This is a genomic window from Rhodococcus sp. NPDC055112, assembly GCF_053607505.1.
In genome coordinates, this window is the sequence record NZ_JBSGTR010000005.1 from 57,672 (window position 1) to 112,615 (window position 54,944).

Consider the following 54,944-nt stretch of genomic DNA (forward strand, 5'->3'; position numbering starts at 1 on the left):
GACCGACGACATGGTGAGCCTGTTGATCGCGATCATCGTCGGTGTGTTCGTGACGATCGGTCCGCTCGCCTTCCTGCTCACGACCTGACCGAGGGTGGCGATGGACGGCACTCGAACCGGGACACACAAGATCCTCGTCGGACTCTCGACTGCCTCGGTCTATCCGCAGAACACCGAGGCGGCGTTCGAGTACGCCGCCGAACTGGGGTATGACGGCATCGAATTGATGGTCTGGGCGGAATCGGTGAGCCAGGACCTGGATGCGGTCAAGGCGCTGGTCCGCAAGTACGCCGTCCCCGTGCAGGCCGTGCACGCCCCGTGCCTGTTGATCTCGCAGCGGGTGTGGGGTGCGGACCCGGCCGCCAAGCTGGAGAAGTCGGTCCGCGCCGCCGAGGCGCTCGGTGCGCGCACAGTGGTCGTGCACCCGCCGTTCCGCTGGCAGCGCAAGTACTCCGAGGGTTTCGCCGACCAGGTGCGCGAGCTCGAGGAGCGCAGTGACGTCGCGGTCGCGGTGGAGAACATGTTCCCGATGCGAGCGGATCGCTTCTGGGGCAAGCGCGCGAAGTCGGCCGAACGGCTGGAGAAGCGCGGCGGGCCCGGCCCGGGGGTGTCCGCCTTCGCCCCGAGCTACGACCCCACCGACAGCGATCACGCGCACTACACGCTCGACCTCTCGCACACCGCGACGGCGGGAATGGACGCCCTCGACCTGGCTCGGCGGATGGGTTCGGGCCTGACCCACCTGCACCTGGCGGACGGGAGGGGCGCGTCGGTGGACGAGCACCTGATCCCAGGGCACGGTAATCAGCCGTGTGCGCAGTTGTGCAGGCACCTCGTCGACAGCGGCTTCGACGGGCAGGCGGTGCTGGAGATCAACACCCAGAACGCGCGCACCCAGGCCGAGCGGTCGTCGATGCTCGCGCAGTCGCTCGCCTTTGCCCGCGAACACCTGTCGGTTGGGGCCCGGCCCTAGAGCGCACCGACGCCGGCGGCGATCACCGCGATCCCCGCGACGATCAGCCCGGCGACCAGCACCCCGAAGCCGATCCACACCGAACGCATCCAGGCGTTCGGACGCACGGGGTCCGCGCCGATCACGGAGAAGAAGAACCCGGCGGGGACGAAGATCGCGGCCGAGAGCACGAGGATCGAACCCGAGGCCGACCACCAGGGCGAGACGCCCGCGGCCTGGGTGAGCAGTGCGACCACCAGACCGAGGGTCACCAGGACCCCGGCGTGCGCGTGCCCGGCGCGGAACATGGTCTTCTGCAGGGCGTTGGCACCCTGTTTCCCGCTGACGATCCGGAGCATGAACGTGCCACCGAAGGCGATGCCGACGACGGTGAGGAGGGTGACGCCGACGACGATCGTGAGAATGGGGTCCATGGCGGGTCTCCTTGGTCGGGGGGTATTCTCGGGTTGTCTGGATAGCGTTACTATCTAGTGAATTGGATAGTAGAGGTATCCAATCAGTTCCGTCAACCGGGAGGACCGATGCGCGTCTCCGAGCTCGTCGAGCGGTCGGGTCTCCCGCTGGCGACGATCAAGTACTACCTGCGCGAGGGCGTCCTGATGTCGGGCGAACCGACCAGCGCGACCCAGTCCAGCTACGGTCAGGAGCACCTGCGGCGGCTCGCGCTGATCAAGGCGCTGGCGGGGGCGGGGCTGCCGATCCACAAGATCCGCGCGATCATCCGACTGACCGACGAACCCGCCGACGGGCTCTACGACACCCTCGGGCGGGCGGTGGCCACGCTGCCGCCCTACCCGGACGAGGCCGCTGACGCCGAGGTGCGCGAGCATCCCCGCGCCCGTCGCCTGCTCGAACGGCTGGGGCAGGTCTACGACCCGGCCTTCCCCGCGGTCGGCCAGCTCGAGCGTGCGCTGAAGGCGGTCGAGGATGTCGGCATCCCGATGACCGACGAACGCATCGACGCCTATGGCAGGCACATCATGGGGATCGCGGAGGTCGACCTCGCGCTGATGCCGACCGGGTCCACCCAGGCGGCCGTCGAGTACGCCGTGCTCGGCACCGCGATCTACGAGCCCGTGATCGCCGCGATGCGCAGGCTCGCCCACCAGGACATCGCGTCCAGAAGCTTCCCGCCGGCCGGAATCGCTCCGCCGGCTCGAGACATTTCAGCGAGTATGCAGGACCCCCGAGAGGAAACCCGATGACCCAGCCCGCCACCCTCACCTCGACCCGCCCCTTCGCGGACCTGACCACGCTGACGGACCTGGGCGACGGCGCCTTCGCCGCGTTGATCGACCCGATCTGGACCATTGGGCCGAAGGTGCACGGCGGCTGCATGATGGCCCTGTGCGCCGCCGCCGCGCGCGAGGTGATCCGGGCGCCGCGCGAGGAGGCAGGCGCGGCCCGTCCTATCGACACGAGCGCCATGCAGCCGATCGCGGTCAGCGCCAGCTACCTCAACGCACCCGACCCCGGCGAGGTGCGGCTGATCACCACCGTGCGCAAGCTCGGCAGGCAGGTGTGCCTGGTCGATGTGGACCTGATGCAGGGTGAGAAGGTCGCGGTGTCCGCGGTGGTGACGCTCGGCGTGCCGGACGTCGCCGAGCCTCTGCATCAGGAGCCCCTCGCGCTCGCCGATCTGCCCGCCGCGCCGCCCGCCGACGCCGTCCACATCACCCCCGACCACCCGATGGGGCAGATCGTGCACGTCGCGAAGGGCTGCGACCTGCGTGTCGATCCGTCCGCCGCGCTGTTCCTGTCCGGGCAGCAGGGTGACCCGGTGAACCGGATGTGGGTGCGCCCGTTCGCCGAGGACGAGGTCGATACCGACGTCGCGGTCCTGTTCGCCCTGATGACCGGCGACATCAGCGCCCCGGTGACGATGAACCGCGGCATGTTCGGGTGGGCGCCGACCGTTCAGCTGACCACCTACCTGCGTAGGCTCCCCGCGCCGGGATGGCTGCGGGTGATGGCGAGCGCCACCGTGCTGGGCGGCACCTGGTTCGAGGAGGACCATCTCGTCCTCGACGAGGCCGGGCACGCCGTGGTGCAGAGCCGTCAGCTGGCCATGATCCCGAAGGGCTGACCGGGGGCCGTACCTCCGTCGCGGCTCCCTGACCGCTGCATGGCAGGCTTGCGGGCATGACGAGAATTGCAGTGATCGGTGGCGGCAGGATCGGTGAGGCGCTGATCGCGGGCCTGCTTCAGTCGGGTCGCGCGCCGAAGGATCTGGTCGTCGCGGAGTCCTTCGCCGCGCGGGCGGCCGAGCTGACGGGCCTGTTCGGGATCAGGGCGACCACGATCGCGGATGCCGCCGAGGGTGCCGATGTCGTGGTCATCGCGGTCAAGCCGAACGACGTCGATTCGGTGATGGCCGAGTTGACGTCGGTCGATCTGGACGGCGACCGCGAACAGCTGGTGGTCACGCTGGCGGCAGGCCTTCCGACCTCCCGATACGAGGCCAAGCTGCCCGCCGGGTTCCCGGTGGTGCGCGTGATGGCCAACACGCCGATGCTGGTGGGCGAGGGGGTCAGCGCGATCGCCGGTGGTCGGTACGCGAAGCCGGAGCACCTCGCTCTGGTGACCGACATCCTCGCGTCGGTCGGCAAGGTGGTCGCGGTGTCGGAATCACAGATGGATGCGGTCACCGCGGTCTCCGGGTCAGGGCCCGCCTACTTCTTCCTGATCGCCGAGGCGATGGTTGATGCGGGTGTCGGGATCGGCTTGACCAGGGCAACCGCGACCGAGCTGGTCGTGCAGACGATGGTCGGTTCGGCGGCCATGCTCGACCGGTCCGGCGAGTCCGCCACGGATCTGCGTGCCGCCGTGACGTCGCCGGGTGGCACCACCGCTGCCGCGTTGCGAGAGCTCGAGCGAGGCGGGGTCCGTTCCGCGTTCCACGAGGCGCTGGTGGCCGCGAAGAGCAGGTCCGCCGCACTCGGTGGAGGTACCGAATAGATATTGGTACTCCACACCCGTCGCTGTAACCCCATCCGTCCCGCTAAGCTGATTACAGCACGTGCGTGTCTGTTCCGCCGGAGGGGAAGCCGGCGGCGCGAGACGTGCCGGAGGTATGTGGATTAATGGTGTCTACAAGTAAGTCGAAGGGGTCCAATCCCGAGGGTCAACCCATGGTCGGCGGCACGCAGTTTCTCACCGTCGCCGAGGTGGCGGCGCTGATGCGGGTCTCCAAGATGACGGTGTACCGGTTGGTGCACAACGGCGAGCTGCCCGCGGTGCGGGTGGGCCGGTCATTTCGAGTGCATGCGAAGGCGGTGCACGACTACCTGGAAACCTCGTATTTCGACGCGGGCTGAACCGGTCCTGACGTCCCCTCGGATGCTGTTTCCGGGGGATAACGGAAGCTCGGTTTCTGCGGAGCGAGGCCGCACCGGTACGATGATCACTTGTCGTGCCAGCCAGCCGGTGTCATCAGGCGCTGGGTTAGCAGATACGAGGCCGAGCGCCAGTTCGTAACGCACGCGTACGTCACCGGCGTGCGCAGGACCGCTAGAGAAGAACGTGAGGGACACCCGCCATGGGTTCAGTGATCAAGAAGCGACGCAAGCGCATGTCGAAGAAGAAGCACCGCAAGCTGCTTCGTAGGACGCGAGTGCAGCGTAGGAAGCTCGGTAAGTAGATCGCCGAGTTCGCAGGTGTGGGACCCAGTCCCTCCGATGCCCGTCACCGACAGGTGGCGGGCATCGCTGCGTTCGGGGGACGACTAGGCGTACGTCCAGCATCGGGAGGATGAATATTCTTCCTTTGGCATCATAAAATTGCAGGTAAACAGGTGTTTCGGACTCGTTAAGAGTCGTGCGGTTCTGGCCGGGTGTGGCTAGGCTCGCAGGTGTGGCCCGACAGGCAGGGGTGGGGTGTGGAGGTAATGAGCGACCGCGGAGTGCAGCCGCCCGGTGTGGTGCTGGTGACCGGCGCCAGCCGGTTCCTCGGTGGGTATTTGGTGGCACGGCTCGCGCAGAATCCGAGCATCGAGCGGGTCATCGCCGTTGACGCGGTGTCGCCGAGCAAGGACATGCTGCGGCGGATGGGGCGCGCGGAGTTCGTGCGGGCCGACATCAGGAACCCGCTCATCGGCAAGGTGATCCGTAACGCCAGGGTCGACACCGTGGTGCACGCCTCCTCGATCCCGAAGGCCCCGAAGTCCGGCAGCCGGGCCGCGATGAAGGACATGAACGTCCTCGGCGCCATGCAGCTGTTCGCGGTGTGCCAGAAGTCCCCGGACGTCCGCAAGGTGGTGGTGCGCTCGTCCGGCGCGGTCTACGGCGGCAGCGCGCGGGACCCGGCGAAGTTCACCGAGGAGATGAGCGCCCGCACGCCCCCGCGCGGCGCGTTCGCTCGCGACATCATCGAGATCGAGGGATACGCGCGCAGTCTCGGGCGCAGGCGGCCGGAGATCGCGGTCTCGTTGCTCAGGATGGCGCCGCTGATCGGTCCGCGGATGAGCGGGCCCGTCTCGCGGTACCTGAACTCGCCGGTGGTGCCGACGGTCCTCGGCCGGGATCCCCGGATGCAACTCCTGCACGAGGAGGACGCGCTGGCCGCACTCGAGCTCGCCACGGTCTCCGGTCCCGCGGGAACCTTCAACATCGCGGCGGACGGCGTCGTGATGCTCTCGCAGGCGGTCCGGCGGGCGGGTGGCCTCGCGGTGCCGGTGCCCTCGCAGCTGTTCCGCACCATCGGGCGGGCGCTGATGGGACCCTCGATGCGGGACTTCACCAAGGAGCAGCTCGACTACTTCCACTTCGGCTGTGGGTTCGACACCGGCCGGATGCGGGCCGAGCTGGGCTTCGAGCCGCGGTGGACGACGATGCAGGGACTGGACGATCTGATCAACGGGGCCGGGATCAGCCCGATGGTCAGCGAGGACTGGCTGCGGTCAGTCGAATCACGGGTACAGCAGTTGGTCGGAGTCGGGGGAGAGCAGCGATGAGTGATGTGGCCAAGGTGATCCCGTTGCACGACGCCGCCGGGCGGCGTGCGCGGCCTGCGCCTGCCGTGCCGCGGGGAGGCGAAACCCTGCCCGAGCCGCGCCCGCTGTTCGGTGTCCCGCAGCAGGCGTCGCCGTCGCTGCCCGGTGTGGTGCTCGAGTCGGCCCGTGACCTGGTGGCCGACCCGGTCGTCGCGATCGCGGAGTTCCTCCGCCGCAGGCTCACCGGCGACTACCAGGTCGATGAATTCGGCTTCGACCCGCATTTCACCGAGAACGTCTGGCTGCCGATACTCCGGCCGCTGTTCGAGAGCTGGTTCCGGGTCGAGGTGCGCGGAATCGAGAACGTGCCCTCCGAGGGTGGTGCGCTGGTGGTCGCGAACCACGCGGGCGTGGTCCCCATCGACGGGCTGATGACCTCGGTGGCGATGTTCGACCACCATCCGGCGCATCGCCCACTGCGGATGCTCGCGGCCGATCTCGCCTTCGAGATGCCGGTCGTCGGCAACATCGCGCGCAAGGCGGGACACACCCTTGCCTGCAACCCGGACGCCGAGCGGCTACTGCGGACCGGCGAGGTGGCGGCGGTCTTCCCCGAGGGATTCAAGGGGATCGGCAAGCCGTTCAGCGAGCGGTACAAGCTGCAGCGCTTCGGCAGGGGCGGGTTCGTCAGCGCCGCGCTGCGCACCGGCGCCCCGATCGTGCCGTGCTCGATCGTCGGCTCGGAGGAGATCTACCCGAAGATCGGCGACCTCAAGTCGCTGGCGCGGCTGCTGGGGATGCCGTACTTCCCGGTGACGCCGTTCTTCCCGCACCTGGGTCCGCTGGGACTGATCCCGTTGCCGTCGAAGTGGTACATCGAGTTCGGCGAGCCGATCCCGACCGACTCCTACGACGCGGCGTGCGCGGACGACCCGATGGTGACCTTCGATCTGACCGACCACGTTCGGGAGACCATTCAGCAGACCCTGTACCGGCTGCTCGCCCAGCGTCGCAACGTGTTCCTCGGCTGAATCGGGAGTTCCGTCCGGGATCGGTTGCCCGGCAGGGGAACCCGCGTCGCGGTCGCTGGGTGTCCCCGGCGGATCTGGTGATCGCCCTGCCGTTGTGCTTTGGTGGGACAGGGGGGCTCGACAGGGAGCCACGCCATGGCCAAGTCATTCCGCGGAATCACCAACCTCGACATTCGCGACTCGGTTCCCGACTGGGGCCCGTTCGAGCAGCCGAGGGCGCCGAAGGGCGCGCCGAACGTGCTGTACATCGTGCTCGACGACCTGGGCTTCGGGGCGCTGAGCTGCTACGGCGGACCGATCGAGACGCCGAACATCGACCGGATCGCGGCAGGCGGGCTGCGCTACAGCCAGTGGCACACCACCGCCCTGTGCTCGCCGACCCGCTCCTGTCTGCTCACCGGCCGTAACCACACCGTCAATGGCATGGGCTGCATCAGCGAGGCATCGATCGGGTTCCCCGGCGCCAACGCCCACGTCCCAGGGGAGTGCGCCACCCTCGCCGAGGTGCTCGTCGAACGCGGCTACAGCACCGCGATGGTCGGCAAGTGGCACCTGTGCGCGGCCGACGAGATGAACCTGGCCTCCACCAAGGCGAGCTGGCCGATCGGCCGCGGCTTCGAGCGGTTCTACGGATTCCTCGGCGGCGAGACCAACCAGTGGCACCCGGATCTGGTCCACGACAACCACCCGGTCGAGCCGCCCGCCCGGCCGGAGGAGGGATACCACCTCGGCGTCGACATCACCGACCGGGCGATCGAGTTCATCGACGACGTGAAGACGATTGCGCCGGACCGGCCGGTGTTCCTCTACTACGCGCCGGGCTGCGCGCACGCCCCGCATCACGTGCCGCGCGAGTGGGCGGACCGCTACCGCGGCCGGTTCGACGCGGGCTACGAGGCGATGCGTGATGAGATCCTGGCCAGGCAGAAGGAGATGGGGCTGATCCCGCCGGAGGCCGAGCTGCCGTCGCTCAACCCGATCGGCACCCCGGAGTCGCGCCGCGGACCGGACGGCCAGCCGTTCCCGATGCTGGATCACACCCGGCGCTGGGACACGCTCTCCGACGACGAGAAGCGGCTGTTCGCGAGGATGGCCGAGGTGTACGCCGGCTTCGTCTCGCACTGCGACGACCAGATCGGGCGCCTGCTGGACTACCTCGGGGACATCGGGCAGCGTGAGAACACCATGGTGGTGCTGGTCTCCGACAACGGCGCGAGCGGCGAGGGCGGCCCCGACGGCTCGGTCAACGAGAACAAATTCTTCAACGGCGTGCCCGACGACCTGGCCGAGAACATGGCCATGCTCGACGAACTGGGCGGGTACCGGACCTACAACCACTACCCGAACGGCTGGGCGATGGCATTCGACACCCCGTTCAAGATGTGGAAGCGCTACTCGTTCAACGGCGGCACGTGCGATCCGTGCATCATCTCGTGGCCTGCCGGGATCGCCGCCCGCGGCGAGATCCGAGACCAGTACCACCACGCCATCGACCTGATGCCGACGGTGCTCGACTGCCTCGGCATCGAGATGCCTGCGACGGTCAAGGGGTACACCCAGCACCCGATCCAGGGCGTGAGCATGCGCTACAGCTTCGACACCGCCGGTATCCCCAGCGCTCGGCACACCCAGTTCTATTCGATGCTCGGCACCCGCGGCATCTGGCACGACGGCTGGAAGGCCGTCACCACCCATCCGGCGATCAGCGGTTGGGGTCATTTCCAGGACGACACCTGGGAGCTCTATCACACCGACGTCGACCGCACCGAGCTGCACGACCTCGCCGACAGCGAGCCGGGCAGGCTCGCGGAACTCATCGGACTGTGGTTCCACGAGGCAGGCGCCAACCGGGCGCTACCGCTCGACGACCGGTACCCCGTCGAGATCCTCATGACGCCGCGTCCGCGGCCCGCCCCGCTCCGCACCAGGTACGTGTACCGGCCGGGCGGCGCCGCCGTGCCCGAGTCGGTGGCGGTGGCCGTTCGCAACCGCTCGTACTCGCTCGGGGCGCTCGTCGGCCTGCCGTCCCCTGGCGCCTCAGGGGTGCTGTTCGCGCAGGGCGGCCGCTTCGGCGGGCACGCGCTGTACGTCCGGGACAACCGGCTGCACTACGTCTACAACTTCCTCGGCAGCGAGCAGCAGCGGATCAGCGCAACCGAGGAGTTGCCGACCGGCGATCGCGTGATCCTCGGCGCCTCGTTCGAGAAGGACGGCGAGGACCCGCCGGGCACCGCGCGAGGCGTGCTCAGCCTCTATCACGGCGACAGGAAGGTCGGGGAGGGTCGGATCCGGACCCAGCCGGGTGTGTTCGGTCTCGGCGGCACCGGGCTCACCATCGGCCGCGACGACGGCGAACCGGTCACCGACGACTACCCGGGCGCCGCTCCGTGGGCCTTCACCGGTGGCACGCTGAACCGGGTTGCCGTCGACGTCAGCGGCGAGGCCTACATCGACCTCGAGCACGCGGCCGCGGCGATGCTGTCCCGGGAGTAGCGCTCCGCCGGTTGCGTCAGTGCTTGCGGCGGCTGACCACGGCGGCCAGCGCGCCGCCGACCGCGCCGAGCGCGAGCGCGGTCGGGATGCCGATCTTCGCCGCCTTCCGCCCAGTGCGGTAGTCGCGGATCTCCCACCCGCGGTTGCGCGCGACCTCCTTGAGGTCGGCGTCCGGGTTGATGGCCACGGCGGTTCCGACCAGCGAGAGCATCGGCACGTCGTTGTGGCTGTCCGAGTACGCCGTGCAGCGCTTGAGGTTCAGGCCCTCGCGCACGGCCAGCGTGCGGACCGCGTGCGCCTTGCCCGCGCCGTGCAGGATGTCGCCGACCAGCCTGCCGGTGAACTTGCCGTCCTCGCTCTCGACGACGGTTCCCAGCGCACCGGTCAGCCCGAGCCGCTTCGCGATGACCTGGGCCAGTTCCACCGGGGTCGCGGTCACCAGCCACACCTGCTGGCCTGCGTCGAGATGCATCTGGGCCAGTGCCCTGGTGCCCGGCCAGATCTTGTCGGCGATCAGCTCGTCGTAGATCTCCTCGCCGAGGCGGGAGAACTCCGCGGTCTCGCGGCCCGCGATGAAGGCCAGCGCGCGTTCCTTGCCGCTGGCGACGTCGTCGCTGTTCTCCTTGCCGGTCACCCGGAACTTGAGCTGCTGCCAGCCGAACCGGGCCATGTCGGCGAGCGAGATGTACTTGCGGGCGGCGAGGCCACGAGCGAAATGGATGATCGAGGCGCCCTGGACCATGGTGTTGTCGACGTCGAAGAACGCCGCTGCGGTCAGGTCGAGCGGCACCCCGCCCTCGGTCTCGCGTGGGCCGAGTTCGCCGCCCGCCTCGGCCTCGCTCGTCGCGGCCTCGTGCAACGCGATGGCGGCGTCCGCGCTGGCCTCACCGGCGAGGCTGGCCCTCAGCTGGGCGTCGCTCGGCCCCAAGGGGTTCCTGCCGCGTCGGCGGGGACGCTTGGCGTCGAGCCAGCCGGCGCCAACTCCCGAGCCGGTCGGACCAGATCGACCAGGCACTCATACCTCCTGTGTTCGTCCAACTTCGGCCCACCCTATCCCCAGCCTCGGGGGCGCACCGGGTGGATCGCCGCCCGCGTGGCCGCTGTGACTTGCGTCTCCGCGGGCGGCCCGCGGAAGGCGCAGGTGGCGGTGGCACAGTGGACCCATGACCGACCCCGCACACACCATCACCCTGCTGACCCGCGCCGGCTGCGGCTCCTGTGACGTAGCGCGCACTCAGCTGCTGCGGTTGTGTGCGGAATTCGGCCTCGAACTCGAATCGGTCGACGTCGACGTGGCCGCGGCGACCGATCCCGAGCTGCGCGCCGAGTACGGCGACCGGCTACCTGTCGTGCTGCTCGACGGCCGTGAGCACAGTTACTGGGAGGTCGACGAGCCTCGGCTGCGATCGGATTTGACAATCTGAGGCCGACCTGACACCCCCCGCAACCGGACGCCGCGCAGGTCGCAGCGGGTGAATCCGGAATCCGGCGACTTTGTGCATGGGTTCACAAGCAGTTACCGTGGTGTGAACAGTCCCCCCGGATCAGCGTGAGAACCGGCCATGTGCATGGCCGGACGAGGAGCCACCAACGTGACCGAACAGCACCAGCCGCATGGGTTCTCTGCCCGTGGCGTCGCAGGGGCTGAGAACACGTCCACAGCCCGGTCCGGGACCGACGTCGCCCGCGCGGACACGACGGTTCGGGACCTGCCGCAGGCCACCGTCACCCGGCTCGCCACCTATCTGCGGGTGCTCGGCGTGATGGCCGACGACGGCACCCTCATCGTCTCCAGCGAGGAACTCGCGACCGCGGCCGGTGTCGGCTCCGCGAAGCTGCGCAAGGATCTCTCCTTCCTCGGGCCCAACGGGGTCCGCGGCGTCGGATACGACGTCACCAAGCTGCGCGCCCGGATCGAGGCCGCGCTCGGGCTCGACCGCGGCCACCAGGTGGTGCTGGTCGGCGTTGGCAGCCTGGGGCAGGCGCTTGCTCGCTACGGCGGATTCGGCAGGCGCGGATTCACGATGGTCGGCCTGTTCGACCGAAATCCCGACCGGATCGGCAGTACCGTCGACGCGCTGACCGTTCGCGACGTCGCCGAGCTCGAGGCCGCGTGCCGCGAGCTGGACGCCACCATCGGGGTCATCGCGACCCCCGACGAATCTGCCCAGGAGGTGTGCGACCTGCTGGTGAATGCCGGTGTGCGCTGCATCCTGAGCTTTGCGGCCTCGCCGCTCGATGTCCCGAAACACGTCGAGATCCGCCGAGTGGATCTCGCCGTGGAGATGCAGGTGCTGTCCTTCCACAGCGCCCGCAACGCCGAAACCGAGCCCGCTGCGGCCTCGGCGGCGGTGGGACTCCGCACGGCACGCTCGGCTTCGTCAGGCTCGGGTTCGACAACGAATGGATCGGTGATGGCACCGTGAGTGTTCTCCTGGTCGGGATCTCGCATCGCAGCGCTCCCGTCTCCGTCCTCGAGCGGGTCGCCATCGGCGACACCGATCGGCCGAAGCTGATCGACAAGATGATGAGCTCGGACCATGTCTCCGAGGTCATGATCGTCTCCTCCTGCAACCGGGTGGAGATCTACGCGGTGGTCGACGCGTTCCACGGCGCGCTCGCCGACGTCGGCGAGTTGCTGGCCGGGCACTCCGGCATGGAGCTGCCGGACCTGACCAAGCACGCATACGTGCGCTACAGCGAGGCGGCAGCCGAGCACCTGTTCGCGGTCGCCAGCGGCCTCGACTCGATGGTCGTCGGCGAGCAGCAGATCCTCGGCCAGATCCGGACCGCCTACGCGATCTCCGACAACCAGCAGGCCGCGGGCCGGGTGCTGCACGAGCTGGCTCAGCAGGCGCTGCGGGTCGGCAAGCGGGTGCACTCCGAGACCGGGATCGACCGCGCCGGTGCCTCCGTGGTGTCGGTCGCCCTCGACCGCGCCGCGGACCTGCTCGGTGCCGGGCTCGCCGGGCGCACCGCAGTCGTGGTCGGCGCCGGCTCGATGGGCGGGCTGTCCGTCGCGCACCTGACCAGGGCCGGGATCGGACGCGTCATCGTCGCCAACCGCACCAGGGAACGTGCCGAGCGCCTCGCCGAGACCGTGCGGGCCTCCGGGGTGGACGGCGGGACCGTCGACCTGGCCGACCTGCCGTCGGCGCTGGCCGAGGCGGACGTGATGGTGACCTGTACCGGCGCGGTCGGTGCCGTGGTCACCCTCGCCGACGCGCACCTCGCGCTGGCGAAGCGGGACTCCGCGCAGCGGCCGCTGGTGATCTGCGATCTCGGGCTGCCCCGCGACGTGGAGCCCGCGATCGCCGGACTGCCCGGCGTGAGCATCTTCGACATGGCTGCCCTGCAGCGCGATCCGGCGGCAGGCGCTGCCGCCGCCGACACCGAGGCGGCTCGCGAGATCGTCGCAGGCGAGCTCGCCACCTACCTGGCCGGACAGCGTCTGGCCGAGGTCACCCCGACCGTGACCGCCCTCCGTCAGCGCGCCGCCGACGTGGTGGAAGCAGAGCTGCTGCGGCTGGACTCGCGCCTGCCAGGGCTCGAGGATCCGCAACGCGACGAGGTCGCGCGCACCGTGCGCCGCGTCGTCGACAAGCTGCTGCACGCGCCGACCGTCCGGGTCAAGCAGCTGGCCAGCGCCCCCGGCGGCGACTCCTACGCGGCCGCGCTGCGTGAACTTTTCGAGCTGACCCCCGGGTCCGTCGAGGCCGTCGCGACTCCGATGGAGATCCGCGCGGTCGAGCTGGCGGACGATTTCACGGCAGGCCACGAGGCCGAGGCGATGGACGTATGGAAGGGGATGCAGTCATGAGTGCAACCGCCGCATCCACCAGGGACACCACTGCGGAGCAGACCCCCGCGACCACCCTGCGCATCGGCACGAGGGGCAGCCTGCTGGCCACCACCCAGGCAGGCACCGTCCGCGACGCGCTGATCGCCGCAGGCCACCCCGCCGAGCTGGTGATCGTCAAGACCGCGGGCGACCAGTTCTCCGGCCCGGTCGAGAAGATCGGCGTCGGCGTGTTCACCGCCGCGCTGCGCGAGGAGCTCGCCGCCGGACACGTCGACATCGCCGTGCACTCCTTCAAGGACCTGCCCACCGCGCCCGACGAGCGCGTGGTGATCGCCGCCGTGCCAGGACGCGAGGATCCGCGCGATGCGCTGGTGGCGCGCGACGGGATGGTGCTCGGTGAGCTGCCCGCCGGCTCCCGGGTCGGGACCTCCGCGCCGCGGCGTATCGCCCAGCTGCGGGCCCTCGGCCTCGGCCTGGACATCCAGCCGTTGCGCGGCAACCTCGACACCAGGATCGGCAAGGTCGCCGACGGCGAGCTCGACGCGGTCGTTGTCGCGCGGGCGGGACTCTCGCGGATCGGCAGGCTCGACGTGATCACCGAGTCGCTGGAGCCGGTGCAGATGCTGCCCGCCCCCGCGCAGGGCGCGCTGGCCGTCGAATGCCGCGCGGGTGACACCGCGCTGATCGCCATCCTCGCCGAGCTGGACGATGCGAGCGCCCGCGCCGCCGTCACGGCGGAGCGCGCGCTGCTGGCCGAGCTCGAGGCCGGATGCACGGCCCCGGTCGGCGCGATCGCGGAGATCGTGGAGTCCATCGACGACGACGGCCGGGTGTTCGACGAGCTGTCGGTGCGCGGCTGCGCGGCCGCGCTCGACGGCTCCGATTCGATCCGGGCCTCGATAGTCGGACCGCCGGACCGCGCCGAGGAACTCGGTCGCGAGGTCGCCCGCGAACTGCTGGACCTGGGCGCCCGCGCACTGATGGGCCCTGCAACCGAACGCGAGACGGAGGGCGGCCCAACCGATGAGTGAGCCATTGCCGTCGGCGCGCTCCTCGAAACCGCGCGCCCATTCCCATGTCCCTGACATTGCTCGACACATGAACGCACTGGAGAACAACCGATGAGCCGAGTCCGCAAGAACACCCCCGGACGGATCCTGTTCGTGGGCTCCGGCCCGGGCGACCCGGCGTTGCTCACCGTCCGGGCGCGGGACGTCCTCGCCGCCGCCACCCTGGCGTTCACGGACCCCGACGTCGACAAGGGCGTTACCGCGCTGGTCGGCACCGGACTGCTCGCCAAGGGCGAGGAGATCGACCCCGAGAACCCGCCGTTCGAGGTGCGCCCCGCGCTCGGCGAGCCTGCCGAGGTCGCCAAGACCCTGGTTGCCGAGGCCAAGAACGGGCACGACGTGGTCCGCCTGGTCTCCGGCGACCCGCTCACAACCGATTCGGTGATCGCCGAGGTCACCGCGGTGGCGCGGACCCAGGTGCAGTTCGAGATCCTGCCGGGCCTGCCCGCCGGGTCCGCGGTCCCGAGCTATGCGGGCATGCCGCTCGGCTCCGGTCACACCGAGGTCGACGTGCGCGGCGAGGTCGACTGGGCCGCGCTGGCCGCGGCGCCGGGCCCGCTGGTGCTGCACGCCACCGCCGGCCACCTCGCGGAGACGGCGAGCGAGCTGGTCGAGAACGGCCTGGCCCCGCAGACGCCCGCCGCGATCACCGTCCGCGGCACCACCTGCCAGCAGCGCACCGTCGAGGCAACGCTCGCGACGCTGAACGAGGCCGGCTCCGAGCTGGTCGGTTCGCTGATCGTGACCGTCGGCAAGGTGGTCAGCCAGCGCAGCAAGATGTCCTGGTGGGAGTCGCGCGCCCTGTACGGCTGGACCGTCCTGGTGCCGCGCACCAAGGAGCAGGCCAGCGAGATGAGCGATCGCCTCGTCACGCACGGCGCCATCCCCATCGAGGTGCCCACGATCGCGGTCGAGCCGCCGCGCAGCCCCGCGCAGATGGAGCGCTCGGTCAAGGGCCTGGTCGACGGCCGCTACCAATGGGTGGTGTTCACCTCCACCAACGCGGTGCGCGCGGTCTGGGAGAAGTTCGAGGAGTTCGGGCTCGACGCCCGCGCGTTCTCCGGCGTGAAGATCGCCTGCGTCGGCGAGGCCACCGCGGAAAAGGTGCGCTCGTTCGGTATCAACCCCGAGCTGGTGCCGTCCGGTGAGCAGTCCAGCGAGGGTCTGCTGGCCGAGTTCGCGCCGTACGACGACGTGTTCGATCCGGTCAACCGGGTGCTGCTGCCCCGCGCCGACATCGCCACCGAGACCCTGGCCGAGGGCCTGCGCCAGCGCGGCTGGGAGATCGACGACGTCACGGCCTACCGCACCGTCCGGGCGGCGCCGCCGCCGGCCGAGACCCGCGAGATGATCAAGACCGGTGGGTTCGACGCGGTCTGCTTCACCTCGTCCTCGACCGTGCGCAACCTGGTCGGCATCGCAGGCAAGCCGCACGCCCGCACGCTGGTGGCGTGCATCGGGCCGAAGACCGCGGAGACCGCGATCGAGTTCGGCCTCCGGGTCGATGTGCAGCCCGAGACCGCTCAGGTCGGGCCGCTGGTGGAGGCGCTCGCCGAGCACGCCGCCCGGCTGCGTGCCGAGGGTGCGCTGCCGCCCCCGCGCAAGAAGTCCCGTAGGCGCTGACGCGCCCGTGAGCGGTTGACGAGTCCAGGCACTCGCCAACCGCTCACAGCCGACGAAGGAGGGCATCCATCTTTCCCGCCGAACGTCCCCGTCGCCTGCGCGCCACCCCGGCGCTGCGTCGACTTGTCGCCGAGACCTCGCTGGAGCCGCGGCATCTGGTGCTGCCGATGTTCGTCGCGGACGGCATCGACGAGCCGCGCGCGATCGGTTCGATGCCAGGCGTCTTCCAGCACACGCTCGACTCCCTGACCCGCGCCGCCACCGAGGCGGTCGCGGCGGGTGTCGGCGGGCTGATGCTCTTCGGCGTCCCCAGGACCGAGGACAAGGACGCCAACGGTTCCGGTGCGACCGATCCCGACGGCATCCTGAACCGGGCCCTGCGCGTGCTCCGCGCCGAACTCGGCGACTCCACCGTGATCATGGCCGACACCTGCCTCGACGAGTTCACCGATCACGGCCACTGCGGGGTGCTCGCGGCGGACGGCCGGGTCGACAACGATGCGACGCTGACCCGCTACGTCGACATGGCGGTCGCGCAGGCCGAGTCCGGGGCGCACCTGCTCGGGCCGAGCGGAATGATGGACGGACAGATCGCCGCGATCCGTGAGGGTCTCGACGACGCGGGCCACCAGGACACGGGCATCCTGGCGTACTCCGCCAAGTACGCATCCGCCTTCTACGGGCCTTTCCGTGAGGCCGTCGGGTCGTCGCTGTCCGGGGATCGCCGCACCTATCAGCAGGACGCCGCCAACCGGCGCGAGTCGCTGCGCGAGGTCGACCTCGACCTGGACGAGGGCGCGGACATGGTGATGGTGAAGCCGGCCATGTCGTACCTCGACGTGCTGCGGGAGGTCGCCGACATGTCCACGGTTCCCGTTGCGGCCTACCAGATCTCGGGGGAGTACTCGATGATCACCGCCGCCGCGCAGAACGGCTGGATCGACCGCGACGCCGCCGTGCTGGAGTCGCTGCTCAGTATCCGTCGCGCGGGTGCGGACATCGTGCTGACCTACTGGGCCGCCGAGTTCGCAGCCCGGTTGTGATGGTTACGGTGGTGCCATGACCGCCCACTGGCCGCCAGCGCCCCCGACCGGCCCGGTCGCGCAGGCCCCGCGACCCGCGCCGCCCGTCGACGTGGGTACCGCCTTCCAGTTGCTGTGCGGGGTGGCCGCCCTCGGTGTGGTGAACCTGTTCGCCACCCTCGCGATGGTGGCCGCGGATCGGAAGACCTTCGCCGATCAGCTGATCAAGGACGTGCACGCCCAGGATCCGACGGTCGAGATCAGCACCTCGGCGGCCGAGGGTCTGCTGCTGGTCGGGCTCGGCGTCACCGCGCTGCTCGGGCTCGCGCTGACCGGCCTGTACCTGCTGTTCGTGTTCAAGATGCGCAGCGGCAGAAACTGGGCCCGGATGCTGGTGACCATGATCGGCGTGACGATGGTCTTCTTCGCGATCCCGGCGCTGTTCGGGCTCGGCGCCGGTGGCGGCGTGGCCGGGATGGTCGCGGGCGGGGCGGGCATCCTGCAGGCGGTGCTGTCCGTCGGCGCGGTGATCCTGATGCACCGGAGCGAGTCGAACAGGTACTTCGTGCCCGGACCGAAGGCGCAGTAGCCGTCGTGGGTGATGCGCAGGCCCGTCCGCGCCCGGTCGATGTCGCCTACTGGCTGTGGCTGGTCTGTGCGGCGCTGCTGGTGCTCTTCGGGCTGTTGGCCCTGACATCTCCCGGCACGGCGATACGCGAGGAACTGGTGGCGCGCGGCGCGAACCCCGACAGTGTGGACGAGTTCATCGTGCTGCTGCGTGGCTCCGGCGCAGTCTCGCTGCTCACCGGGCTCGGCGTCGGGCTGATGGCGGGGCCGACCAGGGCAGGGGATCCGCGTTTTCGGCGGGCGGTCGTCGCGCTGTCGGTGGTGTTCTTCGTGCTGCAGCTCGGGCTGCTGGCGACCGGTCTCGGTCAGGTGCCGACGCTGCTGGTCTCCGTGCTCGCGCTGGTGGCGAGCGTGCTCGTCTATCTGAGGTCCTCGGCGGAGTGGTTTGCCTGTGAGTGACGCGGCCGAGCGGATCCTGTTCGAGGAACCGGGCGGACGGTGGTGGCTGGTCGCGCTCGGCCCGGCGCTGTGCCTGGTCGTGCTGGTCGTGGAGGCGATCATCGGTTCGGGTGTGCACTGGCTCGGGTTGATGCTGTTCTCCGTGCTGCTCGCGGGGCTGGTCTCCCTTCAGGTGGTGGCGGCCCGGCGGCACGCGAGCGTGCTGCTCACCCCTGCGGTGTTGCGCAACGGCGCCGAGACGCTCGAGGTGGCCGATATCGTCGAGGTCCTGCCCGAGGCGGATCCGTTCGCCGAGGATCTGGAGCCGTGGGAGAGCGCCCCGTCTCTCGGCGAGCTGTCCGGGGTGCCGCGACGCCGTACCGCGATCGGCCTGCGGCTGCGGGACGGCGCGGTGGTGCGGGCGTGGGCGCGGGACGGTGACGGGCTGCGCACCGAACTGGAGCAGCTGGTGGTGGACGAGGCGGAGGACGGTGAGCGGTGAGCGAACGGATGACGCGGATCGTGGAGCTGGGCCTGGCGGTGCTCGCGACCGCGGCCGCGGTCTGGTGCTGGAACCGGGGCGTGCAGACCTCGGACTTCGCACCCGCGATGGAGGGCGCGCCCGCGTTCACCGGCACGCACTACTCGGGCACCTGGATCGGAGCGGCGACCGTGCTGGTGATCGCGGCCGGGTTGTTGGTGATCGACGTGGTCAGGAGGCGGGACCGCGGCGGTCCGCAGTGACCGGTCGAACAGCGGCCCTCCCTGGCGACTAGTACCCACGGGGGGTATGGTAGGGGCATGAACGGATACTCCCCGGAGAAGGACGACCTCCTCAAGCGGCTGCGCCGCATCGAGGGACAGGTCGCGGGCATCTCGCGGATGGTCGACGACGACCGGTACTGCATCGACATCCTGACCCAGGTGTCCGCGGCGACCAAGGCGTTGCAGTCGGTCTCGCTCAAACTGATGGACGCGCACCTCGCGGGCTGCGTCGTCGAAGCGGCCAAGAAGGGCGGCCCGGAGGCCGACGCCAAGGTCAAAGAGGCCTCGGACGCGATCGCCCGCCTCGTCCGGTCCTAGGGGAGCGCTGATGCAGACCACCTACACGGTCACGGGCATAACCTGCGAGCATTGTGTCGCCTCGGTCACCGAGGAGGTCGGCGCCATCGCCGGTGTCACCGAGGTGCTCGTCGACCTGGCCACCGGGGCGGTCCGCGTGACCAGTGAGTCCGAGCTCGACCCGCGGGCCGTCGCCGAGGCGGTCGAAGAGGCGGGCTACGAGCTGGCGTCATGACCGCCCCCGCTGGCCGTGACGCGCTGGACGCCGTCGGCGTCGCGGAGCGGGAGCTCGACCTCGATCTCGGCGGGATGACGTGCGCCTCCTGCGCGAATCGGATCGAGCGCAAGCTGGCCAAGATCGACGGCGTCCGGGCCACCGTCAATTTCGCCACCGAGCGGGCCCACGTGCGCTATCCGGCGGGCGTGCAGCCCGCCGAGCTGGTGTCCGCGGTCGAGTCGGCGGGCTACTCCGCGGCCGTGTCGATGCCGGCGGGCCCCGCCGCTGCCGGGACAGGCGAACCGACGCCGGATCACCTCGGCAGGCGCCTGGCGATCTCGGCGCTGGCCGCCGTCCCGGTCGTCGCGCTGTCGATGATCCCGGCGCTGCAGTTCGACTACTGGCAATGGGTGGCGCTGGCGCTGACCACCCTGGTGGTGTTCTGGGGTGGCTATCCGTTCCATCGGGCGGCGCTGACGAACGCCCGGCACGGCAGCTCGACGATGGACACGCTCGTCTCGCTCGGCACGCTCGCCGCGTACGGATGGTCGGTGTGGGCGTTGGTGTTCGGCACCGCGGGGCACATTGGGATGACCCACGAGTTCACGCTGCGGTTGGGCGCGCACGATCCGTCGGGACAGATCTATCTCGAGGTCTCCGCCGCGGTCACTGTCTTCCTGCTCGCGGGCCGGTACGCGGAGTCGCGGGCCAAACGCCGCGCGGGCGCCGCACTGCGGGCGCTGATCGAGGTCGGCGCCAAGGACGTGGCGGTGCTGCGGGACGACGCCGAGCGGCGGATCCCGGTGAGCGAGTTGCGGGTCGGGGACCGATTCGTGGTGCGGCCGGGGGAGAAGGTCGCCACCGACGGACGGGTGCTCGAGGGCAACGCTGCCGTGGACGCGTCGATGGTCACCGGCGAGTCGGTGCCGGTCGAGGTGGCCGGCGGCGACGCCGTCGTCGGCGGCACCGTGAACACCGACGGGCGGCTCGTGGTGCGGGCCGAGCGGGTCGGCGCCGACACCCAGCTGGCCCACATCGCCGCGCTCGTCACCGAGGCGCAGAACGGCAAGGCCGCGGTGGCGCGGCTCGCGGACCGGGTGTCGGCGGTGTTCGTCCCGGTGGTGCTGGTCATCGCGGCGGCGACGCTGGCAGGCTGGCTGGTCACCGGGCACGCCGCGACGGAGGCCTTCACCGCCGCGGTCGCGGTACTCATCGTGGCCTGCCCGTGTGCGCTCGGATTGGCCACGCCGACGGCGCTTCTGGTGGGCACCGGTCGCGGCGCCCAGCTCGGCATCCTGATCAGGGGCCCCGAGGTGCTCGAGCAGACCAAGCGGATCGACACCGTCGTGCTGGACAAGACCGGCACCGTCACCACGGGCCGGATGAGGCTCGACGCGGTGGTCGCGGCGCGGGGCGAGAGCCCCGACCGCGTGCTGGCGCTGGCGGCCGCGGTGGAGGGCGCGTCGGAACATCCGGTGGCCCGGGCGATCGCGCTCGCGGGCGGACCCGCGCCGTCGGTGACGGAGTTCGAGAACCGCCCCGGCATCGGCGTCGTCGGGCGGGTCGACGGGGTCCGGGTCAGCGTCGGGCGGCCGGACGGCCCGATCCCCGCTGAGCTGCGGCAGGCGTTCGCGGCCGGACGCACCACCGTCGCGGTGGCCTGGGACGGCGCGATCCGCGGCGCCATCACGGTCGCCGACGCCGTCAAGCCCACCAGCGCGGAGGCGGTCGCGCAGATCGTGGCGCTCGGCATGACCCCTGTGCTGTTGACCGGCGATCGTGCCGAGGTCGGGCACGCGGTGGCGCGGAGCGTCGGCATCGACCGGGTGATCGCGGAGGTCCTGCCCGCCGACAAGGTCGCGCACGTGGTGGGCCTGCAGCGGGAGGGCGCCGTCGTCGCCATGGTCGGCGACGGGGTGAACGACGCGGCGGCGCTCGCCACCGCGGACGTCGGGTTGGCGATGGGGACCGGCACGGACGCCGCGATCGAGGCGAGCGACCTGACCCTGGTGCGCGGCGACCTGCGTTCGGTGCCGCAGGCGATCAGGCTCTCGCGGGCCACCCTCGGCACCATCAGGGCGAACCTGTTCTGGGCGTTCGCCTACAACGTCGCGGCCATCCCGTTGGCCGCGCTCGGCCTGCTGAACCCGATGATCGCAGGCGCGGCGATGGCGCTGTCCTCGGTGTTCGTGGTTGGGAACAGCCTGCGGTTGCGACGATTCCGCTGACGCCAAGCCCGCCGATTTGCGCGAACCCCACGCCAACTTGAACACTGTTCAAGTTGGCGTGAGGGCAGGGAGATCGGTGAAGCAGGCAGGGACAGGTCGCGGCGAGGTCCGGCATACCCGGGTGGTGGTGATCGGGGCGGGTTTCGCCGGGCTCGGCATGGCGGCAGGCCTGACCCGAGCGGGTCATGACGACTTCATCGTGCTCGAGAAGGCCGAGGACGTCGGCGGCACCTGGCGGGAGAACACGTACCCCGGTTGCGAGTGCGACGTGCCATCCGCCCTCTACTCGTACTCCTTCGCGCAGCAGGCCTGGGGCGGTGTCCGGGCATCGCAGCCGGAGATCCTCCGCTACCTGCGCAAGGTGAGCGTCGAGTACGGCCTCCTGCACAAGATCGAATTCGGCGTGGAGGTCGAGCGCGGTCACTGGGACGAGGCCGACGGGCGGTGGCACCTGTTCACCACCACCGGCCGGGAGTTCGTGGCGCAGTACCTGGTGGTCGGTACCGGAGCCCTCCATCTGCCCAAGGTGCCGAAGACGCCCGGTGCCGCGTCCTTCGGCGGCGTCGCGTTTCATTCGGCGCGATGGGACCACGGGGTCGACCTCACCGGCAAGCGGGTCGCGGTCATCGGAACCGGCGCGAGCGCGATCCAGATGGTGCCCGAGATCGCGGCCGTTGCCGGCTCGGTCCAGTTGTATCAGCGCACGCCGCCCTGGGTGTTGCCGCGCCGGGAGGCCGGGCGGGTCGCGCGCGCGATCGGTCGGGTGCCGGTGCTCCGCAGACTCGTCCGGGGCCTGACCTACTGGAACGCCGAACTCCTGGCCGTGGGCCTCAACGGGCACCCCGCCCTGACCCGACCGATGGAGTGGCGGGCGAGGCGGCACCTCCGGCGGCAGGTCCATGACCCCGCCCTGCGGGCGAAGCTCACCCCCGGCTACCGGATCGGCTGCAAGCGGATTCTGCGCTCCGACAGCTACTTCCCGGCGCTGACCCGGCCGGGCGCGGAGCTGATCGTGGACCGGATCGCTGAGATCACGCCCGACGGCATCGTCACCGCGGACGGGACCGAGCGCGCGGCCGATGTCATCGTGTACGCGACCGGCTTCCGGGTCGCAGGCTCGCTGGCCCGACTGCCGCTCGCGGGTCGCGACGGGGTCACCCTGCAGGAGCGGTGGATGCGGGACGGGATCCGGACCCACCTCGGCATCTCGGTCTCGGGCCTGCCCAACGCGTTCTTCCTCACCGGGCCCAACACCGGGCTGGGGCACAACTCGGTCGTGTTCATGATCGAGTCGCAGGTGCGGTACGCGCTGCGGGCGATGGAACTGGTCGATCGCGAGCGGGCGAGCGCCCTCGAGGTCCGCGCGGACGCGCAGGCCGCCTTCCACGACGACCTGCACGCGCGACTGGCCACCGCGGTCTGGAGCACGGGTGGGTGCTCGAGCTGGTACGTCGACGCCAACGGAATCAACCACTCTGTGTGGCCGGGATTCTCGTGGCAGTACTGGTTGCGGACCCGGCGGGTGAGCAGGCACGACCACCACCTCCTCTGAGGTCGACCGGAGACAGTCGTGGCCGGGGCGGACCGATGTCGGGCACGATGGGGTGATGATTCTTGTCGTCGACGACGATCCCTCGGTCCGCGAGGCCGTCGTGACCGCGCTCGAACTCGATGGACACGAGGTGCGGTCGGTCGGCGACGGGAGCGCCGCGCTGGCCGCGCTCGGGCAGGACGCCTTCGATGCGATGGTGCTCGACGTGACGATGCCGGGAATCGACGGTCTGTCGGTGTGCCGGTTGCTGCGCGCGCGGGGTGATCGGATCCCGATCCTGGTGCTGACGGCCCGCTCCGAGGTGGGCGACAGGATCGCCGGGCTCGACGCGGGCGCGGACGACTACCTGCCGAAGCCCTTCGACATCGATGAACTCGCGGCCCGGGTGCGGGCGCTGCTGCGCCGAGCGGCGCCCCCCGAGCCTGCCGTGGAATTCGGGGACCTCACGATCGACCCGGAGGCCCGTCGCGGCGTCCGCTCGGGTCGGAGCATCGACTTCACGCAGACCGAGTTCGCGCTGCTCGAGCTGTTGATGGCCAATGCCGGTCAGACGCTGACGCGGGAGGTCATCACCGATCGGGTCTGGGGGCACGACTTCGGATCCCAGTCCAATTCGCTCGCCGTCTACGTCAGCTACCTCCGCACGAAGCTGGAGTCGGGCGGTGAGCCGCGCATCATCCACACAGTCCGCGGACTCGGCTATCGGTTGGCGCCGCCGTGACGCGGGGCCGCCTGCCCATCAGGACGCGCATGGCGATCGTCACGTCGGTCGCCGTCGCTGCGGTGGTGCTCGCCTGTGCGGCGGGGGCCTACTGGATCTCTTCTCGTGAGGTGTACAGGAGCCTGGACCTCGGGCTGATCCGGGAGGCGACCGCGCTGCAGCTGCAACTGCACGCGGGCAAGGACCTGGGTGACGGGACCGAATGCGCGACCCTCGCCTCACCCGCGTGCTTCGAGGTGCTCGACACCGTGGACGAGCGGCCCGTCGTGCTGCCGGAACCGGAGGGCGTGGACGCGGTCATCAGAGGCGAGTCGGATCCCTTCCTGACGAACATCGATCTCGCGGGCCTTCCCGGTCGGATGTACGTGACCCCGCTGCTGGACGGCGGTGCCCTTCTGGTCGCTGTCCGCGCCGATCAGCAATTCCGGGCGCTGGACCGGATCGCCCGATTTCTCGCGCTGCTGTGCGGCGCAGGCATCGTGATCAGCGCCGCACTCGGCTACGCGGTGGCGCGCTACACGCTGCGCCCGGTCACCCGGCTCTCCCGGGAGGCGCAGTTGGTCGCGAAGGAACGCGATCCGAGCCGGGAGATCGTCGTGGACGGGTCCGACGAGCTGGCGAGACTCGGCGAATCGATGAACACCATGCTGCGCGCCCTCGACGACTCCCTCCGCGCCCAGCGTCAGCTCGTCTCCGACGCCTCGCACGAGCTGCGGACACCGTTGACGGGGATCATCGCGAACGCCGAGTTGCTGGCGCGAGGCGACGGGTTGACCGAGGTGCAGCGGACCAGGGTGCGCGCTGCGCTGGCGCGCAGCACCGCCGACATGCGCACGCTGATCGACGACATCGTCGATCTCGCGCAGGGATCCGAACCGGACATCGCGACCGAGGACGTTGCCTTCGGCGACGTCGTGACGGAGGTGGTCGAGGCCGCCCGCGCGCACTGGCCGGAGATCGACTTCCGGGTCTCGGTCGGCGCGCACACCGTGCACGGGACCCGCGCACGGCTGGCGAAGCTCGTCTCGAACCTGGTCGACAACGCGGCCAAGTTCAGCCCGGCAGGCGGTGCGGTCGACATCGCCCTTGCGGACGGCGTCCTCACGGTGCGCGATCACGGCTCCGGAATCGACGAGGCGGACCTGGGCCTGGTCTTCGAGCGCTTCTACCGATCGGCGCGCTCGCGGGGCACCGCGGGGTCCGGGCTCGGTCTCGCCATGGCGCAGCAGATCGCCCGAGCGCACGGGGCGGTCATCACCGCGGCGAACGCACCCGGCGGCGGTGCGCTCTTCACGGTGCGGCTGCCACCCTCCCGGTGAGCCTGCGGATCGGCGCGCTGCTCTGATCTTCCTCTAACGTTCGGCGCCTACCTTCGCTGGTCATGAGAGCACTGACATCGACTCGAGCTGTCGCCACGGCAACGGTTGCCGCCGTGGCGCTGGCGCTCGCGGCAACGGGATGTTCCGCAGGGCAGTCGGATTCGGCTATCCGTGTGGACGGGAACACGGTGATCGTGCCGATCGACGGCGGCGAGGCGCGGGTCGACGTGAACGACCTGACAGTCCGGGGCCCCGTCGAGCTGTCCGCTGCGGTGGAAACGGACCTGGGCGCACCGGGGGAGATCTCGGTGGACGCCTCCCGCGCGCACTGGTCGTATCCGGAACGCGGTCTCGAGGTCACGGCCTCCGCGCGCGACGGTCGGCTCGTCGTCGACATCACCGGCAGCGGCGATCAGGAGCTGGCATGGCCGGTCACCGGCGCCGGTGCGCGGGATCTGCAGTTGCCGCAGGGCGAGGGACTGAGCATCCCGGTCGACGATGCCTTCTGGAACGACCCCGACACGGGTCTCGTGGGAGACGAGGGCCAGCGGCTGCAGGAGCTGACCATGCCGTTCTGGGGATACAGCGCCGGTGCCCTCGGTGCGAGCTACCTGGTGCCGACCGACATCGGCACCACGCTGGGGTTCAGCTCCGTCGACGGCCGGCTACGCACGACCTCCGTGCACGAGTTCAGTGAGGCCAGGGGCACCGATACGTACACCGTGGCACTGTCGGTCACCGACGGGTCGCCGGTGGCCGCCGCCAAGGACTACCGTGCGCTGCTGCAGCAGCAGGGCAAGCTGAGCACCCTGGAGGAGAAGATCGCCGCGAACCCGGACACCGAGAAGCTCGTCGGTGCCTTCCACGCCTACCTGTGGGGCGACGGGCGCACCCCCGATTCGATGCGCCGACTGCAGGAGCTGGGCATCTCGAGAATGTGGCTGGGCTACGACTCGGACGAGCAGCCGATGACCCGAGAGGCCGTCGAGACCGCAACGGACGCAGGCTATCTCGTCGGACCGTACGACACCTTCGGTAACGCGCAGGACCCGTCGGGTGAGGTCGACAATCCGTCCTCCCGGTGGCCAGACGGGGTGTGGCCGGGGGACTGCGTCGTCGACGAGAACGGCGAGCGGGAAGGTGGATTCGGCGGCCGGGGTTGCTACCTGAGCTCGCAGGCGCTGGCGGCGCACCCGGATCTGCTGGCGAACCGGGTCGCCGCGAAGGTGGACAACGGCTCGAACAGCTACTTCCTCGATGTCGATGCGACCGGCGAGGTCTTCGACGACCACAGCCCCGACCACCCCATGACCCAGTTCGGGGACCGGCAGAACCGCCTCGATCGGATGGGGGCGATCGGCGAGGACCTGGTGCTGGGCTCGGAGACGGTCGGGTCGTGGGCCAACGGTGTCGTGTCCTTCAGCCACGGCTCGAGCACGCCGGTGATGAACGACCTCTGGAAGTTGGAACGGGACAAGGCGACGTGGGGCGCGTACTGGGGGAAGAACGGACCGGCCACCTTCTTCAAGCCGGTCGAGCTGCCCGAGAAGCTGCGCACCGGGATGTTCGACCCGAAGTACCGTGTGCCGCTGTACGAGACGGTGCTGCACGATTCGGTGGTCAGCACGGATCGTTGGGAGCTGTCCTTCAACAAGCTGCCATCCCTGCAGATCACCCGCGCTTTGCTCGCGATGCTCTACAACACCCCGTTGAACTACGCCCTGAATGCGCAGACCATCGAGGAAGAGGGTCCGAGGATGGCAACCATGCAGAAGTTCTTCACCACCATCCAGGAGGCAGCCGGGACCGAGCCGATGACCGACTTCCGCTGGCTGACCGAGGACCGCACGGTCCAGCGCACCACGTTCGGCGACGGAAAGCTCGTGGTGACGGCGAACTTCGGCGATCGCGCGTTCGATGACGCCGACCTCGGAGGCGCAGCGCCGGGCTGCGTGACCGCATCGATCGGTGGCGAGCTGACGACCCTGTGTCCGTGACGGGCCGCCGTTGCCGGGCCCCCGATCAGCCGCCCAGCATCGCCGCGCCGAGCGTTGATTCCGGCACCGCGAACCCCTCGATCAGGGTCAGGGCGTGCGGGCGCAGCGTGCGACAGCGTTCGTTGACGCCGCGGGTCACCGCCTTCGCGCGCTCGACGGACAGGTGCCGGTGCTCCATGAACCAGGCCTTGTCCTCCTCGATCAGCGTGAGCGCGTACAGATCGCACAGGTCGCCGAGCAGGTCAGCGGAAGCCTCGTCCTCGCATGAGTCGATGCCGGCGACGAACGCCTCGAGCACCACCCGGTCGATGTGCGCCTCGGCCGCCCACAGCACGTGGTCCTGCACGGAGTTGAAGGCATCGAAGGGGTCGTCCTCGCGCTTCTGCGCGCCCTGCAGCCGGCGGGCGGCCGTGGACAGCAGGTACTCCTCGCGGTCGGAGAACATCGTCAGCTGCGTGCCCCGGTTGAACAGGCTGCCGTCCTCCTCGTTGTCCTGCCGGGTGTCGAGGATGGTCTGGATGATCTGCTGGGCGGCGGTGCGCTTCTTGACCACATCGGAGACGGTGGTGGCAGCGAAGCGCATCCACTCGACGGGACTCATGCCGCGGACCTCCTCGGCATACGCGGTGAGCAGCTCCTTCGCGACGAGCTGGGTCAGCACGTGGTTGTCGCCCTCGAAGGTGGTGAACACGTCGGTGTCGGCCTTGAGCGCGACAAGCCGGTTCTCGGTGAGATATCCGGCGCCGCCACAGGCCTCGCGGCATTCCTGGATCGCCCGGGTGGCGTGCCAGGTGTTGGCGACCTTGAGCCCGGCGGCCCTTGCCTCCAGCTCGCGCTGCTCCTGCGGGTCCACCTCGTCCGCGGTCTGGATGTCGTGCAGCCTGGTCACCAGCTGGTTCTGCGCGAAGTGCAGGGCATAGGACTTCGCGATCAGCGGCAGCAGCCGGCGCTGGTGCACCAGATAGTCCATGATGAGGACCTCGTCGTTCGCCGGGGCGAGCGAAGCGAGGGTCGATTGACTCGGTGGCTTGTCGAACTGCCTGCGCTGCAACGCGTATCGGGTCGCGATGCTCAGCGCCACCCGGGCGGCGGCGCCCGCCGCGCCGCCGACGGTGACGCGGCCGCGGATCAGGGTGCCCACCATGGTGAAGAAGCGCCGGTTCGGGTTCTCGATCGGGGAGGAGTACGTCCCGTCCTCCTCGACGTCGGCGTACCTGTTGAGCAGGTTCTCCCGCGGCACCCGCACCTGGTCGAAGACGATCCGGCCGTTGTCGACCCCGGGCAGGCCGCCCTTGTGGCCGCAGTCGGAGGTGGTGACGCCAGGCAGGTCGGCACCGTCCTCGCCGCGGATCGGTACCACGAAGCAGTGCACGCCCCGCGACGTCGCCTCCTCGCCCGGTGCCGCGGTGATCAACTGGGCGAACACCGCCGCCATCCGGGCGTGCTGGGCCGCACCGCCGATGTAGTCCTTGCGGGAGGACGGGGTCGGGGAGTCGATCACGAATTCCTGCGTGTCCGGGTCGTAGCTCGCGGTGGTCTCCAGTGCCTGGACGTCGCTGCCGTGGCCGGTCTCGGTCATGGCGAAGCAGCCGAGCAGGTCGAGGTCGATCAGCGGCTTGACGTATGCCGCGTGATGGCGTGCGGTGCCGAGGTTCTCGATGGCGCCGCCGAACAGGCCCCATTGGACGCCCGCCTTGACCATGAGCGAGAGATCCGACATGGCGAGCATCTCGATGCTGGTCACCGCGGCGCCCACATCGCCGGTACCGCCGTGCGCGGCGGCGAAACCGTTGGCCGCGTAGCCGGACTCGGCGAGAATCCGCATCTGCTCGAGCGCCTTGGCCCTGGCGGCCTGGAGGTCGGGGGTGAAATGCGGGGCGAATTCCTCGCGGGTCAGGTCCACCCGGACCTTCTCGCGCACCTCCCGCCACTGCCCGTCGAGTGTGGTCCGCAGGTGGTCCGCTGTGGTGGCCATGGTTCCGACGGTAGCGCAGCGGTGGCGGTCGTGCGTGGGCGTCACGGCGCGGGTCGGCGTTGGGCCCGAGAGGGTTGCCTCGGCCCTATGCTGACCTGGCCAGGTCAGGGTCGAGATGCCGAACGCGCGAGGACGACGATGATCACGCTGATACCGGACAACCAACGCCGCACCCTCGACGAGCTCGGCGATCGCCTGGACCTCGAGGTCGGTGATGTCACCGCCAAACGGTCGGCCTACTGGCTGATGTTGCTGCTGTCGGCGACGATCGCCGTCGCCGGTGTGATCAGCGACTCCACCGCCACCGTCATCGGAGCGATGATCGTGGCGCCGCTCTCGACGCCGATCCTGGGCATCGGGCTCGGCATCGTCACCGGGCGGGCAGGGGCAGTGGGCCGAAGCCTGTTCTACGTCCTCGTCAGTGCCATCGCCGTGGTCGCACTCGGTGCGCTGATCGCACAGCTTCTCCCGAATCCCACCAACGTGCTGACCAATTCACAGGTGACCGGACGCACCTCGCCGACGCTGATGGATCTGCTGGCCGCGATCGCGACCGGGTTCGCCGGATCGATCGCCATCGCCCGCCGCGATGTCGGTGACGTGCTTCCCGGCGTGGCGATCGCCATCTCGCTCGTACCGCCGCTGGGGGTCGTCGGCGTCTGCCTCGGGTCGGGTGCGCCGTCCCTCGCCGTCGGGGCGCTGGTGCTGTTCCTCTCGAACATGCTCGCCCTCGTCACCGCCTGCACGATGGTCCTCATGCTCGCGGGCTACGCGCGTGATGCGGCCGAAACCCCCGATACGGCTCGGCGCACCCGCGCCTATCTCGCCATTGCCGCGGCGTCCGTCGTCGTGGCCATCCCGATGGTGCTCAATTCGCTCTCGAGTCTCTGGGCGAGCCAGGTTCGCGATGCGACGGAGCAGTGGCTCGGCGGGACCCCGTCCGCTGAGGTCGGCACGGTCACGGTCCAGTCGGACACCGTCCTCGTCGACGTCACGAGCCCGGCCGACCTGCCCTCGATCGAGGAACTCCAGGGCTCGGTCGACGGGATCGTGCCCTGGAACCCGACCGTCGTCGTGCAACACACCGTCGGTCAGCGAGTCGAGGCCGGCCGGTAGCGGTTCATTTCGAGCGCGGCACCGCGGGCAGGATCGTCCCGGTCACCTCGCCGAGCCTGAATCGTCCGCCGGAGGGGGAGGGCGCGGTGGCCGCGATGGTCACCACGTCGCCGTCCTCGAGGAAGGCGCGCGTACTGCCGTCGGCAAGGGTGATCGGTTCCCGGCCGGCATCGGTCAGCTCGATCAGCGAGCCGACCTGGTCGCGGCCGGGCCCGGAGACGGTCCCCGAGGCGAACAGGTCGCCGGTGCGTAGGCGGGCGCCATTGGAGGTCAGGTGCGCCAACATCTGCGCGGGGGACCAGTACATCCCGCGGTAGGGCGGCCGGGATACGACCTGCCCGTTCAGTTCGACCTCGAAATCGATGTCCAGGCCCCAGTTCTCGGTGCCCCGCAGGTACGCGAGCGGCTCGGGGTCTTGTGCGACGAGGGGCAGCCGGGCCGCCTCCAGCGCGGCCAGGGGCACCACCCACGGTGAGATCGAGGTGGCGAAGGACTTGCCGAGGAAGGGGCCGAGCGGTACGTACTCCCAGGACTGCAGGTCGCGGGCGGACCAGTCGTTGAGCAGGACGACACCGAAGACGTGATCGGCGAAATCAGCTGTGCGGACGCAGGTTCCGGGATCGCTCGGGGTGCCGACCACGAATCCGAGCTCGACCTCGATGTCGAGCCTGCGGGTCGGACCGTCGGTGGGCGACGCATCGCCGAGGGCCTTGCGCTGACCGGTGGGCCGCACGATGGCGGTGCCCGACGGCACGACGGTGCCCGCGCGGCCGTGATAGCCGATCGGCAGGTGCTTCCAGTTCGGCGGCAGCGGCGGCTCGCCGGGACGGAACATCCGGCCCAGGTTGGTGGCGTGCTGCTCGGATGCGTAGAAGTCCACGTAGTCCGCGACGCCGAACGGCAGGTGCATGTGCGCCTCGGTCAGCGGGTGCAGATACGGCCGCACCCGGTCTCGGTGTGCCGGGCTGGTCAGCAGTTCGGTGATCTCGGCGCGTACCTCCGCCCAGCGCACGCGGCCGAGGGCGAGGAAGGCGTTGAGGGTGGTCGACCGCAGCGCGGCCTCGTCGACGACGGAGGTGAGATCGAGCACCTGGTCCCCGAACGCGACGCCGATGTGCCGGTGCAAGGCGCCGGTGGAGAACACGCCGTAGGGGAGGTGGTAAGTCGAGTTGGTCATTCCCTGGCCCCTCCCAGTCCGAAGGTGGCAGGACCGCCGCCCGATCGGGTGGGCGCAAGGCCGAGCCGGACCGCCTCGAGCATCGGGGTCTCGGTGTCGCACGACCCGAAACAGGTCAGCACCTCCCGCGCGGGCACCGGGTCGTGCAGCGCGCGGGCGGTCGAGCGCAGCCGGTCCCTGTCCTCGTCGGCCAGCACCGCGGCGGTCTCCGCGGCCGATCCGGATCGCGCGGTGTCTGCGGCCAGCACCAGATTGAGGAACCCGTGCTGGGTGAGGCCGGTCGCCGGGTCGGTCTGCCGGATCGCGTGGTGCAGCCCGGCGGTGGCCTTGGCTGGTACCCCCGCGGCTGCGGCCTCGACCAGCGCGGCGGCCAGGGCGGCAGGCGTCGGGAACAGGTCGGCGCCGGTCCCGCCGCACCGCAGCTTCACCCCGAGCGGCGCCCCGTCTCCGGCCCGGCGCTCGGCAAGCGCGGAGATCACCCCGGCGGCGTCGGCGAAGGTCGCCGGCTCGACGAACAGGGGTACCGCCGCGTGCGCGCCTCCCGCGGCGTCGATCAGCGTGGCCAGTTGGCCGGGTCCAGCCGTGAGCGTCGACTCGATGCCGACCAGCTCGGCCCCGGGGGAGTGGTGCAGTGCCGCAAGGGCATCCGCGAGCGCAGGCACGTCCGCGGTGACCAGCACCGCGAACCGGTCGTCGGCGTCGAGGTGGCCGAGCAGTTCGGGTATCCGGGACGCGGGGCACAGGAACCGGTGGGTGAGCATCGGTTGGCCTGAGGCGATGTCGCGGCGGTGGCGTGTCACCGCCGCCGCCATGTCGAGCCCGGCGGGTTCGAACAGGCCGGCGTCGTCGACCAGGTGCGCGAGCAGGGCGGTCATGACGACGGCCCCCGGCCCGACCAGGACCAGGCGTAGGCGGGATCCTCGACGGCCAGCCCACCCTCACCGAGCGCGAGCGGCCGGAAGGTGTCGACCATGACGGCGAGCTCGTCGAAGAACTCGGCACCGATGCTGGCCTCGGCCGCCCCCGGCTGCGGTCCGTGCGCGATGCCGCCGGGGTGCAGGGAGATCGAGCCGCGGCCGATGCCCGAGCCCTTGCGCGCCTCGTAGTCGCCGTCGACGTAGAACATGACCTCGTCGGAGTCGACGTTGGAGTGGTAGTACGGCACCGGGATGGCGAGCGGGTGGTAGTCGACCTTGCGTGGCACGAAGTTACAGATCACGAATCCCCCGCCCTCGAACACCTGATGTGCGGGCGGGGGCTGGTGCACGCGGCCGGTGATCGGTTCGAAGTCGGCGACGTTGAAGGTGTACGGGTAGAGGCAACCGTCCCACCCGACCACGTCGAACGGGTGGGTGGGACAGACCAGGCGGGTGCCGACGAGCCCGGTGTTGCCGCGGTGTTTGACCAGTACCTCGACGTCGGTGCCGTCGCGCAGCAGCGGCTCGGTCGGCGCGTGCAGATCGCGCTCGCAGTAGGGCGCGTGCTCGAGCAGCTGTCCGAACCGCGACAGGTACCGGTGGACCGGCCCGATGTGGCTGCTCGATTCGATCGCGTACGCGCGCAAGGGTTCGCCCGGGTTCGGCAGCCACCGATGGGTGGTGCCACGCGGGAGCAGGACGTAGTCGCCGCGGCGGGCGCCGAGCGCCCCGAACACGGTCTCGACGGTGGCGGATCCGGACTCGACGAAGACGCACTCGTCGCCGACGGCGTTCCGGTACAGGGGCGAATCCTGCTGCGCCGCGACGTAGGAGATCCGGACGTCGTCGTTGCCGAGTACGAGGCGTCGACCGGTGACGGGGTCCGCGTCCCCTGGGTTCCGCGCCAGTTCGTGGAGTCTGAGGTGCCGCGACCGGAGGGGGTGATTGGGCGTCAGGGATTGGTCCGGGAGTTCCCATGCCGTCGAGTCGACGATCGCCGAGGGGGTACCGACGTGGTACAGCAGCGCGGAGTCGGAGGAGAACCCCTCCTCGCCCATGAGTTCCTCGCGGTAGAGGTCGCCGCCTGGCGCGCGGAACTGCGTATGGCGCTTCGGTGGCACCTGGCCGACCTGGCGGTAGAAGGGCATGGCGTTCCTCCCGGCGTCGTGCTGCGGACCGCCCCCTCGGCCCGTTGTGTGATGCGGATCACACCAGTTGCCACTATATCGCCGTGCCCCGCACCGTCAGGTCGGCACGGAAATCGGCCCCATGGGATGTCTGGGTCCGTTCGCCCGATTGGAGCTTGATTTGGTGGTCGATCGCTATCGCAGCCGCGCTTCTCGGGATCGAGGTGACTGAAGCTCTCCGGTGGCTGCGCTGCCCGACCGCCTCAGGCTTCAGGGGCGCTCGATGTCGGCACCGATGTCTCTGTGATGTAGTCCCGCATACCGCGGAGCAGCAGGTCCAAGCCGACGTGGAACTCGTCTTCGAGCGGGATCGGGAAGGCGTTCGCTGTCCGTCTGATCGAGGGGTACAGGCGGGGGTCGGCGTCTTTGACGCGATCCACCGCCGCGGCATCATCCGACTCCTTTGTCGGTTCGATGGCGGGGACCTGCATGGCGAACCCGATGGTGAAGCGGGCCAGGGAGATCGCCAACCGTAACGCGATCTCGACAGGAAACCCGGCGGTGAGCAGGATCGAGAGGGTGAGCTCCCGAAAGGCCATCGCGTGCGGGCCCGTGGGGATCGACTCGATGAGCAGTGGCGCAGCATTGGGATGGCGGCGGACGACGTCGAAGAAGGCGGTCGCCAGTCGTTCGCATGCGCAAGACCAGTCGAGCTTCTCGAGTCCTTCTCTGTCGAGGTCGATCTCGCCGATGAGATGGTCGACCACATGTCCGACGAGTTCGGCGCGGCTGTCCACGTGACGATAGAGCGTCGCCGTGCTGGACCCGAGTTGTTGGGCGAGAGCGCGCAGGGTCAGCGCGTCGGCGCCGTGGGCGTCGACGAGTTCTACCGCGCCAAGGACGATGCGTTCGAGGGGCATCTTCGGCCGCCCCATAGCGGTGGCCCGGCGTGAGGGGGTGGCGGCACGCCCCCGGATCGGTGCGTCGGACATCAAATACACCCCATCGCTTTCACGCTCTCGTTTCGGCGATCCACCCGCGGCAGCGGGAGGTCTTCGATGCATCGTATTGTGCCCCGAGCCAATAACGGATACGGTGTAGCCGAAAGTTGGAGTGACTGGCTACGTGATCAGAATCGAGCAGGAGTTCACGCCATGAGTGACAGCGCTTCCGGCACGACGCGGGCCAATGTGGAGTCTCGGAAGTTCCCGATCCGTGTGCAGGAGACCGACGACACGATCGCGACACTCAGCGCCGAGTCGCAGGCCGCACTGCGGCAGTTCTCCCTGGAACGAACCATCGGTTACGGTGTCGACCACGCGGACGCAGCCGAGCTCCGGACTCGAGTCCTCGCCGGGCAGTCATGGCAGGATGCCGCCGCGGCGATCGCGCAGACGTGTCTGAACCTGTGTCACGGTGCCGCGCCGCACGCGGTCGCCACCCGGGTCTGCTATTTGCGGCGCGCGTCGGCGCTGACCCGGATCAGTCAGGTGATGATGCTCAGCGATACCGACGAGCGCAGGGAGATCTACGCCCGCGCCTGCGATCTGTACGCGCAGGCCGCACGGCTCGCCGGCGACCGTGAGCACTTCTCGGTCGAGTCCGACGAGGGCCTGCTGTCCGGCTGGCTTGTGCCCGCCGGCCCGGACGCGGTCGCCTCGGCGATCGTGATCGGAGGCGTCGAGGGCTGGGCGATGGACTTCGACAGCATGGGTGCGGCATTGGCGGCCCGCGGTGTCGACGCCTACCTGCTCGACGCGCCGGGACAGGGAGAGTCGCGGATGGTGAACGGGGTCTATCTGACCCGCGGCTGGCTGAACGCATTCCGGCAGGTGATCGACGAGGTGGAACGGCGCGCACCGGGACGGCCCATCGGCATCGTCGGCAACAGCATGGGGGGCAGCCTCGCGATGGCCGTCGCCGTCGCCGATCCGCGGATCGCCGCATGCGGCGACAACGGTGGGATCGCCACCCCGGGCCTGGTGCCGCCGAGCATCGGCACCTTCTTCACCAAGATGATGGCGTTCTGCGCGGGCGAAGACGCCGACCAGACCGCCGCGATCTGGGGGACGGTCGATCCCACGGCTACCGGACCCAACGCGGGCTACCCCTTGCTGATCGTCCACGGCGGCGAAGATCCGCTCGTTTCGGACGAACTCCTTCAGATGGTCAGCAGGCTCGCCCCGACCGACGACCAGGAACTGGTCGTGTTCTCCGACGGCCTCCACTGCATCTACAACCACCTCAAGGACCGCGACATGGTGGTCTCAGACTGGATCCGAGCTCGGCTCGGCGCAGCGGCCACAGCGCACCAGGGCTGAGGCAGCGGTCATGGAGATCGTCGACGCACAGATCCACCTGTGGCAGGGCGATGGTGCTCCTCCACATCACCGCCGGCAGCAGTACTCGATCGAGGATGCGCTGGCCGACATGAACGACGCACAGGTCGACCGGGTCGTCAACTGTCCTGCGGTCTGGGACCCCGCTGCCAACGACTACGCCGTCGAAGCAGCCGAACGGCACCCTGATCGGTTCGCGACCCTTGGCTGGATCCCGCTGGCCGGACCCCCGAATCCCACGACGGTTCACCACTTGCTCGACCGTCCCGGCATGCTCGGACTCCGGTTCGTGGCAATCACCCCGGAACTGATCTCTGGTCTGAACTCCAATGCACTGGACTGGCTATGGGGCATCGCCGATCAACGCGAGATCCCCGTTGGGCTGATGGTGATGCCCGAACATCTGCCACTGGTCGGCGACCTCGCCGCACGCTTCCCCAAGATGCGGATCATGGTGGACCACTTGGCAGTCCTGCCCTTCTACACCTTGCCGCAGGCCGCCGATCACCTTGGCGACCTGCTCGCGCTGGCGTCGCGACCGAACGTCGCGGTCAAGGCGACCGGTGTGCCGAGCATGGCCACGGACCGCTACCCGTTCGCCAGCACGCACGAGGTGCTACGACGCATCTTCGACGCATTCGGAGCCGACCGCATGTTCTGGGGCACGGACATCACTCGGCTTTCCTGCACCTGGCGGGAATGCGTGTCGATGTTCACCGAGGAGCTTCCCTGGCTCGCCGGATCCGACCTCGAATCCGTCATGGGGCGCGGCGTACGCGACTGGATCCGATGGACCTCGCACACATCACCGACGAACAGTCTGACCGGAAGTGAGAAATGAACGTGACCAGCACCATTGACGTCCTGGTGGTCGGGGCAGGGCCGGCGGGACTGGCCTTGGCATGCGACCTGCAGCGCCGCGGCGTAAGCCATCGCGTGATCACCGCTGCCGAAGGCGGATTCGAGGGTTCGCGCGCCAAGGGAGTGCAGCCCCGCACGGTTGAGGTCCTCGACGACCTCGGCGTGCTGCCGTACATCGAGGAGCGCAGCACCCTTTACCCGAAACTCGGACTGCACCTCGGCCCGTTCACGATTCCGAAGGTGATGATCCCGCTGCACGACCGCTCGGAGGACGTGCCGCATCCGAACACGCTGCTGATCGCGCAGTACGACACCGACGCCGCCTTGCGTCGACGGCTCGCAGATCTCGGCGGCGAGGTCGAGTTCGGCACCCGCCTGGTCGCCTTTTCCGACGGTCCCGAGGCCGTCGTCGCAACGGTGATGCACTCGGACGGAAAGGCCGAGGACGTGCGCGCCACCTATCTCGTCGGAGCTGACGGTGGAGGCAGCACCGTGCGCGCGGCCAGTGGTATCGGATTCGCCGGCACAACCGACGAGAAGGACCGGATGATCGTCGCCGACGTGACACTCGAGGGACTCTCGCGCAACCGGTGGCACATCTGGCCGCGCAACGCGGGCAGGTTCATGGCGCTGTGCCCACTGCCCGATGGCAAGTTCCAGTTGATGCTCAAGCTTCGTCCCCACGACAAGGCGGACGTCGGTCAAGTGGCCGTCGAGGCGCTCGTCAGGGACTTCGTCGGCAAGGCCAAGCTCTCCATTCAGGGGATCGGCTGGGCATCGGTGTGGCGCCCAAACATCCGTCTCGCGGAGCGCTACCGCGTCGGGAACGTTCTTCTCGTCGGTGACGCCGCGCATGTCCATCCGCCCACCGGGGGTCAAGGGATGAACACCGGCATCCAGGATTCGTACAACCTCGGGTGGAAGCTCGCGCAGGTCCTCGCAGGCGCGCCCGAAGTCCTACTCGACACGTATGAAGCGGAGCGACGGCCTGTGGCCGCGCGGGTGCTCGGGCTGTCCAGCGAGATATATGCAGCCATGGCCGATCGACCCATGGCCGCCGCCACCCGCGGCGACGAAGAACGCCAGCTGTCGTTGTCCTATGCCGGCGGTCCTCTGGCGTCTGTCACAGACCCGCCGGTGCCGGGCCCGCGGTCTGGTGACCGCGCCCCCGACGCCGAATACGTCGACTCGGACGGCCTGACCACGACACTGCACGAGACGTTCCGTGGACCGCATTTCACTCTCGTGGCACTGGGCGACGGGGCATCGAGCGCGGCTTCGGCACTCGAATGGCCCGACGAGGGCGCTCCGCTCGTGCGGGTTGCCATTCCGCAGCCGGCGGAGGGCCTTCGGCAGATCTATGGCGGCACGGGCCCCATGCAGATCGTCGTTCGCCCCGACGGTTACATCGCGTCGATCGTCCACGGCGCCGGCGGCAATGCGCATCAGGACTTTCTCCGCCTGGCCGTCCCTGGCGTGTCCGGGTAACCGTTCGAGACTCGCGCCGTCGCGCGCCAATCGGTTCGGCACCGAACTCGGACAAGGACCTCGAGGCGCGGGCTTGCGCCTGGCGGGTGGCGTGCGGGTGAGTGCGAACTCGAGGTTCTCGACGAAAGCTAAGTCCTGGGTCTAGACTCAGCACCGTGACATGCACCCTCTCCGAAACCCTCGCCGTGGTCGGCGAGCGATGGGCCCTGCTGATCGTTCGTGAGGTCGCGCTCGGCCTCCGTCGCTTCGACGAGCTGCGGGCCGCCACCGGTGCGCCGCGCGGGGTGCTGTCGGACCGCCTGCAACGGCTCATCGCCGCGGGCGTGCTGGCCACGAGGGACTACCGGGTCCCGGGCAGTCGGGCCAGGCAGGAGTACGTCCTCACCGACGCGGGACTCGACCTGTTGCCGGTGCTGGCCGCGTTCTCCGACTGGGGGGAAAAGCACCTCGCCGACGGCGGGGTGCCCGAAGTGGTCTACCGGCACACGGGCTGCGGCGGCCGGGTGACCGCGCGCCTGGTGTGTGAATGCGGCGGGGACGCGGATGTGCACGACCGAGTCATCGCCCAGGTCAATCGCTGAACCCGACGTCCGACGCTCGAGCACACAAGCAAGTACCGAGACAGCAAGTACCGAGACAAAGGAGTGCTCCATGTCCCTGGCCACCACCACCGATGCCGCCTTCGCCACCGACGTGCTCTCGTCCGAGACGCCCGTCCTCGTCAAGTTCACCGCGAGCTGGTGCCCACCGTGCAAGATGATCGCGCCGGTCCTCGAGCAGATCGCCGACCAGGAGGCAGGTCGCCTCGCCGTCATCGCGTTGGACGTCGACGAGAACCCAGGGACGGCCAGGGAGTATCAGGTGATGAGCATGCCGACCATGGCATTGTTCATCGGCGGCGAAATGGTCACGACGATGGTCGGCGCCAAGCCCCGCGCGGCGATCATGCGGGCGCTGGAGCCGCACCTGCCGGAGGCCTCGCCGCGCACTCGGCGGAGCGGGTGGCGCCGTCCCCGGTAACTTACTGAAAAGTAACCTTACTCAGAAGTCAGTAGTTCTGTTACGCTCACGACCCTGTGACGGGCGCCACGGGGGCGGCGCTCGCGAGGCTCGAGTCACACGCGAGGCGGGAGCGGGATGGCGGCGACTGAAGACCCGGCGGTGGTGCTCGCCGTGCCCGCCGAGGCGGAGCAGGCCGCGGCGCCGAGCACGCCGAACATGTTCGCGCATTTCTCCGCGGAGATGGGCCTGCTGTTCGTGTTCGCCGTCCGGGTGGCCCTCGCCGCGCTGACCAGCGTGCGCCGCCGCAGGCTGGCCTGGCGCGAATGCGTCGACCAGATGTGGTTCCTCGCCCACGTCACCACGGTCGCCTCGGCCCTGGTGATGATCCCGCTCGGCGTGGGGGTCGCGTTGCAGATCGGCTCACTGGCAGACCAGATCGGCGCGGGGGCCTACAGCGGCGCGGTCGTGGCCTTCCTCATCATCGGTCAGGCGGGCCCGCTGGTCTGCGCGCTGATCATCGCGGGCGTCGGCGGATCCGCGATCTGCGCGGACCTGGGCGCCAGGACCATCCGCGAGGAGATCGACGCCCTCGAGGTCCTCGGACTGCCGGTGCTCGAGCGGCTCGTCGTGCCGCGGATGATCGCGATCGCCGTGGTGTGCGTGCTGCTCAACTCGATCGTCCTCGTCATCGGGCTCGGCGCGAGCCTGCTCGTGCACGTGCTCATCCTTGACGGCAACTCCCAGAGCTTCCTGCGCAACGTCGTGCAGTTCAGCCAGCCCGCCGACTTCGTTGTCTCCGGGCTCAAGGCCGTGGCCTTCGCGCTCATCTCGGGAATCGTCGCCAGCTACCGGGGACTGACCGTCAAGAAGGGCGCGCAGGGCGTCGGGGATGCCGTCAACGAGACCGTGGTGCTCTCGTTCATCCTCGTGTTCATCGCGAATCTCGCGATCACCCAGTTCTATCCGCTCTTCGTCTCGGTGAAGGGTGCCTACTGATGCACCTTCCCGTCGCGATCCGCAGCAGGCGATTCGGTCAACGGGCCGTCGCGCTGCTCGCCCGGCTCGGCGAGCAGCTCACCTTCTACGCCCAGGTCGTCGCCGCCGTCCCCGCCACGATCGTCCGCTACTGGCGCGAGGTCATGCGCCTGATCGCCCAGATCGCGTTCGGGTCGGGCACCCTGCTGGCGGGCGGGGGCAGCGTCGTCGTCATCTTCGCGATCTCCTTCTTCGCGGGCTCGCAGATCGGGCTCGAGGGCTATCGCGGGCTCAACCTGGTCGGGCTCGCCCCGCTGTCCGGGGTCATGTCGGCGATCGCGAACACCAGGGAGGTGGCACCGCTCGTCGCCGCGATCACCCTGGCGGCCAAGGTCGGTACGGGTTTCACCGCCCAGCTGGGCGCGATGCGGATCTCGGACGAGATCGATGCGCTCGACGTGATGGCCATCCCGTCGCTGCGGTACCTGGTGACCACCCGGGTGCTCGCGGCCATGATCGCGGTCATCCCGCTCTACCTGGTCGGCCTCTTCGCCTCGTACATGGCGACGGCCCTCGCGGTCGTCGGCGTCAAGGGGCAGTCGGAGGGCACCTACGGCTACTACTTCAGCCTGTTCCTCTCGCCGAACGACATCTGGCTCTCGCTGGTGAAGGTGCTGGTGTTCGCGGTCGTGGTGACGCTGGTGCACTGCTACTACGGGTACACCGCCACCGGCGGGCCGGAGGGCGTCGGCCGGGCCGCAGGGCGGGCGCTGCGCACCAGCATCGTGTTCCTCGCCTTCACCGACGTCGCCATGACCGTCGCGCTGTGGGGGCTTAAGCCGCAGGTGCCGGGGCTGACCGGATGAGCCTGCGGTCGACGGTCCTCGGCGGCGGCACGACCGCACTCGCACTGCGCGGCGCACTCGCGGTGCTGGTGTTCGGCGGTGCCTACGTGTTCCTGTTCGCATGGGGAGCACGGACATTCGAGTCGCCCGCCCGGGTCACCGCGACCGTCCCGGCGAGCGCGGGCGCGTTGAAGGAGGACTCGGCCATCCAGTACCGCGGGGTGAACGTGGGCCGGGTCGAGCGGATCGACGCGGGCACCAGGGCCTCGCTCATCACTCTCGGATTCGACGAGGGGGCGATGGCGAGCATCCCCGCCGACGTCCAGGTGCGGCTCATGCCGCGCACGGTCTTCGGCGACTACTACGTGGACCTGGTGTCCCCGGAATCGGCGGACCGAACCGCCGCGACCCCGTCCCTGCGGCCCGGTGGCACCGTGCAGGCGGACCAGTCGGAGGCCGCCGTCCAGCTGTACCAGGCCTTTTCGCGGATCTACGAGTTGGTCGGGGCGATCGACCCTGCCGACCTCAACGCCGCGCTGACCGCCGTGGCCACCGCGCTCGACGGCGAGGGCGCGCGGCTGGGGGAGTCCATCGACGCGCTGCACCGGACGCTGGTCGCCTCGCAGCCGGTGCTCGACGGCCTCGGTGACGATCTCGACGACATCGCCGAGCTGGCAGGCGAACTCGACGCGGCGGCGCCCGATGTGCTCGCCACCCTGGACAACTCGATCACCGTGTCCCGGACCATCGTGGAGAAGCAGCAGGGCCTGGCCGCCCTGCTCGCGGCGGGCACCCGCACGGCGGAGGAGGCCACCGCCATCGGCGACAACCGGGATCGGATCATCACCCTCGTCGACGACACCGACGGGTTGCTCGACTCGCTCACCGCAAGGCCGGGTCAGATCACCACCGTCTATCGGGGCCTGCAGAACCTGGTGACGACCCTGCCGCCCGCCGTCGCGAGTGGGCCATGGCTGAACTCCGACCTCAAGCTCTCGGCCAGGGACCTGCAACCGTATTGGAAGGCGCAGTGCCCTACCTACGGTGACCTCGAGGGGCCGAGCTGCACGCAGACGGCGCCGAACCCGCTCGCGCCGCTGCTCGGCGGAACCGTTGGCCCGGTGGGCAGCCCCGCGGAGAGGTCACAGATGTCCCGGTTGTTCGGGACCAGCGGCGATCTCGAGTCGGTGATCGCCGGGCCGATCCTGCGCGGCACCACGGTGGTGCGCTGATGTCGGTCCGGTCCAGTCTCATCCGCTTCGCGGTCTTCGCCGCGCTGTCGCTGGCCAGCACCCTCGTCGTGTTCAGCACGCTCATCAACCCCGTCGCGGGGGCGTCGTCCGAGTACCGGGCGGTGTTCACCGACAGCACCGGACTGGTGCCGGGCAGCGACGTGCAGATCTCCGGCGTGCGCGTCGGCCGGGTGAACGGCGTCGACCTGGTGGACAACCAGGCGGTGGTGACCTTCCGGATGGAGGCCGACCAGCGGATCCCGATCGACGGCAGGGCCGTGGTCCGCTACGCCGACCTGCTCGGGGCGCGCGCGGTGACCATCGAACCCGGGCCGAGCGGCCCGATGACGTCCGAATTCCTTTCGCCCGGTTCGACGATCCCCGTCGAGCGCACCCAGCCGGCGCTGGACCTGACCTCGGTCCTCGGCGGATTCCGCCCGCTGTTCGACGCGCTCGACCCGGCCGGGGTGAACCAGCTCGCGACGGAGATCGTCCGGGTGTTCCAGGGACAGGGCGCCACCATGGAGAGCCTGCTGCGCCGCACCGTCGCCGTCACGGAGAACCTCGCCTCGAAGGACGCGATCATCGACGAGCTGATCGCGAACCTGGGCGGCGTGCTGAAGGTGACCGTCGACAACCGCCCGAACTTCGTCGAGCTGATCGACTCGTTGAACACGCTCGTCGGCGGGCTGGCGCAGGACCGCGACCAGATAGCCGACGCCGTGGATTCGGCAGGGGCCCTTGCGAACAACCTGGCGGGGGTCTTCGACAGGGTGGAGCCCGACCTGGCGCCGACCCTGCGCTCGCTCGACGCGACCGCGGACGTCGTGGTCGCCAATCAGGCCGCCCTGAACGAGGGCACCGTGGCCTTCGACCAGCTGTTCACCAAGCTCGGTGTCGCCGCGAGCTACGGAAGCTGGGTCAACATCTACCTCTGCAACGTCCGGTGGAGCGCCCTCGACCGGTCGGTGTCGCTCGAGGGACCGCAGCGATCGGCGGTGTGCCGATGAACTGGTTGACGGTCAAACACCCGGCCAGGGCCGGGGTGATCTGTGTGTTCGTCGCGCTGGGGGTCATCGCGGCCGCGCTGGCCGTCCCCAAGCTGATCCTGTCGCTGCGGACCGCCGAGTACCACGCCCTTGTCGCCAACGCGACCGGACTCGCGCCGGCGGACACCGTCAACGTCGCCGGGGTGCCGAGCGGGGTGGTGACCTCGATGACCGTGCGCGGCAACACCGTCGACGTCGGCTTCCGGCTGGACGACGGCGTCGTGCTCGGTGACCGGACGTCGGCGGAGATCAAGATCTACACCCTGCTCGGCCGCCGATCCCTCGACATCGTCCCCGCGGGCCAGGGGCGGATGGCGCCGGGCGGGGCCATCCCCCTCGAGCGGACGAGCGTCCCGTTCACGCTCGACGACCTGGGCCGGGGTGCCAAGGACACCACCGAGAACCTCGATCTCGAACAGCTGCGGGCGATGGTCGAGACGATAGGGCAGGTCGCCCCCGACGATCCCGAGCTGATCGGGCGGTCGTTGGAGGGCATCACGACGGTGAACGAGGCCGTCACCCGCAACTCGGAGTCGATCGGAGCGCTGCTGAGCAGCGCACAGGCCACCACGCAGACCCTGGTCGACCAGAAGGACACCCTGGTGACCCTTTTGGGCAACGCCGAACTGCTCACCAGCACGCTGGCCGACCGCCGCGCCGTGATCGGGTCGCTCATCGCCGACATCAACCGGCTCACCACCGCGGCGAGCCAGTTCCTCGGGGAGAACCAACCGCTGCTGGACTCCGTGCTCACCGAGCTCGATGCCGTCACGGCCGTCCTCACCGAGAACGAACAGACCCTCACCACCCTGCTGGAGAACTTCGCGCCGAGCGTCCGCTACATCACCAACGCGACGGGCAACGGGAACTGGCTCGATCTCAACTCCCCGTCCACCCTGATCGGCGACAACTGGCTCTGCGTGTCCGGACTCGTCCAGGGGTGCAAGTGATGCGGCGGGCCATCGGATGGCGCATCGGTGCCCTCGCCGCGGTGGTGGCGGTCGCGGCGGGGCTCGTCTACTACGTGGTGCGGCCGGAGGCGACGATGACGATCACCGCCGAGTTCGCGCAGACGGACGCCGTGTTCCCGGGCAACCGGGTGACCGTGCTCGGCGTGCCAACGGGGCGGATCGAGACGGTCACCCCGGCGGGCTCACGCGTGCGGGTCACGATGAGTCTGCCGCGGGGGACGAAGATCCCGGCGGACGCGCAGGCCTGGGTGATGTCGCCGTCGGTGGTCAGCGACCGCACGGTGGAGCTCGACCCCGGTTACGTCGACGGACCGAGCCTGCCGGACGGCGCGGTGATCCCGCTCGAGCGCACGCACTCTCCGCTCTCCTGGGATCAGTTGACCCGGTCGGTCAACGAGCTCACCCTTGCCCTCAACCCCGAGGCGGCCGCACCGGGCGCGGGGATCGGCGAACTGCTGCACACCACGGCCAACGCCTTCGAGGGGAACGGTCAGCCCTTCCACGACGCGGTCACGACGATCACCCAGGCCACGTCGGTGGTCGCCGGGAAGTCCGCGGACATCACGCAGCTCGTCGACGGTCTCAACGTGTTGGTGCAGGCGATCTCCGACAACCAGGGCACCGTCAACTCGCTCGTCGACTCGATCACGGTCACCGCAGACGAGTTCTCCGGGCAGCGCGAGGACATCACCGGTGCACTGTCCTCGCTGACCGAGCTGCTCGGGCAGGTCTCGGCGCTGCTGTCCGTGCACGGCGCAGGCCTGACCTCCGATGTGGCCCAGCTGGCGCAGCTGACCGGCGCGATCGCCACCAAGCAGAACCAGCTCGCGGAGATCCTCGACACGGCGCCAACGGGATTCGAGAACGTGTCCAACCTCGTGACCGACGACGGCAGGGCACGGGTCCGGCTCAATGTGTCGACGAATCTCTCGCAGTTCCCCGCGACGAAGGCGCTGTGTGAGAAGCTCCCGATCCCGATGTGTCAGGGGCCGGGGCTGGTCAACCCGATCGAGTTCCCCCCGAACCTCGAGGGCACCGACCTGAGCTACCTGTTCGCAGGGGGCAAGTGATGGGCCGCGTGACCGCCTGTGCCGCTGGGTTCCTCGCGGCCGCCGTCCTGTCCGGGTGCGGTGCGAACTTCCAGCACCTCCCGGTGGGGCGCGACGTGGACGGCCCGTCGTACCCGATCGCGTTCGAGTTCACCGACGCCTCGCTGCTGCCGGTCGGCGGCGAGGTGCGGATCGGTCAGGCCGTGGTCGGCCGGGTGAGCTCGATGACGGTGGATCGGTTCCAGGCCGTGGTGCGGGCCAACATTCGCGAGGACATCCGACTGCCCGTCGGGACCACCGCCCGCATCGAGCTGACCACCCCCATCGGGGATGCGTTCGTCAACCTGAGGGTTCCGGATCAGGCCGACGCGCGGACCATCCCGGCGGGCGCGACGATCGACGCCGCCGACACCGCCCGCGGACCGGACGTCGCGCAGTTGCTCTCCGTCGTCGGAACGATGCTCAACGGCAGCGGGATCGCACAGGTCAAGACCATCGTCGAGGAGTCGAACCAGATCCTCTCCGGCCGCGAGGACCTGATCCGGGACCTGTTGGGACGGGTGGACCGCCTGCTCGGCACCCTCGAGGGCAGGAGGGATTCGATCAACGGGGCCATCGACTCACTCGATCGGCTGTCCGCGACGGTCTCGGCCGAGAGCGCGACCATCGACCAGGGCCTGCGGGCGGCAGCGCCCGCCGTCGACGTGCTCACCGAGCAGCGGCAGGCCATCGCGACGCTCCTCGACAAGTCCCACGCACTGAGCGTGCAGACGAACGCGGTGCTGGAGCAGTCCGGCGATCAGATCGTCGACATCGTCGGCAACCTCACCCCGATCCTGGACCAGTTCGCGGCGATGGGCCCGACGCTCTCGGACACGATGGGCAAGCTGGAGGGCGCGCGGGACCTGGTGCTGCGCGCCGCCCCCGGCGACTACGTCAACATCGACCTGAACGTCGACCTCGGGGCTTCGGTGCGCGGACTGCTCAGCGAGGTCATCCCGGGGGCGGCGCCGCCCGTGCCCGCGCCGCCCGTGGCCCTGCCCGCGTCGCAGCATCCCGCGATCGAGGGCCTGTCCCAGCTCGTGACGGGCGGCACGCGATGAAGAAGCGCACCGTCTACTTCGAGATCGTCGCCTTCCTGGTCCTCGCCGTGGTGAGCACCGTCTACGTGGTCAAACAGGTCGGCGGGCCGGATCCGCTCCGCGGCTCCTACGAGGTCACGGTGCAGATGGACAACAGCGCCGGGATCGCGGAGGGCTCGGAGGTGGCCTACCGCGGCGTCACCGTCGGCAAGGTCGCCGGCGTCGAGTTGGCGCCGGACCGATCCACCGTCGACCTCACCCTGACGCTGCGGCGGAACGTCGAGATTCCCGCGGACTCGCACGCGGCGGTCGCCCAGGACACCGCGGCGCCCGTCCTCAAGGTGCAGCTGTCCTCGGACTCGGACGCTGGCCCCTTCCTGGGACAGGGGTCGCTGATCCCCAGGGAACACACCAGCATCCCGGTCCCGCTCGGCACCGTGATCACGAACTTCAACGCGATCGCGGACACCGTGGCGCCCGCGGACCTGCAGACGCTCGCCAAGGAGCTCGGTGACGGCCTGCGCGGGGTGGGCCCGGACCTCCGGACGACGGTGGAGAACTTCGGCTCCATCGTGTCGATGATCGAGCTGAACCAGCCGAAGATCGTGTCGATGGTGGACAACTCGCGGGACCTGTTCGAGGCGAACGAGCAGAACGTGCGGGCCCTCCCACAGATCGCGGCGTCGTTGCGGCAGATCACCGATCAGGTGCGCGAGGCCGATCCCGAGATCCGCCTGCTGCTCGACGAGACGCCCGCGATCCTGGCCGATCAGGTGGTTCCGTTCCTGGCGCAGAACCGGGAGTCCTTCACGCTGCTGCTCGCCAACTCGCTGGTCTCCTCGCAGATCGTCGCGGCCCGCATGCCCGCGGTCGACGCGTTGCTGGTCGCCGTCCCGAACGGGTTCACCAAGCTCGGCAGCATCGTCCGCGACGGTCGCGCCCAGCTCGACCTCGTGACCGCGGTGGGACCGGTCTGCTTCTACGACACCGAGCGGCGGTCGGTGCAGGACATCACCCCCCGCGAGCTGAACCGGGACCAGTACTGCACCGACGAGTCGGGCCGGATACAGAAGCGTGGCTCGCAGAACGTGCCGCGCCCGGACTCGTCGACTGCGCCGCCGCAGTCGGACTCGGCCGGGGGAGTGCGGGAGTTCGCGGGCGTCACCTCCTACGACCCGGCCTCGGGTCGGATCCCGGCGGGCGACGGCACGGCTGTCCGAATGGGCCTGGCGGGCGGGCAGAAACAGATCCTCGGTGACCAATCGTGGGCAGCTCTACTACTACAGGGAACGCAATGAGTGACAGCGAGACAACCACAGTCGAACCAGCGGTCGAGCCGGACACGGGAACCACCGGGCAGGACAAGGGCCGGCGCCTCACGCGACGCGCGCCGGCGGCACTCGCCGCCGGGGTGGTCCTGCTCGGCCTCCTCGGCTGGGGTTCGTACACCATCTGGGCGAACCATCAGCAGGAGCAGGCCAGGACGGACGCCCTCGACGCGGGTCGGCGGTTCGCCACCGATCTGGCGACGTACAGCTTCGAGAACCTCGACAACAACCTGTCCGTGGTCCGGGGGAACTCGGTGGGCGAGTTCGCCGGGCAGTACACGCAGGTGGCGTCGAACCTCAAGGACATGATCGTGCAGTACAAGGCCACCTCGTCGGCCGAGATCATCGCGGCCGGGCTCGCCGAGACCGGCAGCGACAAGGCGGAGGTGATCGTGTTCCTCGACCAGACCGTCACCAATTCCAACTCGCCGGAACCGAGGGTGGACCGAAACCGCATGCAGCTCTCCCTCGTCCGCGACGGCGGTGAGTGGAAGCTCGCCAACGTCCAGTTGCTCTAGCCGTATCCACACCCAGGAGGACAGATGAGTCGTAGAAAGCGCAGGGCAGCAGAGGCTCTGGTGGCAGGAAGGGAGCCGAAGAACCCGGTCGTCATCCGGGCCCGCAGCGCGGACAGTGTTCCCGCGAGGGTGCTCGGGGTGGCCCTGGCAGGCGCCGGTGCCGCGCACTTCACCGCGCCGCGCGCGTTCGATGGGCTGACCGCGAAGGCCTTCCCCCGCGAGACGCGGCAGTGGACCTACCGCAACGGCGCGACCGAGCTGCTCCTCGGGCTGGCGATCGTCTACCGCCGGACCAGGGTCCTCGGCTCGGTCGGGCTGTTCGCCTACACCGCCTGGCTCGGCGGTCAGCTGGCCCGCCGCCGCTGAGCCGCCGAGTGTGCAGCTGCGGGGGCATCGGTCGAGTGGGAATGTCGGGAGGTGCACACTCGGCGGGTGGTGGTGGACTAGCGGACCGGTGTCCGAGCCGGGCTGCGCTTCCCGAAATCGCTCGCGACCAGGTAGTCCACCCACGCCCGGATCGCCTGCGGCAGGGGAGGGAACGCCAGTCCGGCGCGCTCGGCGAGTGCCCGCGCGGAGTCGGTCGGATACCGGTCGGCGGAGAGGAAGCCGAGGGTCTCCGGGTCCGCACCGGTCAGCTTCGCCGGCAGCCGCCGGATCACCGCGACCGGCACGTGGAATCGAGGCGGTCGCACGTCGAGGGTGTGCGCGACGTCGCGGAGCAGGTCGCCCAGCAGCGGCGTGTCCTCGTCGAGAACCCACAGCGCCGCACCGGGTTCCGCGTGCTCGGGCACGGCGGCGAGGAACCGGGCGAAGTAGTCCGCGGTGACCACCGGGACCCAGACGTCCTTGCCGCCGGGGATCACCGGGAGCTTGCCGCGGTGGAGGTCGCGCACCATGTCGGCCAGTCCGATGAACTGGGTGGTCTCGCCGGTGCCGGAGTCGCCGATGACGGTCGACGGGTTGACGATCGCGTACGGAATGCCGTTGGCCTCGGCGTGATCGCGCACGGCGTGGTCGGCCTCGACCTTGCTGGCCTCGTAGGCGCCCTTGTCGCGGTAGAGCGTCGCGTTCACGGTGGCGCCCGCCACGCGGTACCCGCTGATGTGCACGAAACGTCGCAGCTGCGGCAGTGCCTGCGCCCAGCGCAGCGCGGCCACGGCCCCGTCGACGTTGACCGCGCGGGCCTCGGTCTCGGTGAGCCCGAAGGCGAACCGGCCGCCCAGGTTGTAGACGTCGCGCACGGTGGGCAGCGGTTCCAGGCCGAGACCCGGCGCGGTCAGGTCCCCGTCGACGACGCTCAGCAGCTCGGTGTTCCCGCCGTGCGCGTCCACCCAGCCGCGGAGTTCGTCGCCGCGTTCGGCCGCATTCCTGACCATGGCGGCGACGTGCCTGCCCTGTCGGGTGAGTTCGGGGATCAGCCACCGGCCGATCAGCCCGGTGGAGCCGATGACGAGGGTGTCGGGCGTGCTCATGAGTCCTCCAGTAGCTTGCGGACGGCGCGGATCGCCGCGTCGATGGGTTCGCGGGACCGCCGGACCCGGCCGACGAGGAGTGCACCCTCGATGAGGGCGAAGACCTCGGTGGCCAGCGCGGCGTCGCCGAGGAGGTCCGCGAGGGAGGCCTCCCAGCCGGCGTAGATCTCGGCACATACCCCGCCGAGTGGGTCGGTGCCCGCCGTCTCGAGGGCGACCGTCGCGATCGGGCAACCCTTGGTGAAGTCGGACGCGACCTGCCGGTCGGCGAGCGCCTCCAGGATCCGGGCGATGACGTCCGCGGGCGAGCCGCCGAGGGAGCCGGCCATCAGGTCGTCGAGCGTCCCCGCGCTCTGCCGGAGCGCTGCCTCGACCAGCTCGTCCTTGCCGCCGGGGAAGTGGAAGTAGAGCGAACCGCGCGGCGCCCCGCTTCGTTCGAGCACCTCGGTGACGCCGGTCGCCGCCACGCCCTTCTCCTCGACCGCGGCCGCCGTGACCGTGATCATCCGCAGCCTGGTCTCCTCGCCCTTCTTCATGCGTCCAATATAGACCGGTCTACATATTTTGCAAGGGTGACCGGCCCGCTGGCGGCCCGGAGTGGTTTATCGGGACTGGCCCTTTCGGAGCTGGCCGATGACGTCAGGGGTGAGCCGGCGGGTCAATTCCTCGAGCAATGCGGTCACCTCGCCGACCGCCCGGGTGTCCTCGGTCCCCATGGTGGTGGCGAGCGCGGTCTCGATCGATGCCGCCCTGACCTCGATCATCCGGTCGGACACCTCCGCGGCCGGGTGAATGAGCACGCGCCGCCGATCGTCGGGATCGGGCTGCGTGGTGATCGCCTCCGCCTCCTTTAGGCGTGCGACGGCGCCGGACACCGCGCTCTGTGGGAATCCGGTGCGCGCCGCGATCTCGCCGACGGCGCAACCGGGGTGATCGCGGATGTCGCTCGCGACGATCAGCACGGTGCGGGTGCCGGTCGGGTGTCGGCCGATGCCGTCGGTTGGCAACGCCTCCTCGCCGATCTTCATCAGGGTGCGCCCCAGCAGGAACAGTTCGATGCCGTTCATGTCCGCATTATTGCATCGAAATAGATGCATCAAATGTGATACATCTATTGTGATACTTACTGACGAGAGGAGTGCACGATGAACGTGGGCAGCCAGACGGGGACCCGATCGGGATCACTGCGTGTCGAGGGCGCGTCCCTGTATTTCGAGGTCCGGGGCGCCGGTCCCGTCCTGTTGATCTCGCAGAGCGGGGAAGGGGATGCGGGTCGCAGCCGGGACCTGGTCGACCGGCTGGTGGCGGATTACACAGTGGTCACGTACGACCGGCGCGGCCTGTCCAGGAGCGCCGTCGACGATCCCGAAGGCGTCGTGACGCTTGCCCAGCACGCCGAGGACGTCCATCGCCTGCTCGCGGAGGTGACCGACGAGCCGGCCCGGATGCTCGGGTGCAGCCTGGGTGCCTCGATCGGACTCCACGTCGCGGTCTGTCATCCGGAGCAGCTCGCGACCCTCGTCGCCCACGAACCGGTCAGCCCGCGACTGCTGCCGGTCGAGCGGCGGGCCGGGCACCTGGACGAGCTGGCCGAGATCCAACGGGTTCATCGCACCGACGGACTGGCGGGAACCCTGCAGCTCGTCGCGAAGGTCCTCGGCATCGACCCGCGCAGCACGGAGGTCGAACCGGACCTGACGCCGATGCCGATGTCGCCGCAGCGAATCCGCAACTTCGACTTCTTTGTCGAGCACGACTTCTCCGCGATCATTCGGGACACGCTCGACGTCGCCGCGGTCGGCCGAACGCCGACCCGCATCGTCCCCGCCGTGGGCCGGGCGACTCCGGAGACCGTCTTCGACCGAGCGTGCGCGGTTGCCCTGGCCGACCTGCGTGGGGAAGAGGTCCGCGTGTTTCCCGGCGGCCACAACGGCAACACGAGCCACCCGAGCGCGTACGCCGAAGCCCTCCGCGCCGCGCTGAACTGACGGCGGGCGGAGGTCAGGTCAGCGCCGCCCGCACCAGCGGCAGGTGGCGAAGCGGGATCTGGTTCTCCAGGGCGATCACCGTGGACGACCGCAGGACGTTCAGCCCGTCCACGATCTCGTTGATCACCCGCTGCAGGTCCGAGTGCGTCCGCGCCACCACTCGGATCAGCACGTCGCCCGCGCCGGTGGTGGTGTGGGCCTCGAGCACCTCGGGGATCCCGGCGAGGTGCTCGACGACCGCGCGGTGCCCCCTGCCCTGGACGATCTCCAGCGTGGCGAACGCGGTGACCGGGAAGCCGAGGGCCTCGGCATTGAGGGTCGGGGCCAGGCTGTCGATCACGCCGTCGCGTTCGAGCCGGTTCAGGCGGGCCTGCACGGTGCCGCGGGCGATGCCAAGCCGGCGGGACGCCTCCAGTACCCCCACCCGCGGCTCGGCGTGCAGGAGCTCCAGCAGGTCGGCGTCGAGGCGATCGATGCTCATCGGTGCGCTCCTGGTCATTTTGTCCAACAATTCACCGTCACGCTCCAGCATTCTGTACATATTGAGCAGCGTCAATCCTCATCGTTGCGTAGGTGAGGGGCCGAGGTCACAGTGAAATCATGACCATCGCGGACATTCGGTTGACCCCGCGCGAGCGCGCCGCGCACCTGCGCGCGAACGATCTGCACCGGCTCGTCGGGCTGGTCGAACACGACGACGCGGCCGATCCCTTCCCCGTGGTCGGGATGGACGCGGTGGTGTTCGTCTGCGGCAACGCCACCCAGAGCGCCCACTACTTCGTCTCGACCTGGGGCATGACCCTGGTCGCGTACGCGGGGCCGGAAACCGGTCAGCGCGACCGCAAGTCGTTCGTGCTCGAGTCCGGTTCCGTCCGGTTCGTCCTCGAGGGGGCGGTCAGTCCCGACAGTCCGCTCGCCGATCGGCACCGCCGAAACGGCGACGGCGTGGTCGACCTGGCGCTGGAGGTGCTCGACGTGGACCGCTGCATCGAGCGGGCGAGGTCGCAGGGCGCCACCGTGCTCGAGGAGCCGCACGACGTCACCGACGAGTTCGGCACGGTGCGCCGCGCCGCCATCGCCACCTACGGCAGCACCCGACACACGCTCGTCGACCGCAGTCGCTACGACGGGGTGTACCTGCCCGGATTCGCCCCGCGCAGTTCGGGATTCGTCCGTCGCCCCGGTGCGCCCGAGCGTCTCGTCCAGGCGCTCGACCACGCCGTCGGCAACGTCGAGATGGGCCGGATGGATCACTGGGTCCGCTTCTACAACCGGGTCATGGGCTTCACCAACATGGCCGAGTTCGTCGGCGACGACATCGCCACCGAGTATTCGGCGCTGATGTCCAAGGTCGTCGCGAACGGCAACCATCGGGTCAAGTTCCCGCTCAACGAGCCTGCGCCGGGAAAGAAGAAGTCGCAGATCGACGAGTACCTCGAGTTCTACGGCGAACCCGGCTGCCAGCACCTCGCCCTGGCGACCAGCGACATCCTGCGCACGGTCGATGCGCTGCGCGCGGAGGGCGTCGAGTTCCTTGACACACCCGACGCCTACTACGACGACCCCGAGCTGCGGGCCAGGATCGGTCGGGTGCGGGTGCCCGTCGCGGAACTCAAACGCCGCGGCGTGCTGGTGGACCGGGACGAGGACGGCTACCTGCTGCAGATCTTCACCAAGCCGCTCGGTGACCGGCCGACCCTGTTCTTCGAGCTGATCGAGCGGCACGGCTCGCTCGGCTTCGGCAAGGGCAACTTCCGGGCCCTGTTCGAGTCGATCGAGCGCGAGCAGGCGGCGCGCGGAAACCTCTAGTCCGGACGGCCGTGACCGGATCGGTACTCGTTGCGCTGGCGAACTGTGCACTAGTCGTGTTCTATCGAGTACTTATGAGCTCAGTCACCCGCATCGTTGCCGGATCACTCGGAGCAATCGCCATCGCCGCCGGTACGGCCGCGACGGCCACGGCCGCCCCCGCGGCATCCGCCGCCCCGTACACCTTGCTGGTCGACGGCAGTCACACCGAGTACCAGGTCAACCCGGTACTCACCGAGGACGACGTGCTGAACACCAACAAGGACTTCACCTCGGTGCCCGGCGTCCGCGCGCACAGCATCGACGGCAGGAACTTCTCCTTCTACCGGCTCGTCGACGGCGCCCGGATCGGGATGGTCCGGATCAACGAGGTCTGCCTGCCGACCGGCGTCTGCCACGGCCTGATCGTGGACGGCCCCAGCCCGGTCTTCTGAGTCCGGACCTCACCCCGCCCAGGTCGTCGGCACGTCGCCGCCGCCCTCGGGACTGACCCGGGTACCCACCTGGGCGAGCAGCGGCACCGGCGCGATCGGCCCGGCGAACAGCGCCTGACCGAGCCCGAACCCGGTCGCGCGGTGCAGCATCGGCGCGGGCACGTGTGAGAACAGGGTGCTCAGGTCCTCGATGTCGGCGGCGCCGTTCATCCGCATCAACACCAGGTTGTCGCACTGCGAGACCACGTTCGGGTGCACCTTGCCCGGCCGCTGGGTGGCGACGAACAGGTGCAGGCCGAACTTGCGGCCCTCGCCTGCGATCAGCGCGCCGAGTTCGGCGGTCGCCGCCAGCAGCGGGTCCTCGGTGGTGGCGGGCAGCACGTTGTGTGCCTCGTCGATGACGAGCAGCACCGGCTCGCGGTCCCGGCGGCCCGCCCACCGCCTGCCGAGGATCGCCAGTGCGACCGCGGTCCGCTCGTCCGGCCGCGACAGGCTCCCGACGTCGACGACGACGCAGCGCGCGCGGCTCACGTCGTACTCGACGGCCGAGCGCTCGCCGTCGCGGCGCCACAGGTCCCACTCGCCGATCCGGAGGTTGCCGATCCGGGCCGCGAGCCGTTCGGTGTCGTGGTGCGCGGCGGCCGCGGCCTCCAGGTCGTCGACGGAGTACGGCGCCGTCAGCGTCGCGGTGACCTGGCGCAGTGCGCGGAAGTCGTCGAGGTCGCAGATCGGATCCATCCGCAGCAGCAGTGCCTGGATGTCGAGGTCGAGGTCGCTGAAGTCCAGGCACAGCGTGTGTTCGGCGCCGTTGCCGCGCGCCCGCGCCACGTGCACGCCCGACGCGACCTCACGGTGGCGCTCGGCGGCGGGCGAGGAGTCCTCGGGGTCGCAGGAGCCGAGGAACACGTGATCGGAGTTCGGGTCGAGCACCACGATCGGCAGCTCGGTCGAGCCGAGCAGTCGCTCGAGCAGGCCACCCGTGGTGTAGGTCTTGCCCGAGCCGGACTGCCCGCACATGAAGGTGTGTCGCGCGAACCCCGTCGACCGCAGCGTGGCCGGGACGCTCGGCGCCTGCCTCAGCACCCCGATCTCGATGGCGGCCGCCGTCCCGGTGAGGCCCTCGGCGATCAAGGCGACCTCGTCCT

At 69.7% G+C, this 54,944-nt stretch carries 58 protein-coding genes (2 of these 58 cut by a window edge); 46 read left to right on the top strand and 12 right to left on the bottom strand.

The features are described 5' to 3' along the window. Together ACWFRB_RS04200 and ACWFRB_RS04205 are read left to right on the top strand one after the other, a co-directional pair. Positions 1-88 carry the final stretch of a hypothetical protein gene (locus ACWFRB_RS04200; protein WP_452639065.1) on the top strand. It extends 1,289 nt beyond the left edge of the window, so 88 of the gene's 1,377 nt are visible here — the last part of the coding sequence; the start codon falls outside the window, past its left edge; the stop codon is at positions 86-88. A 12-nt stretch (positions 89-100) separates the two neighbouring features. After that, positions 101-973, top strand: a complete 873-nt coding sequence (locus tag ACWFRB_RS04205) for a sugar phosphate isomerase/epimerase family protein (protein ID WP_452639066.1) — start codon at positions 101-103, stop codon at positions 971-973. Here the strand turns inward: ACWFRB_RS04205 and ACWFRB_RS04210 are convergent. Beyond that, positions 970-1,386: a hypothetical protein gene (locus tag ACWFRB_RS04210; RefSeq protein ID WP_452639067.1), complete on the bottom strand. Its 417-nt coding sequence runs from the start codon at positions 1,384-1,386 to the stop codon at positions 970-972. The two genes, ACWFRB_RS04205 and ACWFRB_RS04210, sit on opposite strands and share 4 nt — an antisense overlap. A gap of 108 nt (positions 1,387-1,494) precedes the next feature. On the opposite strand from ACWFRB_RS04210, the gene ACWFRB_RS04215 reads away from it, so the two are divergent. The 8 genes from ACWFRB_RS04215 (at position 1,495) to ACWFRB_RS04250 (ending at position 9,427) form a co-directional block, all read left to right on the top strand. Next, on the top strand, positions 1,495-2,178 hold the full coding sequence (locus tag ACWFRB_RS04215; protein ID WP_452639068.1) for a MerR family transcriptional regulator: 684 nt from the start codon (positions 1,495-1,497) through the stop codon (positions 2,176-2,178). Then, positions 2,175-3,059: a thioesterase family protein gene (locus ACWFRB_RS04220; protein WP_452639069.1), complete on the top strand. Its 885-nt coding sequence runs from the start codon at positions 2,175-2,177 to the stop codon at positions 3,057-3,059. Before ACWFRB_RS04215 ends, ACWFRB_RS04220 begins: the two co-directional genes overlap by 4 nt. A gap of 56 nt (positions 3,060-3,115) precedes the next feature. Beyond that, entirely contained in the window at positions 3,116-3,931 is an 816-nt protein-coding gene (proC, locus tag ACWFRB_RS04225) for a pyrroline-5-carboxylate reductase (RefSeq protein WP_452639070.1), read from the top strand. Positions 3,932-4,056: 125 nt separating this feature from the next. Further along, entirely contained in the window at positions 4,057-4,290 is a 234-nt protein-coding gene (locus tag ACWFRB_RS04230) for a helix-turn-helix domain-containing protein (protein WP_452639072.1), read from the top strand. Positions 4,291-4,511: 221 nt separating this feature from the next. After that, positions 4,512-4,613 carry a 30S ribosomal protein bS22 gene (locus ACWFRB_RS04235; RefSeq protein WP_003402602.1) on the top strand — a complete coding sequence of 34 codons (102 nt, stop codon included), beginning with the start codon at positions 4,512-4,514 and terminating at the stop codon, positions 4,611-4,613. A gap of 246 nt (positions 4,614-4,859) precedes the next feature. Further along, positions 4,860-5,924: an NAD-dependent epimerase/dehydratase family protein gene (locus ACWFRB_RS04240; RefSeq protein ID WP_452639074.1), complete on the top strand. Its 1,065-nt coding sequence runs from the start codon at positions 4,860-4,862 to the stop codon at positions 5,922-5,924. Further along, positions 5,921-6,934 (top strand): lysophospholipid acyltransferase family protein, encoded by a 1,014-nt coding sequence (locus ACWFRB_RS04245; RefSeq protein ID WP_452639075.1) that lies wholly within the window; start codon positions 5,921-5,923, stop codon positions 6,932-6,934. Before ACWFRB_RS04240 ends, ACWFRB_RS04245 begins: the two co-directional genes overlap by 4 nt. 135 nt (positions 6,935-7,069) lie before the next feature. Continuing rightward, positions 7,070-9,427, top strand: coding sequence for an arylsulfatase (locus ACWFRB_RS04250; protein ID WP_452639077.1), 2,358 nt, complete (start codon positions 7,070-7,072; stop codon positions 9,425-9,427). 16 nt (positions 9,428-9,443) lie between these two features. Here the strand turns inward: ACWFRB_RS04250 and ACWFRB_RS04255 are convergent, their stop codons facing one another. Beyond that, complete coding sequence (locus ACWFRB_RS04255) at positions 9,444-10,442, bottom strand: HAD family hydrolase (protein WP_452639079.1); 999 nt, start codon at positions 10,440-10,442, stop codon at positions 9,444-9,446. 148 nt (positions 10,443-10,590) lie between these two features. On the opposite strand from ACWFRB_RS04255, the gene ACWFRB_RS04260 reads away from it, so the two are divergent. The 17 genes from ACWFRB_RS04260 to ACWFRB_RS04340 all read left to right on the top strand — a co-directional run bounded on the left by ACWFRB_RS04260 (position 10,591) and on the right by ACWFRB_RS04340 (position 27,045). Then, on the top strand, positions 10,591-10,851 hold the full coding sequence (locus ACWFRB_RS04260; protein ID WP_452639081.1) for a glutaredoxin family protein: 261 nt from the start codon (positions 10,591-10,593) through the stop codon (positions 10,849-10,851). 168 nt (positions 10,852-11,019) lie between these two features. Next, positions 11,020-11,853 carry a redox-sensing transcriptional repressor Rex gene (locus ACWFRB_RS04265; RefSeq protein WP_452639082.1) on the top strand — a complete coding sequence of 278 codons (834 nt, stop codon included), beginning with the start codon at positions 11,020-11,022 and terminating at the stop codon, positions 11,851-11,853. After that, complete coding sequence (locus ACWFRB_RS04270; RefSeq protein WP_452639083.1) at positions 11,850-13,247, top strand: glutamyl-tRNA reductase; 1,398 nt, start codon at positions 11,850-11,852, stop codon at positions 13,245-13,247. Before ACWFRB_RS04265 ends, ACWFRB_RS04270 begins: the two co-directional genes overlap by 4 nt. Next, the gene (hemC, locus tag ACWFRB_RS04275; RefSeq protein WP_452639085.1) at positions 13,244-14,260 is read left to right on the top strand and encodes a hydroxymethylbilane synthase; all 1,017 of its coding nucleotides are present in this window, start codon (positions 13,244-13,246) and stop codon (positions 14,258-14,260) included. The genes ACWFRB_RS04270 and hemC overlap by 4 nt, the downstream gene beginning before the upstream one ends. A 90-nt stretch (positions 14,261-14,350) precedes the next feature. After that, the gene (locus tag ACWFRB_RS04280) at positions 14,351-15,922 is read left to right on the top strand and encodes a uroporphyrinogen-III synthase (protein WP_452639087.1); all 1,572 of its coding nucleotides are present in this window, start codon (positions 14,351-14,353) and stop codon (positions 15,920-15,922) included. A gap of 68 nt (positions 15,923-15,990) precedes the next feature. Beyond that, positions 15,991-16,965 (top strand): porphobilinogen synthase, encoded by a 975-nt coding sequence (gene hemB, locus ACWFRB_RS04285; RefSeq protein ID WP_452639211.1) that lies wholly within the window; start codon positions 15,991-15,993, stop codon positions 16,963-16,965. A 16-nt stretch (positions 16,966-16,981) separates the two neighbouring features. Further along, positions 16,982-17,533 carry a hypothetical protein gene (locus ACWFRB_RS04290; RefSeq protein ID WP_452639089.1) on the top strand — a complete coding sequence of 184 codons (552 nt, stop codon included), beginning with the start codon at positions 16,982-16,984 and terminating at the stop codon, positions 17,531-17,533. A 5-nt stretch (positions 17,534-17,538) separates the two neighbouring features. Then, positions 17,539-17,970, top strand: coding sequence for a hypothetical protein (locus tag ACWFRB_RS04295; RefSeq protein ID WP_452639091.1), 432 nt, complete (start codon positions 17,539-17,541; stop codon positions 17,968-17,970). Next, positions 17,963-18,451, top strand: coding sequence for a hypothetical protein (locus ACWFRB_RS04300; RefSeq protein ID WP_452639093.1), 489 nt, complete (start codon positions 17,963-17,965; stop codon positions 18,449-18,451). Before ACWFRB_RS04295 ends, ACWFRB_RS04300 begins: the two co-directional genes overlap by 8 nt. Beyond that, on the top strand, positions 18,448-18,693 hold the full coding sequence (locus ACWFRB_RS04305) for a hypothetical protein (protein WP_452639095.1): 246 nt from the start codon (positions 18,448-18,450) through the stop codon (positions 18,691-18,693). The genes ACWFRB_RS04300 and ACWFRB_RS04305 overlap by 4 nt, the downstream gene beginning before the upstream one ends. Before the next feature lie 57 nt (positions 18,694-18,750). Further along, entirely contained in the window at positions 18,751-19,032 is a 282-nt protein-coding gene (locus ACWFRB_RS04310; RefSeq protein WP_072842629.1) for a metal-sensitive transcriptional regulator, read from the top strand. Between the two features lie 10 nt (positions 19,033-19,042). After that, a complete protein-coding gene (locus tag ACWFRB_RS04315) occupies positions 19,043-19,246 on the top strand; it encodes a heavy-metal-associated domain-containing protein (RefSeq protein ID WP_452639097.1) in 204 nt (67 codons plus the stop codon). After that, positions 19,243-21,456, top strand: coding sequence for a heavy metal translocating P-type ATPase (locus tag ACWFRB_RS04320; protein WP_452639099.1), 2,214 nt, complete (start codon positions 19,243-19,245; stop codon positions 21,454-21,456). The genes ACWFRB_RS04315 and ACWFRB_RS04320 overlap by 4 nt, the downstream gene beginning before the upstream one ends. 76 nt (positions 21,457-21,532) lie before the next feature. Further along, positions 21,533-23,008: a flavin-containing monooxygenase gene (locus tag ACWFRB_RS04325; protein ID WP_452639101.1), complete on the top strand. Its 1,476-nt coding sequence runs from the start codon at positions 21,533-21,535 to the stop codon at positions 23,006-23,008. A gap of 52 nt (positions 23,009-23,060) precedes the next feature. Continuing rightward, entirely contained in the window at positions 23,061-23,729 is a 669-nt protein-coding gene (locus ACWFRB_RS04330) for a response regulator transcription factor (RefSeq protein ID WP_452639103.1), read from the top strand. Between the two features lie 29 nt (positions 23,730-23,758). Next, entirely contained in the window at positions 23,759-25,048 is a 1,290-nt protein-coding gene (locus tag ACWFRB_RS04335) for a HAMP domain-containing sensor histidine kinase (RefSeq protein ID WP_452639105.1), read from the top strand. Between the two features lie 173 nt (positions 25,049-25,221). Further along, complete coding sequence (locus tag ACWFRB_RS04340; RefSeq protein WP_452639107.1) at positions 25,222-27,045, top strand: glycoside hydrolase; 1,824 nt, start codon at positions 25,222-25,224, stop codon at positions 27,043-27,045. A gap of 25 nt (positions 27,046-27,070) precedes the next feature. On the opposite strand, the gene ACWFRB_RS04345 is transcribed toward ACWFRB_RS04340, so the two are convergent. Then, positions 27,071-29,020 (bottom strand): acyl-CoA dehydrogenase family protein, encoded by a 1,950-nt coding sequence (locus tag ACWFRB_RS04345; protein WP_452639109.1) that lies wholly within the window; start codon positions 29,018-29,020, stop codon positions 27,071-27,073. A gap of 138 nt (positions 29,021-29,158) precedes the next feature. On the opposite strand from ACWFRB_RS04345, the gene ACWFRB_RS04350 reads away from it, so the two are divergent. Beyond that, the gene (locus tag ACWFRB_RS04350; protein ID WP_452639111.1) at positions 29,159-30,136 is read left to right on the top strand and encodes a DUF389 domain-containing protein; all 978 of its coding nucleotides are present in this window, start codon (positions 29,159-29,161) and stop codon (positions 30,134-30,136) included. Positions 30,137-30,140: 4 nt separating this feature from the next. Here ACWFRB_RS04350 and fahA read toward each other — a convergent pair whose 3' ends face one another. From fahA to ACWFRB_RS04370, 4 genes are all read right to left on the bottom strand, one after another. Next, positions 30,141-31,313: a fumarylacetoacetase gene (gene fahA / locus ACWFRB_RS04355; RefSeq protein WP_452639112.1), complete on the bottom strand. Its 1,173-nt coding sequence runs from the start codon at positions 31,311-31,313 to the stop codon at positions 30,141-30,143. Further along, positions 31,310-32,188, bottom strand: coding sequence for a hypothetical protein (locus ACWFRB_RS04360; RefSeq protein WP_452639114.1), 879 nt, complete (start codon positions 32,186-32,188; stop codon positions 31,310-31,312). Before ACWFRB_RS04360 ends, fahA begins: the two co-directional genes overlap by 4 nt. Beyond that, a complete protein-coding gene (locus tag ACWFRB_RS04365; RefSeq protein ID WP_452639116.1) occupies positions 32,185-33,378 on the bottom strand; it encodes a homogentisate 1,2-dioxygenase in 1,194 nt (397 codons plus the stop codon). The genes ACWFRB_RS04360 and ACWFRB_RS04365 overlap by 4 nt, the downstream gene beginning before the upstream one ends. 242 nt (positions 33,379-33,620) lie before the next feature. Then, positions 33,621-34,349, bottom strand: coding sequence for a TetR/AcrR family transcriptional regulator (locus ACWFRB_RS04370; RefSeq protein ID WP_452639117.1), 729 nt, complete (start codon positions 34,347-34,349; stop codon positions 33,621-33,623). A gap of 162 nt (positions 34,350-34,511) precedes the next feature. On the opposite strand from ACWFRB_RS04370, the gene ACWFRB_RS04375 reads away from it, so the two are divergent. The 15 genes from ACWFRB_RS04375 (at position 34,512) to ACWFRB_RS04445 (ending at position 48,462) form a co-directional block, all read left to right on the top strand. Then, positions 34,512-35,678: an alpha/beta hydrolase gene (locus ACWFRB_RS04375; protein ID WP_452639119.1), complete on the top strand. Its 1,167-nt coding sequence runs from the start codon at positions 34,512-34,514 to the stop codon at positions 35,676-35,678. Positions 35,679-35,688: 10 nt separating this feature from the next. Then, positions 35,689-36,537 (top strand): amidohydrolase family protein, encoded by an 849-nt coding sequence (locus tag ACWFRB_RS04380; protein WP_452639121.1) that lies wholly within the window; start codon positions 35,689-35,691, stop codon positions 36,535-36,537. Between the two features lie 2 nt (positions 36,538-36,539). Next, the gene (locus ACWFRB_RS04385) at positions 36,540-38,045 is read left to right on the top strand and encodes an FAD-dependent monooxygenase (RefSeq protein WP_452639123.1); all 1,506 of its coding nucleotides are present in this window, start codon (positions 36,540-36,542) and stop codon (positions 38,043-38,045) included. A gap of 155 nt (positions 38,046-38,200) precedes the next feature. Beyond that, complete coding sequence (locus ACWFRB_RS04390) at positions 38,201-38,626, top strand: winged helix-turn-helix transcriptional regulator (RefSeq protein WP_077040672.1); 426 nt, start codon at positions 38,201-38,203, stop codon at positions 38,624-38,626. Positions 38,627-38,696: 70 nt separating this feature from the next. Then, a complete protein-coding gene (gene trxA / locus ACWFRB_RS04395) occupies positions 38,697-39,065 on the top strand; it encodes a thioredoxin (protein ID WP_452639124.1) in 369 nt (122 codons plus the stop codon). A 117-nt stretch (positions 39,066-39,182) separates the two neighbouring features. Continuing rightward, positions 39,183-40,043 carry an MlaE family ABC transporter permease gene (locus tag ACWFRB_RS04400; RefSeq protein WP_452639126.1) on the top strand — a complete coding sequence of 287 codons (861 nt, stop codon included), beginning with the start codon at positions 39,183-39,185 and terminating at the stop codon, positions 40,041-40,043. Then, positions 40,043-40,888 carry an MlaE family ABC transporter permease gene (locus ACWFRB_RS04405; protein ID WP_452639128.1) on the top strand — a complete coding sequence of 282 codons (846 nt, stop codon included), beginning with the start codon at positions 40,043-40,045 and terminating at the stop codon, positions 40,886-40,888. The genes ACWFRB_RS04400 and ACWFRB_RS04405 overlap by 1 nt, the downstream gene beginning before the upstream one ends. After that, positions 40,885-42,099 (top strand): MCE family protein, encoded by a 1,215-nt coding sequence (locus ACWFRB_RS04410; protein ID WP_452639129.1) that lies wholly within the window; start codon positions 40,885-40,887, stop codon positions 42,097-42,099. The genes ACWFRB_RS04405 and ACWFRB_RS04410 overlap by 4 nt, the downstream gene beginning before the upstream one ends. Then, positions 42,099-43,109: an MCE family protein gene (locus ACWFRB_RS04415; RefSeq protein ID WP_452639131.1), complete on the top strand. Its 1,011-nt coding sequence runs from the start codon at positions 42,099-42,101 to the stop codon at positions 43,107-43,109. The genes ACWFRB_RS04410 and ACWFRB_RS04415 overlap by 1 nt, the downstream gene beginning before the upstream one ends. Continuing rightward, a complete protein-coding gene (locus ACWFRB_RS04420; protein ID WP_452639133.1) occupies positions 43,106-44,098 on the top strand; it encodes an MCE family protein in 993 nt (330 codons plus the stop codon). The genes ACWFRB_RS04415 and ACWFRB_RS04420 overlap by 4 nt, the downstream gene beginning before the upstream one ends. Next, positions 44,098-45,189 (top strand): MCE family protein, encoded by a 1,092-nt coding sequence (locus ACWFRB_RS04425; RefSeq protein ID WP_452639135.1) that lies wholly within the window; start codon positions 44,098-44,100, stop codon positions 45,187-45,189. Before ACWFRB_RS04420 ends, ACWFRB_RS04425 begins: the two co-directional genes overlap by 1 nt. Further along, positions 45,189-46,271, top strand: a complete 1,083-nt coding sequence (locus tag ACWFRB_RS04430) for an MCE family protein (RefSeq protein ID WP_452639136.1) — start codon at positions 45,189-45,191, stop codon at positions 46,269-46,271. Before ACWFRB_RS04425 ends, ACWFRB_RS04430 begins: the two co-directional genes overlap by 1 nt. Then, positions 46,268-47,548, top strand: coding sequence for an MlaD family protein (locus ACWFRB_RS04435; protein WP_452639138.1), 1,281 nt, complete (start codon positions 46,268-46,270; stop codon positions 47,546-47,548). The genes ACWFRB_RS04430 and ACWFRB_RS04435 overlap by 4 nt, the downstream gene beginning before the upstream one ends. After that, complete coding sequence (locus ACWFRB_RS04440) at positions 47,545-48,096, top strand: hypothetical protein (RefSeq protein WP_452639140.1); 552 nt, start codon at positions 47,545-47,547, stop codon at positions 48,094-48,096. Before ACWFRB_RS04435 ends, ACWFRB_RS04440 begins: the two co-directional genes overlap by 4 nt. Before the next feature lie 24 nt (positions 48,097-48,120). After that, a complete protein-coding gene (locus ACWFRB_RS04445; RefSeq protein WP_452639142.1) occupies positions 48,121-48,462 on the top strand; it encodes a hypothetical protein in 342 nt (113 codons plus the stop codon). Positions 48,463-48,539: 77 nt separating this feature from the next. Here the strand turns inward: ACWFRB_RS04445 and ACWFRB_RS04450 are convergent, their stop codons facing one another. The 3 genes from ACWFRB_RS04450 to ACWFRB_RS04460 form a co-directional block, all read right to left on the bottom strand. After that, on the bottom strand, positions 48,540-49,568 hold the full coding sequence (locus ACWFRB_RS04450) for an SDR family oxidoreductase (RefSeq protein WP_452639143.1): 1,029 nt from the start codon (positions 49,566-49,568) through the stop codon (positions 48,540-48,542). Next, entirely contained in the window at positions 49,565-50,104 is a 540-nt protein-coding gene (locus ACWFRB_RS04455; RefSeq protein ID WP_452639145.1) for a TetR/AcrR family transcriptional regulator, read from the bottom strand. Before ACWFRB_RS04455 ends, ACWFRB_RS04450 begins: the two co-directional genes overlap by 4 nt. A 66-nt stretch (positions 50,105-50,170) precedes the next feature. Next, complete coding sequence (locus ACWFRB_RS04460) at positions 50,171-50,635, bottom strand: MarR family winged helix-turn-helix transcriptional regulator (protein WP_452639147.1); 465 nt, start codon at positions 50,633-50,635, stop codon at positions 50,171-50,173. Between the two features lie 78 nt (positions 50,636-50,713). Here ACWFRB_RS04460 and ACWFRB_RS04465 point away from each other — a divergent pair, with 78 nt between their 5' ends. Beyond that, positions 50,714-51,556 (top strand): alpha/beta fold hydrolase, encoded by an 843-nt coding sequence (locus ACWFRB_RS04465; RefSeq protein WP_452639149.1) that lies wholly within the window; start codon positions 50,714-50,716, stop codon positions 51,554-51,556. Positions 51,557-51,569: 13 nt separating this feature from the next. Here the strand turns inward: ACWFRB_RS04465 and ACWFRB_RS04470 are convergent, their stop codons facing one another. Next, positions 51,570-52,037, bottom strand: coding sequence for an Lrp/AsnC family transcriptional regulator (locus ACWFRB_RS04470; protein WP_452639150.1), 468 nt, complete (start codon positions 52,035-52,037; stop codon positions 51,570-51,572). A gap of 119 nt (positions 52,038-52,156) precedes the next feature. Between ACWFRB_RS04470 and hppD the strand changes: the two genes are divergently transcribed. Further along, on the top strand, positions 52,157-53,365 hold the full coding sequence (gene hppD, locus ACWFRB_RS04475) for a 4-hydroxyphenylpyruvate dioxygenase (RefSeq protein ID WP_452639151.1): 1,209 nt from the start codon (positions 52,157-52,159) through the stop codon (positions 53,363-53,365). A 74-nt stretch (positions 53,366-53,439) separates the two neighbouring features. Further along, positions 53,440-53,799, top strand: coding sequence for a hypothetical protein (locus ACWFRB_RS04480; RefSeq protein WP_452639152.1), 360 nt, complete (start codon positions 53,440-53,442; stop codon positions 53,797-53,799). 9 nt (positions 53,800-53,808) lie between these two features. Here the strand turns inward: ACWFRB_RS04480 and ACWFRB_RS04485 are convergent, their stop codons facing one another. Next, positions 53,809-54,944 carry the 3' portion of an ATP-binding protein gene (locus ACWFRB_RS04485; RefSeq protein ID WP_452639153.1) on the bottom strand. The gene runs 403 nt beyond the window's last position, so the window shows 1,136 of its 1,539 coding nt (coding positions 404-1,539); its start codon lies off the right edge, out of view — the gene reads right to left on this strand; it ends in the stop codon at positions 53,809-53,811.

Excerpts from the sequence above, each read along its gene's own strand:
- ACWFRB_RS04205 (WP_452639066.1), top strand. The coding sequence starts at position 101 with ATGGACGGCACTCGAACCGGGACACACAAGATCCTCGTCGGACTCTCG.
- ACWFRB_RS04210 (WP_452639067.1), bottom strand. The coding sequence starts at position 1,386 with ATGGACCCCATTCTCACGATCGTCGTCGGCGTCACCCTCCTCACCGTC.
- ACWFRB_RS04215 (WP_452639068.1), top strand. The coding sequence starts at position 1,495 with ATGCGCGTCTCCGAGCTCGTCGAGCGGTCGGGTCTCCCGCTGGCGACG.
- ACWFRB_RS04220 (WP_452639069.1), top strand. The coding sequence starts at position 2,175 with ATGACCCAGCCCGCCACCCTCACCTCGACCCGCCCCTTCGCGGACCTG.
- proC (WP_452639070.1), top strand. The coding sequence starts at position 3,116 with ATGACGAGAATTGCAGTGATCGGTGGCGGCAGGATCGGTGAGGCGCTG.
- ACWFRB_RS04230 (WP_452639072.1), top strand. The coding sequence starts at position 4,057 with ATGGTGTCTACAAGTAAGTCGAAGGGGTCCAATCCCGAGGGTCAACCC.
- ACWFRB_RS04235 (WP_003402602.1), top strand. The coding sequence starts at position 4,512 with ATGGGTTCAGTGATCAAGAAGCGACGCAAGCGCATGTCGAAGAAGAAG.
- ACWFRB_RS04240 (WP_452639074.1), top strand. The coding sequence starts at position 4,860 with ATGAGCGACCGCGGAGTGCAGCCGCCCGGTGTGGTGCTGGTGACCGGC.
- ACWFRB_RS04245 (WP_452639075.1), top strand. The coding sequence starts at position 5,921 with ATGAGTGATGTGGCCAAGGTGATCCCGTTGCACGACGCCGCCGGGCGG.
- ACWFRB_RS04250 (WP_452639077.1), top strand. The coding sequence starts at position 7,070 with ATGGCCAAGTCATTCCGCGGAATCACCAACCTCGACATTCGCGACTCG.
- ACWFRB_RS04260 (WP_452639081.1), top strand. The coding sequence starts at position 10,591 with ATGACCGACCCCGCACACACCATCACCCTGCTGACCCGCGCCGGCTGC.
- hemC (WP_452639085.1), top strand. The coding sequence starts at position 13,244 with ATGAGTGCAACCGCCGCATCCACCAGGGACACCACTGCGGAGCAGACC.
- ACWFRB_RS04280 (WP_452639087.1), top strand. The coding sequence starts at position 14,351 with ATGAGCCGAGTCCGCAAGAACACCCCCGGACGGATCCTGTTCGTGGGC.
- ACWFRB_RS04290 (WP_452639089.1), top strand. The coding sequence starts at position 16,982 with ATGACCGCCCACTGGCCGCCAGCGCCCCCGACCGGCCCGGTCGCGCAG.
- ACWFRB_RS04310 (WP_072842629.1), top strand. The coding sequence starts at position 18,751 with ATGAACGGATACTCCCCGGAGAAGGACGACCTCCTCAAGCGGCTGCGC.
- ACWFRB_RS04315 (WP_452639097.1), top strand. The coding sequence starts at position 19,043 with ATGCAGACCACCTACACGGTCACGGGCATAACCTGCGAGCATTGTGTC.
- ACWFRB_RS04320 (WP_452639099.1), top strand. The coding sequence starts at position 19,243 with ATGACCGCCCCCGCTGGCCGTGACGCGCTGGACGCCGTCGGCGTCGCG.
- ACWFRB_RS04335 (WP_452639105.1), top strand. The coding sequence starts at position 23,759 with ATGGCGATCGTCACGTCGGTCGCCGTCGCTGCGGTGGTGCTCGCCTGT.
- ACWFRB_RS04345 (WP_452639109.1), bottom strand. The coding sequence starts at position 29,020 with ATGGCCACCACAGCGGACCACCTGCGGACCACACTCGACGGGCAGTGG.
- ACWFRB_RS04350 (WP_452639111.1), top strand. The coding sequence starts at position 29,159 with ATGATCACGCTGATACCGGACAACCAACGCCGCACCCTCGACGAGCTC.
- fahA (WP_452639112.1), bottom strand. The coding sequence starts at position 31,313 with ATGACCAACTCGACTTACCACCTCCCCTACGGCGTGTTCTCCACCGGC.
- ACWFRB_RS04360 (WP_452639114.1), bottom strand. The coding sequence starts at position 32,188 with ATGACCGCCCTGCTCGCGCACCTGGTCGACGACGCCGGCCTGTTCGAA.
- ACWFRB_RS04365 (WP_452639116.1), bottom strand. The coding sequence starts at position 33,378 with ATGCCCTTCTACCGCCAGGTCGGCCAGGTGCCACCGAAGCGCCATACG.
- ACWFRB_RS04370 (WP_452639117.1), bottom strand. The coding sequence starts at position 34,349 with ATGTCCGACGCACCGATCCGGGGGCGTGCCGCCACCCCCTCACGCCGG.
- ACWFRB_RS04375 (WP_452639119.1), top strand. The coding sequence starts at position 34,512 with ATGAGTGACAGCGCTTCCGGCACGACGCGGGCCAATGTGGAGTCTCGG.
- ACWFRB_RS04380 (WP_452639121.1), top strand. The coding sequence starts at position 35,689 with ATGGAGATCGTCGACGCACAGATCCACCTGTGGCAGGGCGATGGTGCT.
- trxA (WP_452639124.1), top strand. The coding sequence starts at position 38,697 with ATGTCCCTGGCCACCACCACCGATGCCGCCTTCGCCACCGACGTGCTC.
- ACWFRB_RS04400 (WP_452639126.1), top strand. The coding sequence starts at position 39,183 with ATGGCGGCGACTGAAGACCCGGCGGTGGTGCTCGCCGTGCCCGCCGAG.
- ACWFRB_RS04405 (WP_452639128.1), top strand. The coding sequence starts at position 40,043 with ATGCACCTTCCCGTCGCGATCCGCAGCAGGCGATTCGGTCAACGGGCC.
- ACWFRB_RS04410 (WP_452639129.1), top strand. The coding sequence starts at position 40,885 with ATGAGCCTGCGGTCGACGGTCCTCGGCGGCGGCACGACCGCACTCGCA.
- ACWFRB_RS04415 (WP_452639131.1), top strand. The coding sequence starts at position 42,099 with ATGTCGGTCCGGTCCAGTCTCATCCGCTTCGCGGTCTTCGCCGCGCTG.
- ACWFRB_RS04420 (WP_452639133.1), top strand. The coding sequence starts at position 43,106 with ATGAACTGGTTGACGGTCAAACACCCGGCCAGGGCCGGGGTGATCTGT.
- ACWFRB_RS04425 (WP_452639135.1), top strand. The coding sequence starts at position 44,098 with ATGCGGCGGGCCATCGGATGGCGCATCGGTGCCCTCGCCGCGGTGGTG.
- ACWFRB_RS04430 (WP_452639136.1), top strand. The coding sequence starts at position 45,189 with ATGGGCCGCGTGACCGCCTGTGCCGCTGGGTTCCTCGCGGCCGCCGTC.
- ACWFRB_RS04435 (WP_452639138.1), top strand. The coding sequence starts at position 46,268 with ATGAAGAAGCGCACCGTCTACTTCGAGATCGTCGCCTTCCTGGTCCTC.
- ACWFRB_RS04440 (WP_452639140.1), top strand. The coding sequence starts at position 47,545 with ATGAGTGACAGCGAGACAACCACAGTCGAACCAGCGGTCGAGCCGGAC.
- ACWFRB_RS04445 (WP_452639142.1), top strand. The coding sequence starts at position 48,121 with ATGAGTCGTAGAAAGCGCAGGGCAGCAGAGGCTCTGGTGGCAGGAAGG.
- ACWFRB_RS04450 (WP_452639143.1), bottom strand. The coding sequence starts at position 49,568 with ATGAGCACGCCCGACACCCTCGTCATCGGCTCCACCGGGCTGATCGGC.
- ACWFRB_RS04455 (WP_452639145.1), bottom strand. The coding sequence starts at position 50,104 with ATGAAGAAGGGCGAGGAGACCAGGCTGCGGATGATCACGGTCACGGCG.
- ACWFRB_RS04460 (WP_452639147.1), bottom strand. The coding sequence starts at position 50,635 with ATGAACGGCATCGAACTGTTCCTGCTGGGGCGCACCCTGATGAAGATC.
- ACWFRB_RS04465 (WP_452639149.1), top strand. The coding sequence starts at position 50,714 with ATGAACGTGGGCAGCCAGACGGGGACCCGATCGGGATCACTGCGTGTC.
- ACWFRB_RS04470 (WP_452639150.1), bottom strand. The coding sequence starts at position 52,037 with ATGAGCATCGATCGCCTCGACGCCGACCTGCTGGAGCTCCTGCACGCC.
- hppD (WP_452639151.1), top strand. The coding sequence starts at position 52,157 with ATGACCATCGCGGACATTCGGTTGACCCCGCGCGAGCGCGCCGCGCAC.
- ACWFRB_RS04480 (WP_452639152.1), top strand. The coding sequence starts at position 53,440 with ATGAGCTCAGTCACCCGCATCGTTGCCGGATCACTCGGAGCAATCGCC.